Origin of the sequence: Cryobacterium tepidiphilum, assembly GCF_003716325.1 — a bacterium.
Taxonomy (GTDB): domain Bacteria; phylum Actinomycetota; class Actinomycetes; order Actinomycetales; family Microbacteriaceae; genus Cryobacterium; species Cryobacterium tepidiphilum.
The window spans coordinates 1-57671 of the sequence record NZ_RDSR01000003.1 but is presented as its reverse complement, the minus strand read 5'-3'; the positions used below and the strand labels follow the sequence as shown (position 1 = coordinate 57671).

Sequence of the window (57671 nt, the reverse complement as noted above, 5' to 3'; positions counted from 1 at the left end):
CGACCCTGACGATCTCATCGATGTTCGCGAACCCTTCCGCGGTCTCGATCATGGCGATGCAGGTGGCCTTCTCGTCGCCCTCGGCGACGTCGACCAGCGTGCGCCGCGCGGTGGTCCACAGCGGTCCCCAGCTGCGATTGCCCGCCGGGGCGTACCGGCACGCGTCGGCAGCCCGCCGCGCCTCGGCAGCGGTGCTCACGAGGGGCACGATCACGGCGCCGGCGCCGAGGTCGAGGGCTCGCATCAGCAGGTCGGGGGTGTTCCACGGCACCCGGATCACCGGGATCGACGGCGTGTGCTCCAGCGCGTTCATGAGAGCCGGGGCCGAAGCCATGTCGGCGAATCCGTGCTGCAGGTCGACCACGACGAAATCGAATCCCGATCGGCCGATGATCTCAGCGGCGATGGGGTCGTCCAGCCCGCTCCACACGCCATAGGCCAGGGTGTTGTCGGCCCAGAGCCGCTTCAGAGTCGCCATGGCCTCAGTCTTTCTTCGCCTTGCGGTGCGCCGCCAGCATCCGTTGGTGCGAGCCCTCGAGGTGGTCGCGCAGTTCACGCGTGACGGCCGACCCGTCACCCGACATCATGAGCTCCAGCAGGACGCGGTGTTTGGCCGCGGACTCATGGAGGTCCGCGTCGACGTGCACGGTCGTGCGCAGCAGCGTGTTCAGCATCGCCGAGTACTGGTACCAGACATCGGCCAGCCGGCGGTGTCCGGAGAGCGTGTAGATGAGGCTGTGGAACTGGATGTCCGCGGCGGCGAACTCGTCGCCGTCGCGGGCATCAGCGGCGGCCTCGAGCCGCGCGACGAGCGCGGCCAGCTCGCCCCACTCCTCGGCTGTGCTGTTCTGCAGCGCGAGCTCGGCGGCGAGGATCTCGATCGCCTCGCGCAGCGAGTAGAGCTCGTCGATGTCCCTCTCGCTGATCCCGATCACGTACGTGCCGTTCCCGCGTGACTCGACCAGGCTCTCCAGCTCCAGCTGGCGCAATGCCTCTCGGATGGGGCCACGGCTCACGCCGAATCGCTCGGCCAGCTGTTCCTCGACGAGCCGCTGGTCCAGCTCGAGTTCGCCGCGAACGATCGAATCCCGCAGGTGTTCGGTGACTTGTTCCCCGTAGGCCTTCCGCCGGACGGGCTTGAACGTCGTCATCATTGCCTCCTCATCGCGGTAACTGCTTCTTGACATGTTATTAGGAAATCTGTTTACTGTTCTCTGTTCACGGTTAACAATGGACCGCGAGACAGGATGAGACAGCGTGGTTTCCACCATTTCGATTCAGAGCGTCAACCTCGGTGCCCAGGTCGCCCAGCGGTTGCGGGAAATGATCCTGCGCCGCGACCTCCCCGACGGCATGCGCCTGGTGGAAGAGGAACTCGCCGGCCGGTTCGACGTCAGCCGCGGGCCGATCCGCGACGCCCTCAAACAGCTGGAACGCGAGGGACTGGTCGCCGTCCGCAAGCGGGCGGCCTACGTCGTCGGACTCACCGCTGAGGACATCGGCCACCTGTACGACCTGCGCAAGGCGCTCGAACTGCTCGCTGTCAAAGCCGTCGTGGTCCACGCCACCGACCAACAGTTTGCCGAGATGCAGGGCTGCGTCGAGCGGATGCGGGAAGCAGCCGTCATCGATGACCACCCCGGGTTCGCCGACGCCGACGTTGATTTCCACGGCCTGCTGTTCACGATCTCCGGCAATCGCCGCCTGGCCGACGTGTGGCACCAGTACATGCCGATCCTCGCCACCATCCTGCAGTCCGCCGTCGGGCAGGAGGAACGCCTGCACAAGTCGGCGGAAGACCACAACTCCCTCCTCGGCATGCTCCGGGCGGCCGACGACCGCGTCGCCGACGAAGTCAGCGACCACATCGACCGGGCCCGGGAACGCATGATCGCCGCCTACGAGCGGCTCGCCATCGAGGCCGCGGGCTGACGCCCGCCCCATCCGCTTATCCACGACCCAATCGCACCACCCAATGCACCACAGAGAAAGGGAACTGAAGTGAAACTTCACCACCGCAACCGCATCAGCATGCTCAAGCGTGCCCTTGCCGTCACAGCCACCGTCGGCATGGCCGCCGCACTGGCCGGCTGTGCGTCCAACGGGGGATCGGGAGACTCGGGCAAGGCTGCCTCGGGCTCCGACTACCCCTCGCACCCCATCACCCTGACGGTCCAGGCCGCTCCGGGTGGCGGTTCCGACCTGGCCTCGCGCACCATCGCCAAGGTTCTCGAGAAGGAGCTCGGCCAGAGCATCATCGTCGAGAACCGCCCCGGTGCCGCCGGCTCGCTCGCCGTCAAGTACGTCTCGGGCCTCAAGCCCGACGGCTACCACATCGGGTTCACGCCCGTCGAGCTGGCCATGTTCGACCACCTCGGCTACGACGTCTCCCCGGACGACGTGCAGCTGCTGGGCGAGATCATGAACCAGCCGGGCACCATCGCGGTTCCCGCCAACAGCCCGTACAAGGACCTCAAGAGCCTGGTGGAGGCGGCGAAGACCAAGAAGATCACGGTCAGCAACTCCGGCGCCGGGTCCTCGTGGGAAGCTGCGACCAAGCTGCTCGGCAAGGCGGCCGGCGTCGAGTTCACCCCGGTTCCGTTCGATGGCGGCGCGCCCGCTGTGACCGCCGCCTCCGGTGGCAAGGTCGACGCAGTGGTCGCCGGTGCGGGCGAGACCCACACCGCGGCCGAAAACGGGCAGCTCCGCGTGCTCGCCGTGTTCAGCGACGAGCCGCACCCCGTGTTCACCGACATTCCGACCGCCAAGTCTGAGGGCTACGACGTGGTGTTCGGCGCGTGGGGCGGCCTGTACGCGCCCAAGGGCCTGCCGGACGACGTCGCGACCACGCTCGAAGACGCGATCGCCAAGGCCGTGAAGTCGCCCGACTTCGTCGACCCGATCAGCAAGACGGGCACGGTCGTCGTCTACAAGAGCGCTGACGACTTCACGAAGTTCGTGAACGACGAGCACGAGCGCTTCGGCGAAGTCCTCGGCAAGTGACGCCGGTCGATCGTGAAATCACGTCGTAACAAGCAGGACGGCTCCGCGGCAACCGCCGCGGGGCCGTCCCGCCCGGCTGACGCCGTCACTCGCACGCCGAGCCTGGAGGAGGGCATCTCCGCAGAGGAACTCGCCCTCGTCGAAGAGATGGAGCGCGAGGTATCCGCGCTCCAGGCGCGTCCCTCGCGCAAGCTGGAAGTGGCCATCGCGTTGGGTCTCGTGGTGCTCTGCGTCGCCGGCCTCATCGGCTCGCGCCTCATCGGGGTGCGCACCGAGACCGGCGGAATCGACCCGCGCTGGTGGCCCACGGTCATGTGCGGTATCGCGCTGGCGCTGTCCATCCTGCTGGCGGTCATCGCCTTCACCCGGCCCCCCTTCGACCGCGAAGACCTGGAGAGCACCAACCGTGGCGGCTGGGTACGGCTCGCCTGGACCATCGTGCTTTCGGCGCTCTTCCTTGTCGCTTGGACGCTGACGGGGAACTTCGTCATCCCGGCCGTGATCCTCCTGGTCGCACTGATGTGGGTCTATGACGGCCGTGGCTGGAAGGCGCTCGTCATCTATCCCATCGCCACGATTGCCTGCATCTACCTGCTCTTCCACACGTTCCTGAAGGTGCCGCTATGAACCCCTGGGTTGAAGGATTGACCGCCCTGCTCGATCCCACCGTGCTGTTGGGCATGGCGGTCGGCATCGGCCTGGGAATGCTTGTCGGCGCATTCCCCGGCATCACGGCCACCATGGCCGTCGCCCTGGCCTCCGGCTTCACGCTGACCATGTCGCCCGTGCAGGGCTTGGCCGTGCTCCTCTCGATCTACACCGGTGCGAACTTCGGGGACAGGATTCCAGCGATCCTCGTCAACACCCCGGGGACTCCGGCGGCGATCTCGACGACGTTCGACGGGTATCCGCTTGCCAAACAGGGCAAGGCGGGTCTGGCGCTCGTGATCTCCGGCTTCGCTGCCGCCATCGGCATCCTGGTCAGCATGGTCGTGTTCTCGGTCGCCGCGGTTCCGATCGCATCATTCGCCCTGAACTTCGGCCCGTACGAGTTCTTCGCGCTCGTGGTCCTGGGCCTCACGGTCATGATCTCGATCTCGTCGAAGTCGCTGATCAAGGGCATCATCGCCGGCCTGTTCGGCCTGTTCCTGGCGACGATCGGCCACGACCCGATCACCGCCGACCCTCGGTTCACGTTCGGCTTGGACGTCCTGAGCGACAAGCTCGACTTCATTGCCGTGGTGATCGGCCTGTTCGGCATCGCCGAGATCTTCGACCAGATGCTCAGCCACAACAAACTGCACCTGAAGCCGGTCGCCTCCCTGGGCCGCTGGTGGCCGTCGAAGAACGAGTACAAGCAGATGGGCAAACCCCTCCTCATCGGCTCGGTCATCGGCACGATCGTCGGGATCGTGCCGGCGGCGGGTGGCGACATCGCCGGGCTCATCGGCTGGGACCGCGCGAAGTCACTCTCCAAGAAGCCGGAGGAATTCGGCAAGGGGTCCTTCGAGGGCCTCGTCGCCGCCGACTCCGCGTCGACCTCCACCCTCGGCGGCGCGCTCACCACCACCATGGCCCTCGGCATCCCCGGCGACTCCGTCAACGCGGTGATGCTCGGCTCAATGCTCATCTGGGGCCTGCAGCCCGGGCCCCAGCTCTTCGCGACGCAGCCCGCGCTCGTGGCCAGCATCGCCGGAATCATGGTCGTCTCCACGCTTGTGAGCATGGGCCTGAACCTGTTCCGCGTCCGTGGGCTGGTGAAGATCCTCGACCTGCCCCGCAACTACCTGTGGGCATCCGTCCTGATCCTCTGCGTCATCGGCACCTACGCGACGACCAACGACATCAACACCGTGGTGGTGATGCTCTGTGCCGGCGCCGTCGGGGTGCTCATGAAGCGCACCGGCTTCCCGGCCGGCCCGGTCGTGCTCGGCCTGCTGCTCGGCCCGCTCGCCGAGTCGAACCTGCGTCGCGCACTCGTCATCGACGGCTTCGGCGGGTTCTTCACCGCACCGATCGCCATGGTGCTCCTCGTGTTCGCGATCCTGGCATTCGGGGGCACGCTGTACAGCCGTATCCGCGCACGCCGCAAGGAGATGGCGGCGGTCGCAGCCGTGGCCGCCGACGCCTCCGTCCCGCGCGAGACCACCACAACCAAATCAAAAGGAAAGTAACAACGTGAGCCAGCCCGACATCATCACCGCCCTGCCTGTCGCGTTCGACAGTGACGGCACGCTCAACCTCGACGGCACGCGGGAGATCTTCCGCAAGGCCGCCGGGAGCGGAGTGCAGGGAGGCCTCGTGCTCGGCACCACCGGCGAGTTCGTCTCGCTCGGCTTCGAGGAACGCGGCCAGATCGTGCAGGTCGCGGTGGAGGAGCTCGCGGGCATCCGCTGCATCATCCACGTCGGCGCGGCCAGCCTGTTCGAGGTGCTTCGGCTCATCGAACAGGCCCGCGCCGCCGGGGTGACCGAGATCGCCGTGCTGACGCCGCACTACCTTCCGGTGACGGATGCCGAGATGGTGCGGTTCTACACGGCGGTCTCGGAGGCGTCGGACGGGCTGGACGTCTACGTGTACGTGTTCCGGGCGCGCACCGGCAACTTCATCACCGCCGACGTGATGGCGACCATCTCGCGGCTGCCGAACATCGTCGGCGCCAAGGTGAGCGACGAGCCGTTGTCGCGCCTGGACGAATACCGGGCCGTCGTGCCGGACGACTTCATCATCTACACCGGAAGCGACCGGGACATCGCCCGGGTCGGCGACCACGGTGCACAGGGCGTCGTCTCGGGCATCGCCTCGACGCTCCCGAAGCCGTTCACGGACATCACCGCGAAGATCGGCGCCGGTGAGACCGACCTCGCCGAGGCGCAGAAGGCCGTGGACGACGCGGTCGATACGGTGCGGGGCGACATGGCCCGCATGAAGGCGGCGCTGCGCATGGAGGGCGTGCACGCGGGCTGGCCCCGCATGGCGCTCGAGGAGCCCGATGCCGAGGGCCTCGCCGAGCTCGAGCGGGTGGTCAGGCAGTACGACACCTTCGCACCGGTGGAATGAGCGGGGCGGCCGAGGAGCGCAGGCGGCTCCGCAGCGAGATCTGGTTCAACGACCTCGATGAACCGGCGGAGACCGCCGTCTACCTCGAGCGCTTCGCCAACTACGGGATCACCCGCGGCGAACTGCAGTCCGGCCGGCCGATCATCGGCATCGCCCAGACCGGCAGCGATGTGGTGCCGTGCAACCGGCACCACATCGCACTGGCCGAGCGGGTGAAGGCGGGGATCCGCGACGCCGGCGGCATCCCGCTGGAGTTCCCGGTGCATCCGTTGCAGGAGACCGTGCGGAGGCCCACCGCGGCCCTTGACCGGAACCTCGCCTACCTGGGCCTCGTCGAGGTCATGGCGGGTTACCCGTTCGACGGCGTGGTGCTGACCACCGGATGCGACAAGACGACGCCGGCCTGCCTGATGGCTGCTGCCACCGTCAACATCCCGTCGATCGTGCTCTCCGGCGGCCCCATGCTGAACGGCTACCTGGACGGCAAGCGGGCCGGCAGCGGCATGGTGCTCTGGGAGGCCCGGCGCAAGCTCGCGGCCGGGGAGATCACCGAGGCGGAGCTGGTGGACCAGGTGTTCAACGCCACCCCCAGCGCCGGCCACTGCAACACCATGGGCACCGCGCTGTCGATGAACAGCCTCGCCGAGGCGATGGGGATGTCCCTGCCCGGGTGTGCCGCCATTCCCGCCCCCTACGCCGAGCGCGCCGCCATGGCGTACAAGACCGGCCTTCGCATCGTCGGGATGGTGCACGAGGACCTGACGCCCGGCCGCATCATGACCCGGGCGGCGTTCGAGAACGCGATCGTCGTCAGCTCGGCTATCGGCGGCTCCACCAACGCGCCGCCGCACATCAACGCGATCGCCGCGCACATGGGCGTCGAGCTCGACATCGCCGACTGGGACCGCATCGGGCACGGGATCGGGCTGCTGGCCAACGTGCAGCCGTCGGGGGAGTACCTCGGTGAGGAGTTCCACCGCGCGGGCGGCGTGCCGGCGATCATGGGCGAACTGCTCGCCGCGGGCCGACTGCACGGCGATGCCCTCACCGTGACAGGCGACACCATCGAGGCCAGCTACGGCACGAGCGCCAGTCGTGACCGCGACGTCATCCGCTCGGTCGACGACCCGCTGATGGCCGACGCCGGCTTCATGGTGCTCTCCGGCAACCTGTTCAGCTCGGCCATCATCAAGACGTCGGTCATCAGCGAGGACTTCCGCGCGCGGTTCCTCGGGGACGACGGCCGGTTCACCGTGCGGGCGATCGTGTTCGACGGCCCGGAGGACTATCGCGCCCGCATCGAGGACCCGGACCTCGGCATCACCGAGGACTGCATGCTCGTGGTGCGCGGCGCCGGCCCCATCGGGTATCCGGGTTCCGCGGAGGTCGTCAACATGCACCCGCCCGGCTACCTGATCCAGCAGGGCGTGCGGATGCTGCCGTGCCTGGGTGACGGGCGCCAGAGCGGCACCTCGGACAACCCCTCCATCCTCAACGTCACGCCGGAGTCCGCGGCCGGCGGCAACATCGCCATCGTGGAGACCGGGGACCGCATCACCGTGGACCTCGTGAACCGTTCGGTGCAGCTCGAGGTCGACGACGAGGAGATCGAGCGCCGCTGGGGCGACCTGCGGCAGACGATCCCGGTGTCGAACAGCCCGTGGGAGGAGCTGTACCGCGCCCACGTCACCCAGCTTGCCGACGGCATGACCCTCGGCTTCGCCGAGAAGTACCACGATGTCGGGCGCGTGAAGCCCCGCCACTCGCACTAGTCCCGCCCGCCTCGCCCCCGCCCACCGGGGTGAGGTGCGTCCGGCGCGGCGGCAGGGCGTCAGGAGGTGGCGGTCAGCTCGAAGCTGTGGCTCGCCGCCGCGTGGTAGTTGGAGTGCACCTCGACGCTGACCACATTGGCGCCGTCGACAAGCGCCGAGCCCGGCACCGTGAAGGTCACCGGGCTCGCGAGGGCGGTGGCGGCGGAGACCGCCGTCGTGGCGTAGGTTCCCGAGCCGATGGTGCCGGCAGGAAGGTTGTGGCGCCCGACCTCGGTGCCGTTGACGTAGACCACGATCCCGTCGTCGGACCGGGCGGTGAGGGTCACCGACGCGATGGCCGCGGCGTCAGCCACGGTGAAGGATGCCCGGTGGTACGACGTCAACGGCTTGGGCGTGCTCGCGGTCAGCGTCGTGGCGATGTCGCTCGTTCCCCACCCCATCGGGGCCCGCCCCGAGTCCCAGCCTGAGTCGTCGAACGCCCGCCCGGCCCACCCCGAGGGGGGATTCGTGCTGCTGTACCAGTAGCGCCACGACGAGCCGGCCTGGATCAGCTCGGTTCCGGCGGCCGCCTCCGTGGGCGTCTGTGTCGGTGTCGTTGTCGGTGTCGGTGTGGGCGTCGTGGTCTCGGCCGCGACGGCGGCACCGCTGGTATGCACGGCCGCCAGGTTGTCGAAGGCGACCGGGATGCTGGTGGGGGTCGCGCTGCTGCTCAGGTACCCGTACAGGCCGATCCCACCGGCCGACTGCAGTGACGCCGTGCTGTCCGCGGCGGTCACGGTCCAGGAGCCGGGCTCGGTGCTCCCGGCTTTCCACACCTTGGCCTGCAGCGTGGTGGGTGCCGTCCCGGTCACCTGGAGTCGGAGCTGGAGACTGTCGCCGCTGTTGAAGGTGAGACCGGACACGGTCGCCGTCTTCAGGATGGTGTCGGTGTTGCGCTGCAGCTGAAGCTGCACCCGCCCGGTGCTGTTCACGATGACGCGGGCGCCGTAGGTGTCCGTCCCCACCCGGCGCCCGATGACACCGGTGTAGATGCTGCTGGCGGAGGGACGGGTGAACCGGAGGCTGGTGCTGAGGTCGGTGTCGTCCGAGGAGACGGCGTTCAGATAGGCGTAGAGGTTGCGCCCGCGCGGAAGGGTGATGGTCCCGGATCCGTTTCCCACCGCGAAGCTCGATGCGGTTCCCGCGACCGTCCACGCGCCGCCGGTGTCGGCGGTACCGAACCCGCCGCTGACCGTGCGACCGAAGGAGTCCTGGGCGAAGGCATCCGTTGACGGCGTGGGCGTGGGCGTTGTCGAGGCGACGGTGACGGAGCGGGTCGTCGTTCCCGTCGCTCCGGCGTTGTCCTTCACGGTCAGCCTGACGGTGTACGTTCCGGCCGTCGCGTAGGTGTGGCTCGCGGTCGCGCCGCTCGCGGTGGCTCCGTCGCCGAACGACCACGCGTACGACGCGATCGTGCCGTCCGAGTCCTTCGACCCGGAGCCGTTGACGCTCGTGGACAGCCCGTCGGTCGTGGCGGAGAAGGCGGCGGTGGGTGCGGCGTTGGTCGACCCGGCCTGGTACGGCACGCGGGTCACGCTCAGCACCGCGGAGGTGCTCACCTGGGTGAACCGCGCGTACTCGCTCGTTCCGCCGTGGATGGTGACGCGCGTCAGGTTCGGCACGGCCGACGAGATTCCGTAGTAGGACAGCCAGGTCGACGAGGTGAGCGGTTTGTCATTGACGTAGGAGTGGCTGTCGCCGTTGATCAGGAAGACCGGCTTCTGGAAACTCGCACTCTCCGATGCGATGGCCCGCACCAACGGCTGGAACGCCGTCTTGTAGGTCGTGCCCGTCCAGCTCGAGTAGAACATGTCGGCCTGGGTCAGCAGCACGACCGCGCGGCTGCCGGCGGCCTTGGCCTGGGCGAAGGCGTCGTGCAGATGGGCGATGTCCGCGTTGGTGCGGGCCGTCACCTCCGCGCTCTGGGCCGACGTTCGGGAAGAATAGCCGCTCCAGGTGTTCAGGTCGTTGTTCGAGCCCACGATGTGCAGGGTGGCGAAGGTGAGGCCGCTCTGGTTGAAGCGCACGTTCTCCGGGTAGCCGGACTGTGCGGTGACGCTCATCCTGTTGGCGCCGAGCGTGGTCCCCGGGGAGGGGAAGAAGGTGCTGCGCACCGCTGCCAGCCGCTCGAGCGGGTTGGCGGCGCCGACCGTTGCGCGGCTGCAGTCCGTCCATTCGTTGTCGCCCGGCGTATAGACGAACGGGTCGGCGAACCGATCGAATCGCGACTTGATGTCGGCGTAGTAGGCGTCCGAGCAGTTGAGCGGGCTGCTGATGTCGCCGATGTGGCTGACCATCTGCAAGGCGGGGTCGGCGTTGATCTGGTTGGTGAACGTGGTGAAGTTGTCGTACTGCGTCTCCCCGTATGGCACGTCGCCGATCACCGTGAAGGAGAAGTCGTCTGCGGCGGCGGCGGGCCGGGCCACCAGGGAGGAAGTCGTCAGGAGGAGCAGGGTCGCGACAGCGACCGGAACCAGGTTCTTCGAGTGCATGATGGCTCCACAGTGCGTGTTTCGGGTTGTCACCGGGAGGCTGCACGGCCCCGACCGGTTAGCGGTACGGTACTCCCATCCTCGGGGGGACGCGAGCTTTTCTCACAACTTTTCGTCCGGCGCCAGCCCCCGAGCGGGTGGCACGCGTCGCGGGAATGATTCCGCCGGGTGCCGCGTTGGGTTGAGTCAAAGGCACTCAAGTTTCTAGAGGAGGTCAGATGCCTTCATTCTTCGGCCCGGACGGTCAGGGGAACGGCTCGTTCGACGAGTTCCTCGCCCGCTACCTGCAGGGGCAGCGCGCTGCACAGGCGGCGCGTCCGATCGACATCACGCGGCTCCTCAGCCGCCGTACCCACGAGGTGCTCGCGCAGGCCGCGCGGTTCGCACTCGAGCGCGGCCACTCCGAACTCGACGCCCTGCACATCCTGCACGTCATGGCGCCGCAGTCGCCGGCGCTCGACGTGCTCCGCGGCATCGGCGTCGACCCCGACCGCGTCACCGCCGCGGTCCTGGAGCGGCTTCCCCGGGACTCGTCCGGACAGACCGCGTCGGCGCCGTCGCTCACCCCGTCGGCCCAGCGCGCGCTCCTGGACGCACACCAGGTGGCCCGCGCCTTCGGTTCCACCTACATCGATCCCGAGCACCTGTTCTTCGCCCTCGTGGTGAACCAGGACGCGGCCGTGGGCCAGCTGCTGGCGACCCTCGGCGTGACGCCGCAGGCGCTGCAGGCCGGCGACGCCCGGCGGGAAGCGAACCCGGCGCCGGACGGCGCCTCCGAGGCCCCCATGCTGGAGCGGTTCGGCATCGACCTCACCGAGCGTGCCCGCGAGGGCGGACTCGACCCGGTGATCGGCCGGGCCGACGAGATCGAGCAGACCGTGGAGATCCTCGCCCGACGCACCAAGAACAACCCGGTGCTGATCGGCGAAGCCGGCGTCGGCAAGACGGCCGTCGTCGAGGGCCTTGCCCAGGCGATCGCGGCCGGCGACGTGCCCGAGCAACTGCGGCACAAGCGCGTCATCGCACTCGACCTGCCGGCGATGCTCGCCGGCACGCGCTTCCGCGGCGACTTCGAAGAACGACTGACGACGCTGATGGATGAGATCAGCGCCCGCCGCAGCGAAGTCATCGTCTTCATCGACGAACTTCACGGCATCGTGGGGGCCGGCGCGGGCGGCGACGGCGGAATGGACGCGGGCAACATCCTCAAGCCCCGACTGGCCCGCGGCGAGCTGCACCTGATCGGCGCCACCACCCTCGACGAGTACCGCACGGTGGAGAAGGACCCGGCGCTGGAGCGTCGGTTCCAGCCGGTGCGTGTCGAGGAGCCGGCCATCGAGGACGCCGTGGCGATCCTGATGGGACTCCGCGGCCGCTACGAGGAACACCACGGTGTGCGATTCACCGACGACGCCGTGCGCGCGGCGGTCGAGCTCTCGGCCCGCTACCTGACGGACCGGCAACTCCCCGACAAGGCCATCGACCTCATCGATCAGGCGGGCGCCCGGCGGCAGCTCGCCGCCCTGCCGCGGGTCGATGTGGCCTCGCTCCGTGAGGAGCTCGCGACGCTGCAGAGAGCCAAGGCCGACGCGGTGGCCGACGAGCGCTACGAGGAGGCCTCGAGCCTCCGTGACCGCATCGAGGAATCCGAAACCCGGCTCCAGGAGGCGGAATCGCCCGCCGGTGCAGACCGGGCGGCCGACCGGGTCGTCGACGAAGGCCAGATCGCCGCGGTGATCTCCCGCGCCACCGGCATCCCCGTCGCCCGCCTGACGCAGGGCGACCGGCAACGGTTGTCGGGGCTCGAGGCGGACCTGCACGAACGGGTCATCGGTCAGGACGACGCCGTGACCGCCATCGCGAAGGCGATCAGGCGTGGCCGCACCGGCCTCGGAGACCCCAGCCGGCCGGTCGGGAGTTTCCTGTTCCTCGGGCCGACCGGCGTCGGCAAGACGGAACTGGCCAGGTCGCTGGCCGAAGCGATGTTCGGCGACGAGAGCGCCCTGTTGCGCTTCGACATGAGCGAGTTCGGCGAGCGGCACACGGTCAGCCGGCTGGTCGGCGCTCCTCCCGGCTACGTGGGCTACGGCGAAGCCGGGCAGCTCACCGAGAGAGTGCGGCGCAACCCATACTCGGTGATCCTCCTCGATGAGGTCGAGAAGGCGCATCCCGACGTCTTCAACCTGCTGCTGCAGGTGCTCGACGACGGCCGGCTGACCGACGGGCAGGGGCGCACGGTCGACTTCCGCAACGCCGTGGTCATCATGACCTCGAACCTCGGATCGGAGTTCCTCGCCAGCCGCAGCGGCGCCCTCGGCTTCGTCGCCGCGAGCGACGACGACACCGGATTCGGCTCGGAGCAGGCGCTGCGCAGCCGGGTGATGGGGGCGCTGCGAGACGCGATGCGGCCGGAGTTCCTCAACCGCATCGACGAGATCGTTCTGTTCCGCAAGCTCGGCACGGCCGACCTGCGCCGCATCGTGCGGCTCCTGGTGGGCAAGACCGAGGACCGGCTGCAGGCGCAGGGCATCGGCCTGCGCGTCACCGAGGAGGCCTTGGACTGGATCGCCGCCGAGGGCTACCAGCCGGAGTACGGCGCGCGGCCGATGCGGCGGGTGATCCAGCGTGAGGTCGACGACAGGATCGCGGAGATGCTGGTCGAAGGCGTACTCGCCGCGGGCGACACCGTCACCGTCGCGGCCTCGGACGGCGCCGTGCAGGTCACCGCCCGGACGGGCGACCTCCAGGCCGCCTGATCGCCCACCGGCCCGTCGAACAGCTCGGCGGGCCGGTGCGGCGTGCCGCCCGGCCCAGCTGCGCGGCGACGGATGCGCGGGTACGGTGGGTCGCGAACGGGCTCGCCGGCCCGCGCATTCCGAACAGGAGGATCCCCGCATGTCCGGAGAGAGCACCAGTCCTGCGGCCATCGCCGCGCAGACCCTGTTCCGTGTCGCGCTGGGCGCGGTCCTCGTCGCCCACGGCTCGCAGAAACTCTTCGGCTGGTTCGGCGGCGGCGGTGTCGAGGGGACGGCCAAGGGAATGCACGCCATGGGCTTCCGCCCCGCGAAGCCGAACGCGGTGCTCGCCGGCCTCGGCGAAGCCGGCTCGGGAGCCGCCCTCGCCCTCGGGCTGTGCACCCCCCTCGCCGGCGCCGGCGCGGCCACGACCATGAGCGTCGCAGCGAGCACCCACGTGCGGAACGGCTTCTTCGCTGCGGAAGGCGGGCTGGAATACCCGGCGGTCCTCGGCCTCGCTGCCGCGTCGTTCGCGGTGGGTGGGGCCGGCCGGGTGTCGCTCGACCACGTCACCGGTCACGTCCTCGACCGGCCGTGGCTGCGCGTCGTCGCGGTCGCGGCCATGCCCGTCGTGGTGGCCGTGCAGCTCTATCGCCGTCGGCTCGCCCTGGAAGCGACCGAGGCGGAGTCGGCCGCCGGGCTCGACGTCGCCTGAGCGCGGTCCCCGGAAGGGCAGGGCGCACACGAGGCGACGAGCAGCTCGCTGAGCTGCTCGTCGCCGTCTCGAGGTGCGTCCTGATCGTGTCCTCTCCTGTGAGTCGGCGTCCCCTGGCTACTTCGTGCTCGTGGCGGTGAGGTCGTCGAACGAGATGAGATTGGTGGGAGCGGCGCTGCGGCTGAGGTAGGTGTAGAGACCGATCGCTCCGGCCTTCTGCAGCGCTGCCGTCGAGTCGGTAGCGGTTGCCTGCCAGGCGGCCGGCTCGGCGGTGCCCGCCTTCCAGACCTTGGCCTGGATGGTGGTGGGCGCCGTGCCGGTGACCTGCAGCCGGTACGCGAGCTTGTCGCCCGTCGCGTAGCTCAGGCCCGGCACGCTGGCCGACCGGAGGATGGTGTCGGTGTTGCGCTGCAGCTGCAGGGTCACCGAGCCGGAGCTGCTGATGACCGCGCGGGCGCCGTAGCTGTCGCTGCCGACCTGGCGCCCGATGACACCCACGTACACACTGCTGCTGACCGGCCGGGTGAACCAGGCCGTTGCCCGCAGATCGGTGTCAGCGGAAGACACCGCGTTCAGGTAGGCGTAGCGATTGCTGCCGCCGGCCGCCGTGATCTTCGCCGCACCGTCGGACACGCCGTATGCCGACGCGGACCCCGCGACCGTCCACGCCCCACCGGTCTCGGCGCTGCCGAGGCCGCCGCTGGCGGTGCGCTCGAAGGTGTCCGTGGCGAGGTCGGTGCCGCCGGCCGGAGGCGGCGTCACGTCATCCGCCACGGTCACCGTGTGGCTTACCCGGTTCGTCGCTCCGGCGTCGTCGGTCACCGTCAGGGTGACGGTGTAGTCGCCGGCCGACGCATAGGTGTGACCGGCGGTCACGCCGGCCGCCGTGCCGCCGTCGCCGAAGGTCCAGGCGTACGAGCGGATGCTGCCATCCGCGTCGCTGGACGCCGCCCCCGTGACGTTCACGGCGAGCTTGTCGGTCGTGGAGGAGAACGCGGCCACCGGTGCCACGTTCGCCGGGGGCTCCGGCGTTCCGCCGCCTCCCGCGCCGTCGCCGGTGCCGGTGGCACTGAGGTCATCGAAGGAGATGGTGTTCGGGGTCGGGGCTGCGCTGCGGCTGAGGTAGCTGTAGAGGCCGATGCCACCCGCCTGCTGCAGGGCTGCCGTCGTATCGGTGACGATTGCCTGCCAGGCGGCCGGCTCGGCGGTGCCCGCCTTCCAGACCTTGGCCTGGATGGTCGTGGGCGCCGTGCCGGTGACCTGCAGGCGGAACGCCAGCTTGTCGCCCGTCGCGTAGCTCAGGCCCGGCACACTGGCCGACCGGAGAATGGTGTCGGTGTTGCGCTGCAGCTGCAGCGAGACCGATCCGGAGCTGCCGACCACGGCGCGGGCGCCGTAACTGTCGGTGCCCACCCTGCGCCCGATGACGCCGACGTAGGCGCTGCTGCTCGTCGGGCGGGTCAGCCAGGTCGTCGCCCGCAGATCGGTGTCGGTGGATGACACGCCGATCAGGTAGGCGAAACGGTTGCTGCCCCCGGGAACGCTGATCTTCGCGGCGCCGTCCGAGACGCTGTACGCGGAGGACGTTCCCGCGACGGTCCAGGCCCCACCGGTCTCAGCCGTGCCGAGGCCGCCGCTGCTGGTGCGCTCGAAGGTGTCCTTGGCGAGGGTGCCTGCCGGTGGCGGGGTGCCGCCGCCGTCTCCGGGGTCGCCACCGCCGTCACCCGGGTCGGCGCCGCCCGCCGTGTTCTCGAGGCCCGGCGTGCCGGCCGTCGTGGACGCGGCGCGCCAGTTGCTCGCCACCGAGTTGTCGGCGGTCGGTGACACGAGCTCCAGTGACGGACCGGTGCCGTCGGCCGCGACGGGCCACGGTGACGCGTCATCGAAGGCGACCGTGTCGACGACCCGGCTGCCCTGCTTGAGTTCCAGCGTCTCGCCACCGTTGCTCAGGGCGCCGTCGTATTCGCCCCCGACGAAGCGGTTCGCGCCGGTGTACGCGGAGCGGAAGGCAGTGTCGTTCTCCACGAACACCACCCGACCGCCGGCCGGGATGACGGTGCCCGCTTGCACGGTGAGGTCGATCGCGTCGATCGTCCACCCCGAGATGTCGACAGCCGTGCTGCCCGGATTGGCGAGCTCGATGAACTCCCCGCCGGTGCCGCCCGGGTTGTACTGGATCTCGTTGATCACCACCGACGCGCTCGCCGACTGGCTGGCGGGCACGGGCTTGCCGGAACCGGTGTTGTTCGCGATCACGCTGCGGCGGTCGGCGAGGCCGTCGAGGAATGCCGAGCGTGCCGACGATGGGGTGTAGCCGCCCCACTTCGCGCGGTCGAGGTTCCAGTCCGCACCGGTCTGCGCGGTGATGGCGTCCCATTCGGCCTCGTACTTGCCGGCCGGCAGGAACTCGTCGGCCAGCGTGCGCAGCCGGCGGAAGAACATCTCCTTGAACTCCGGGTAGGCGAGCATCGCCTGCGTGAAGTTGTTCGAGGTGTCCGGCGTGAGGAATTCGCCCTTGCCGTCACGGGACGGCGTGGTGAAGATCCAGTTGAGGTCCCAGTGCCACATCTCCCAGCGGCCGGTGTCGGCCGTGTCGCGGGCGAGCCACCAGTTGTAATAGCCGCTGTCCTGGTGACGGATGATCGAGTTGATCGCCATGTAGTTGATGAGCTCGGGAACGTTGACGTTCTGGTAGATCCAGGCCCGCTGCGCGGCGCTGGGGGAGGCGTCAACGGTGTTGGACAGGGTCCACACATCGGTGAAGTCCTCGTCCTCGCGGGTCTTCTTGTCGAGCCAGCCCGACGCCTCGAGCGCAGACGGGGAGCTCGTGCGACCCACGCTGCCGGCGTCGCCCTTGTAGATCGCCCAGTCCTCGACGCCCTGGTCCTTGCGCCATTCGCCGTCCTCGGTCTCCATGATTCGAGTGAGGCCCCAGAACGCGCCATTGCGCTGGGTGCGCACGGGGATGATGTTCAGCGCCCGGGCGCCGGCGTCCTTCACGGTGTCCCAGCCGACGTCGGTGAAGTTGTGCGAGTAGTTCTGCAGTGCGAACTCGTCGAGCGCGTACGGCAGCTTGCCGCCGAGGTCGAAGGTGTATCCCTTCGGGAGTTCGACCTTCCAGTTGACCTTCGGGTCGGTGCGCGAGGAGTTGCCGCGCACGTTCATGAGCACGCCGTCGATGACCTGGCCGTCGTACGCCCAGACCGCGTCGCCCTGGACGTCGTCTTCCCGGTGGTTGGCGAGGATGTCGTTGTACACCGCGTCATCCATGAACCATTCGATGATCGGGATCGTGCTCGTCACGTTCGGGTCGCGTACGACGAGGCCGCGGTAGTGGGCGGAGTCGCCCTCAGCCGGCTCGGAATACGAGGTGCCGTTCACGCGCGCTTCGATGCGGTAGCGGATGAGCTTGCCGGCGGACTGGGCGGGGATCGTGGCGGCGTAGACCCCGTCGCCGGCTCCGCCGGGGCTCGCGGCGTCGTCGCGGAACGGGATCGCCACGTCGTTGCCGAACGTGACCTTGTAGGTGAGGGAGGCATCCGAACCCGCCGCGAGCCGGGCGGAGACGACGACGGCCTGCCCGGCGGCCGGGCGTGCCGGCGTCGCCGTCAGATCGGTCACGGTCGGCGTGGCCGGCGCGGGTGTGGTGCCTTCGACGGAGTTCTTCGCGCGCGGCGTGCCCCCGTTCAGCAGGCTGGCGCCCCAGTTCTCGGGCTGCTCGTTGTCGGCGGCGAGGTCGCGAAGCTCCAGGGTGGGCCCGGTGCCGTCGGGTGAGGTGGGCCACGGGGCCGTGTCGGCGTAGGTGACGGTGTCGACCGTGGCCAGGTTGGCGTCAACGAGGGTGACGGCCTCGGAGCTGTTCTTCAGGTCCCCGCCGTACACGGCGTCGGGTGCGAAGCCGTTGGTGGCGGTGAACTGGGCCGCGTCTCTGGCCACGACGAAGCGTGCGCCCGGTGCGACGACACTGCCGGCCGGCAGGGTTCCGGAGACGCCCGCCGTGAACGACCACCCCGACATGTCGACGGATGTCGTGCCCGCGTTCGTGAGTTCGAGGAAGTCATCGGTGTCGAGGTCGGAACCGGCATGGTAGTTCAGCTCGGAGATGACGATACCGCCGGTGGCGGCGTGGGCGGGGGACGCCTCGATGGTGACGAGCACTCCGGCCATGGTCAGGAATGCCGTGACGAATGCCAGGCTGCGACGATGGAGGACGGGCACTCGAGGGTGTGCGTGAGCCATGGTATTCCTTGGAACGAAGGTGGATGCCCACGGGTGGGTGGCCACGGGCGTCCGCGTTGCTCGGGTACAACGCGATGCAATCATATCGATCCCGGGGCCCTCACCCGCTACCCCCGAATGGGGGTATTTCTAAGGAAAGCTCGTCAAATCTGAGTGTGCGCTGGGGGAGCGCCGGGTAGGTTGTGGGTATGGCCAGCGACGCGCACATGCTCTCCGTACCCGGACCGCACGGCGAACGGGTGGTGCGCATCTCCAGCCCGGGGCGCGTGCTGTGGCCGGACCTCGGGATCACCAAGCTGGACCTCGCCCGCTACCTGGTGGCGGTGGGGGAGGCGTTCGTGCGCGCGAACGGCGACCGACCGCTGGCACTGCAGCGCTTTCCCGGCGGCATCGAGGGAGAGGAGTTCTTCTCGAAGAACCCGCCGAAGGGGGCGCCCGACTTCATGCGCGCGGTGACGGTGCGCTACCCGAGCGCGCGGACGCATCCGCAGCTGGTCATCGACGAACCGGCCGGCGCGGTCTGGGCCGCCCAGATGAACACGGTCGTCTTCCATCCGTGGGCCTCGCGGGCCGAGAACTCCGACAATCCCGACCAATTGCGCATCGACCTCGACCCGCAGCCCGGCACGGGGTTCGCCGAGGCCGTGCCCGCGGCGCTCGAGTTGCGGAGCGTGCTCGCGGAGGCGGGGCTCACGGCGTTCATCAAGACCTCCGGCAACCGGGGACTCCACGTGTTCGCCCCGATCGAGCCGACCCACGAGTTCCTCGATGTGCGGCACGCCGTGATCGGCGCCGCCCGGGAGCTGGAGCGCCGCATGCCGAAGGCGGTCACCACCGCGTGGTGGAAAGAGGAGCGCGGTGAGCGTGTGTTCGTGGACTTCAATCAGGCCAACCGGGACCGCACGATGGCGGGCGCGTACAGCCCGCGGGCCCTGCCGCACGCCCCCGTGTCGTGCCCGCTCGCCTGGGAGGAGCTGGAGACGACCGACCCCGCCTCATTCACGGTGCTCACCATTCCGGAGCGCCTGCGCAGCGTCGGGGACCCGTGGGCCGACATGCACGCCCGCCCCGGGTCGATCAGCGAGCTGCTCGGATGGTGGGAGCGCGACCTCGCGGCCGGACTCGGAGAGCTGCCCTTCCCGCCGGACTACCCGAAGATGCCCGGTGAGCCGCCGCGCGTGCAGCCGAGTCGCGCACGCAAGACGGAGGACTGACGCGTCAGACCATCACGTCGCTCAGGTCGTAGGCGACCGGCCGTTCCAGCTGGTCGAACGTGCACGAGCGGGCGTCACGGTCGGGGCGCCACCGGTCGAACTGCACCGTGTGCCTGAACCTCGATCCCTCCATCTGGTCGTAACGCACCTCGGCCACCCGGGTCGGCTCCAACCGAACGAAGGAGGTGTCCTTGCCGGAGGAGAACCGGCTGCGATCCGTCTCGCCATGCACGGCGTCGCCCGACTCGTCACGCACCACGAGGGGTGCCAGCTCGGTCACCAGTTCCTTCCTCCGCTTGTCGGTGAAGGCGGAGGCACCGCCCACGTTCTGCAGGGCGCCGTCGCGGTCGTAGAGACCGAGGAGCAGCGACCCGACACCGCTCCCGCTGGCGTGCACGCGGTAACCGAGCACCACGACATCCGCGGTTCGGTGGTGCTTCGCCTTCAGCATCACCCGTTTGCCCGGCGTGTACAGGGCATCCAGCGGCTTCGCGACGACGCCGTCGAGCCCAGCGCCCTCGAACTCGACCAGCCAGCGGCGCGCGAGCTCCGCATCCGTCGTCAGCTGGCTCAGGTGGACGGGATGGCCGAGCCCGCCGGCCAGCGCCTCGAGCCTGGCACGGCGCTCCCGGAAGGACCGGTCGAGCCACGAGCCGCCGGCGTCGCCGAGCAGGTCGAATGCGACGAACATCGCGGGCGTCTCGGCCGCGAGCTTGCGGATGCGGCTCTCGGCCGGGTGGATGCGCTGGGTGAGGACCTCCCAGTCGAGCCGCTCGGCGCCGGGCGCCCCGGTTCGCGCCACGATCTCGCCGTCGAGCACGCAGGGCCCGGGAAGAAGGCGCGTGAACGCCTCGACGAGCTCGGGGAAGTACCGCGTGAGGGCCTTGGAACCGCGACTGCCGATCTCGACGTCCTTCCCGTCGAAGAAGACGATGGCCCGGAAGCCGTCCCACTTGGGCTCGTAGCCAAGCCCCCCGGAGACGCTCCCCGGCTCGGGGACGGCGGGCACCGCCTTGGCGAGCATGGGCGAGACCGGTGGCTGCGGTGAAATCTCCATGACCCGATCCTTCCGCGCCGGGAGCCGCGGCGACAGGGGGTGACCGGTGAAGCAGGTGCGCCCGCTCCTGGCAATCCTCCCCGTGCCCCTGACCGGTCGGGGACATTCACGGCAGAATGGCCGAGGGGGACCCTGGTCTGGGGCCTCTCCAACCCGACGATCGACGATTGCTTGAATGCAAGGAGTGGCATGGAATCCTGGCCGGGAACAGCGCATCCGCTGGGCGCAACCTACGACGGGAGCGGCACCAACTTCTCGATCTTCAGCGAACCGGCTGAGAAGGTGGAGCTGTGCCTGTTCGATGCGGACGGCACCGAGACCCGGATCACCATGCGGGAGGTGGAGGCCTTCATCTGGCACTGCTACCTGCCGGAGGTGCAGCCGGGGCAGCGGTACGGCTACCGCATCCACGGGCAGTACGACCCGGCGAACGGCCAGCGGGCCAACCCCAACAAGCTGCTGCTCGACCCGTACGCGAAGGCGACCTGCGGCACGAACGACTGGAGCCAGGCGCTCTTCGCGTACAACTTCGGCGACCCGGACTCCCGCAACGACGAGGACTCCGCCGCGCACACGATGCTGAGCGTGGTGGTGAACCCGTTCTTCGACTGGGCCAGCGACCGTCATCCGCGCACCCCGTACGCGCAGAGCATCATCTACGAGGCCCACGTGAAGGGCCTGACCGAACTCAACGACGCCGTTCCGGAGCAACAGCGTGGCACCTACGCCGGGGTGGCGCATCCCTCGGTGATCGAGCACCTGCAGAAGCTGGGCGTGACGGCGATCGAGCTGATGCCGGTGCACCAGTTCGTGCAGGACTCGACGCTCGCCGACAAGGGACTCAGCAACTACTGGGGCTACAACACCATCGGCTTCTTCGCCCCGCACAGCGCGTACGCGTCCACCGGCGAGGACGGCCAGCAGGTGCAGGAGTTCAAGGGCATGGTCCGCAGCCTCCACGCGGCGGGCATCGAGGTCATCCTCGACGTCGTGTACAACCACACGGCCGAGGGCAACCACCTGGGCCCGACGCTCTCGTTCAAGGGCATCGACAATGAGGCGTACTACCGCCTCGAAGAGAACGACAAGCGGTACTACACCGACTACACCGGCACCGGGAACACGCTGAACGTGCGGCATCCGCACGTGCTGCAGCTCATCATGGACTCGCTGCGCTACTGGGTGACCGAGATGCACGTCGACGGTTTCCGCTTCGACCTGGCGTCGACGCTGGCCCGCGACCTGTACGACGTCGACCGGCTCTCCACCTTCTTCGAGCTCGTGCAGCAGGATCCGATCGTGTCGCAGGTGAAGCTCATCGCGGAGCCGTGGGACGTCGGACCCGGCGGCTACCAGGTGGGCAACTTTCCGCCACAGTGGACGGAGTGGAACGGCAAGTACCGTGACACCGTGCGCGACTTCTGGCGCGGTGAACCGTCGACGCTCGGCGAGTTCGCCTCCCGCATCACGGGCTCGGCCGACCTGTACGAGCACTCCGGCCGGTTCCCGGTCGCGTCGATCAACTTCGTCACCGCACACGACGGCTTCACCATGCGCGACCTCGTCTCGTACAACGAGAAGCACAACGACGCCAACGGCGAGGACAACAACGACGGCGAGTCGTTCAACCGGTCGTGGAACTCCGGTGCCGAAGGCGACACCGACGACCCGACGGTGCTCGCCCTGCGAGCCCGGCAGCAGCGCAACTTCCTGGCCACCCTGCTCCTGTCGCAGGGCGTCCCGATGATCCTGCACGGCGACGAGCTGGGCCGCACGCAGGGCGGTAACAACAACGGCTACGCCCAGGACAACGAGATCACCTGGGTGCACTGGGACCAGGCCGACCTGCCGCTGGTGGAGTTCACGGCCGCGGTCGCGAGGCTCCGCACCGAGCACCCCGTGTTCCGGCGCCGGTTGTTCTTCAACGGGCGCCCGGTGCGCCGCGGCGAAGGCGAGCCGCTGCCCGACATCGCCTGGCTGAACCGCGACGGCGAGGCCATGCAGGAAGAGGACTGGGACGCCAACCTCGCCCGCACCGTCGGTATGTTCCTGAACGGGAATGGGATCCGCGAACGTGACGCCCGCGGGGAATATATCGTCGACGTGAACTTCCTGGTGTATTTCAACGCGGATGCCGAGGACGCCGACTGCACGCTGCCGCCGGCGGAGTACTCGGAGCAGTGGGAGGTCGTCATCGACACGGCGGGGGCCCAGACGGACTCGCCTCCGCACGACGCCGGGTCCGTGCTGCCCGTGCAGGCGCGCTCCCTCATCGTGCTGCGCGCCTACACGAAGCCCGCGGCCGAGCCGGACCATTCCGTCGCCGCTTCGCTGGCCGGGCTCTCGAGCGCGCAGGCGCTGCCGGTGCCCGGAGCCGAGCACGAGCAGGCGCCGCGTTCGCCCTCCCAGACGGCGAACGCGGCGGACGAGGCCGCCGCGTCGACAGAGACGGGTGCGACGCCCGACGGCGCACAGCCCAAGGCGAAACCGGATGTGAAGACGGGCGCGAAGCCGGATGCGAAGACGGATGCGAAGCCGGATGCGGGGGAGGAGTCCTAGCCATGCGCATCCCGGTGTCGACCTACCGCCTGCAGATCCGCGCCTCATTCGACCTCGACCAGGCGGCCGGCGTCATCGACTACATCGCCGCACTCGGCGCCGACTGGCTGTACCTCTCGCCGCTGCTGACCGCCGAGGACGGCTCCGACCACGGCTACGACGTGATCGACCACTCCGAGGTCGACCCCACCCGGGGCGGCGACGAGGCCCTGGTGCGCTTCTCGGGCGCCGCCCGGGAAGCCGGCCGCGGCATCCTCGTCGACATCGTCCCGAACCACGTGGGCGTGGCCACGCCCGTCACCAACGCGTGGTGGTGGGACCTGCTCAGCCACGGGCAGCGGTCGCGCTACGCGGAGGCGTTCGACGTGGACTGGGCGGCGGGCAACGGCAGGATACGCATCCCCGTGCTCGGTGACGGCGACGATGAACTCGGCGCGCTCACGATCGCCGGCGACGAGCTGCGCTACTACGACAACCGGTTCCCGATCGCCCCCGGCACCGCCGACGACGGCGCCGACGCGCGCACCGTGCACGGCAGGCAGAACTACGAGCTGGTCAACTGGCGCCGCGCCGACGCCGAGCTGAACTATCGCCGGTTCTTCGCGGTGAACTCGCTCGCCGGCATCCGGGTGGAGGTGCCCTGGGTGTTCGCGGAATCGCACGCGGCGATCGCGCGCTGGGTGCAGGACGGTCTGGTCGACGGCCTGCGGGTCGACCACCCCGACGGCCTCGCCGACCCCGGCGGATACCTCGACGCGCTGCAGCAGGCCACCGGCGGCACCTATGTGCTCGTCGAGAAGATCCTGGAGGGTGACGAACCGCTGCCGCCGAGCTGGGCGACCGCCGGCACGACCGGGTACGACGCGCTCGGCGACATCGACCGCGTCCTCGTCGACCCGGCCGGCCGGCATCCGCTCGACGCCCTCGAGGTGAGCCTGCAGGGCGCCCGCGTGCCCATCGACGAGCTCTGGCCCGAGATCGTGCACGACAACAAGCGGCGCATCGCCGACGGCATCCTGCGCTCGGAGGTGCTGCGCCTGGCCCGGCTGGTTCCCTGGATCCCCGCCGCCGCCGACGCCATCGCCGAACTCATCGCCTGCTTCCCGGTGTACCGGTCGTACCTGCCGTTCGGCCGCGAGTACCTCCGCGAGGCGGCCGAGCGGGCGTGCGCGCGCCGCCCGGAGCTGGCCGACACAGTGAACGCGCTGCTCACCGTGCTGGCCGACCCGGAGCAGCTTGTGGCGATCCGGTTCCAGCAGACCTCGGGCATGGTGATGGCGAAAGGGGTGGAGGACACCTCGTTCTACCAGTTCAGCCGGTTGACGTCGCTGAACGAGGTCGGGGGAGAGCCCGGCGAGTTCTGCATCGACGTAAACGAGTTCCACGATCGCCAGCAACGGCGGCAGGGCGCGCTGCCCGCCTCGATGACCACCCTCTCCACCCACGACACCAAACGCGGCGAAGACGTGCGCACCCGCATCTCGGTCATCGCCGAGATTCCCGCCGAGTGGGAGGAGACGCTGGCCCGGTTGCGGGAGGCGCAGCCGCTCGGAGACGCGGTGTTCGAGAACCTGCTCTGGCAGGCGGTCATCGGGGCGTGGCCGGCGTCGCGCGATCGCCTGCACGGCTACGCCGAGAAGGCCGCCCGGGAGGCGGGCACGTCCACGACCTGGACGGCGCCGGACGAGCCGTTCGAGCAGCGGATGCACGCCCTCATCGACGCGGCCTTCGACGACGAGCAGGTGAACGGCCTCGTGACGGCGTTCGTCAACCGGGTGGCGCAGCCCGGCTGGTCGAACAGCCTGTCGGCGAAGCTCCTGCAGCTGACCGCACCGGGCGTTCCCGACGTGTACCAGGGCAGCGAACTCTGGGAGACCTCGCTCGTCGACCCCGACAACCGCCGCCTTGTCGACTTCGGCGTCCGCCGCGAGTTCCTCGCGCGCGTCGACGACGGATGGCTGCCGCCCGTCGATGAGACCGGTGCGGCCAAACTGCTGGTCACCTCCCGGGCCCTCCGGGTGCGCCGTGACCACCCGGAGTGGTTCACCCGCTACCAGGGCGTCCCGGCGTACGGCCCTGGGGCGCAGCACGTGGTGGCCTTCGACCGCGGCGGCGCGGTGACCGTCGCCACCCGGCTGCCGGTCGGTCTCGCGGCCGCCGGCGGATGGCGCGACACGACCATCGTGCTCGCCGGCCATCCGCTGCGCGACGCCGTCACGGGCCGCCGGTACGACGGCGGCACCGTTCGCGTCGCCGACCTGCTCCACGAGTACCCCGTGGCGCTCCTCGTGCCCGACCACGCGGCATCCGTTGCCGGGGAGGACTAGACCATGACGCCCCACGACCGACCGTTCACCGTCTGGGCGCCGCGCGCCTCCCGGGTCGACCTGGTGCTCACCGACGGCAACCACGCGCTGGTGGCGGCCGGCGACGGCTGGTGGGAGCCGGCGGCCGGCACGCTGCCGGAGCCCGCAGATGACGTCGACTACGGGTTCCTCCTCGACGGCGAAGGCCCGTTCCCCGACCCCCGGTCCCGCCGCCAGCCGCGCGGCGTCCATGAGCTCTCCCGTCGTTACGACCACTCGCGCCACGCCTGGGGCGATGGTGCGTGGACGGGACGCCAACTGCCCGGCGGCGTGATCTACGAGCTGCACATCGGCACGTTCACGCCCGAGGGCACCTTCGACGCCGCGATCGGCCGGCTCGGCCACCTGCGCGCCCTGGGGGTCGACTTCGTCGAGGTCCTCCCCGTCAACGACTTCAACGGCACCCACAACTGGGGTTACGACGGCGTGCTCTGGTACGCCGTGCACGAGGGCTACGGCGGCCCGGAGGGGTACCAGCGCTTCGTCGACGCCTGCCACCAGGCGGGGATCGGCGTCATCCAGGACGTCGTGTACAACCATCTCGGACCGAGCGGAAACTACCTGCCGATGTTCGGGCCGTACCTGACCGACGGGCCCGGCAACACCTGGGGCTCCTCGGTGAACCTCGACGGCCCGGGATCCGACACGGTGCGCCGGTACATCATCGACAACGCGCTCATGTGGCTGGGCGACTACCGCGTCGACGGGCTGCGCCTCGACGCCGTGCACGCGCTCGTCGATCACCGCGCCGTGCACCTGCTCGAGGAGCTGGCCAGCGAGGTCGCCGCACTCAGCGCCCACGCCGGCCGTCCGCTGACCCTGATCGCGGAGTCGGACCTGAACGACCCGCGGCTCATCACGCCCAGGGAGGCGCACGGCTACGGGCTCGACGCGCAGTGGAGCGACGACTTCCACCACGGCGTGCACGTCGCCCTCACCGGGGAGACCACCGGGTACTATGCCGACTTCGAGCCGTTGTCGGCGCTCGCAAAGGTGCTCACCGAGGGCTTCTTCCACAACGGCACCTTCTCCAGCTTCCGGGGCCGCGTGCACGGCCGGCCGATCGACACCGCTCGGATGCCCACGTGGCGCCTGGTCGTGGCCGGCCAGAACCACGACCAGATCGGCAACCGGGCGGTGGGCGACCGCCTCACCGCGCAGCTCGACTCCGGCCAGCTGGGGATCGCGGCGGCCCTCACCCTCCTCGGCCCCTTCACGCCCATGCTGTTCATGGGGGAGGAATGGGGCGCCTCGACGCCCTGGCAATTCTTCACGTCGCATCCCGAGCCCGAGCTCGGCACGGCGACGGCCCAGGGCCGCATCGCGGAGTTCGAACGCATGGGCTGGGACCCGAATGTGGTGCCCGACCCGCAAGACCCAGCGACTTTTCAGGATTCGAAGCTCGACTGGGCCGAATCGGCCGAGGGTGAGCATGCACGATTGCTGCAGCTCTACCGCGACCTCATCGGTCTGCGGCGCAGGCATCCGGACCTCACCGACCCGCGCTTCGACCGCGCCTCGGTGCGCTTCGACGACGAGGCACGGTGGCTCGTCCTCGATCGCGGCGACACATCCATTGTGTTCAATCTTGGTCCTGACCAGCAGAAACTCCCCGCATTCGGCGCGACCGAGCTGCTCTTCTTCGCGACCGATCCCCACGCCCGGCCGAGCTTCGCCCCCGGCACGGTGACCCTGCCACCGCACGCCCTCCTGGTCCTCGGGCCCTGAGCGCCGGTGACCGGTTTCTGCGGCGATCGGCGCGGCGATTGCGCCAGGAACCGGTCACTCGCCGCCGTCCTGAACCGGGCCGCGGCGGCGCGGGAGGCGCATTTTTACACGAGATGCTCAGGTTCAGCGGATGCTTTCGTCAGGTTTCGGGCGCAGCATGGGGCTGCATTTCGCGCAAAAACGATCGACCACGGTGGATCTGCGCTCGGAGCCGCACGGTTTCGAATAAACCCGAATAACGACCGTTACCGTCGCGTGACCGCTTGGATCGCACTCCCCGTGAAGCCGGGACGTGCGTCGCGTTCCGATGCGGCGGAATAAGCATTGGACACCATTTCTTGAATCTACGACGCATCTTCTCGCGCGCCTCGCTGGGGACCGCCACCGCGGCCTCCGCCGCCGCGATCCTCATCGCCACCCAGTTCACCGCCCAGGCCAACCTGCACGCCGAGAGCGTCGCCGAGACGGCCGCCCTCAGTCACACCTCGGGCTTCAAGCACGAGCAGCTGAACGCGTACCCCGTCATCGCGAAGGCCCAGGCCGACAAGGGCGCCGAGATCACCATCAAGAGGGCCAACCAGGTGATCGCCGCCACCAAGCACAAGGTGGATGCGAAGCCGCTGGCCTCGTCGGTCGCCTCGCTCTCCAACTACTCCAGCCTGTCCGCCTACACGGTGCGCTCGCTCACCGAGAAGACCCAGGACGCCACCAAGAAGGTGCAGGCCGCGGCCAAGGAAGCGGACCGCAAGGCGGCCGTGGCCAAGGCCAAGGCGGAAGCTGCGGCCAAGGCGAAGGCGGAAGCCGAAGCCCGCGCGGCCGAGGAAGCGGCGGCCGCCGAGGCCGCTGCCGAGCAGGAGTCGTCCAGCGACTCCTCCAGCGGCTCCTCCAGCGACTACTCAGCCCCGCCGGCCTCGTCGGTGAGCTCGGGCGACGCCCGCTCCATCGCCCGTTCCATGGCCTCGTCGCAGTACGGCTGGGGCGACGACCAGTTCCAGTGCCTCAACTCCCTGTGGGAGCGCGAGTCCGGCTGGAGCGTCTCGGCCTACAACGCCTCGAGCGGCGCCACCGGCATCCCGCAGGCCCTTCCCGGCAACAAGATGGCCAGCTACGGCTCCGACTGGCAGACGAACCCTGCCACGCAGATCGCCTGGGGCCTGAACTACATCAGCGGCTCCTACGGCACGCCCTGCGCCGCCTGGGGCCACTCCGAGTCGGTCGGCTGGTACTGAGCCGGCACTGCTCTCGCTGTTCGCACTCCGATACGCGGGTCCAACGCCGTTGCGCGGGCTGAATTCAGCCCGCGCAACGGCGTTCGGCCCGCGTTCGGCGTTTAGCGGATGCGGGGGAGCGAGCGCGTGGGCCGGCTTCAGGCAGCAGGCGCCGCGAGCGATGCGCGCAGCGGGAAGTCCTGGTCGTCGAGGATCACCTGGGCGCAGATGCCGAGCCGCGTGTTCACCACGATGGGCGCCATGAGGTTCACCGAGGTGCCGCCCTCGCCGGGGTTCGCGACCACAAGCACGAGCGCGTCGTCGGGCGAGGTGAGCCCGAGCGCCTGCACCTGCTCGTCGGAGATGACCGGCTGGTAGTCCGGCAGGTACACGCCGGCGTCCAGCACGAACAGTCGGGTGCGGGGACTCGCCTGGGACTGCAGACCGAACAACCCGGCGGCGCCGGCGATGGGCTGCAGTGCGAAGTCGACCAGCGGTTCCAGCCCGGGCGGCGGCGTGACGAATGCGAGCGCGGCGCTCCCTGTGGCGACGCTCATCGCAGGAAGTCCATGAGCGTCGGCTGCAGCACGCGCGCCGTGACGGCGAGGGCGGACTGGTAGGTCACTTCCTGGGTCTTCAGGTCGAGGATCACCTGCGAGAGATCGATGTCTTCGACGCCTGCCCGCTGAGCCTCGAGGGAGCCCTTCTGCTCCATCAGGAGACCCTCCGCTCGCTCGATCTGATTCTGCCGGGCGCCGACCTGGGCCTGCTGACCGGCAATAGTCTTCATGTGCGCGTCGAGCGCTGTCAAGTTCGTGGCGACGTTCACCGGTCCGCCGGGATTCGTGCCCCGCAGCTCGGAGGCGATCTTCGCGACCAGCGCGAACACCGAGTCGTCCGTGCCGGCGGTCGTGTCGGCCTGGCCGAAGACGGCGGCGCCGTCGATGTCGACCCGCACGGTGGAACCGGGACCGATGCGCCGTTCCACGGTGGCGCCGGCGACGCCGTTGAACGTGTGGTCGCCGTTGAAGGCCGCGCCCGCACCGGTGGTGCCGGCGAAGACGTTCCGCCCGAGGTACGTGGTGTTCGCCTGGGCGAGCAACTCCTCGCCGAGGCCGTCGAGCTCGGCGGCGATGGCGTCCTTCGCCGTCTGCGACAGCGCGCCGTCGTTCGCGCCCTGCACGGTGAGGTCACGCACCCGGCGCAGGAGCGAGTTCGTCGACGACAGCGCCGAGTCGATCGTGGTGAGCCATCCGTTGCCGTTGTCGGCATTGCGGCTGTACTGCTCGACGGCCCGCTGGTCGGCGCGCACCTTCAACGAGTCGGCCGTGGCGGCCGGGTCGTCGGAGGGGCGGTTGATGGCCTTGTGCGACATGGCCTGCTCCTGCAGCTTGTGCAGCTGGGCCATGTTCGCCTGCAGGTTGCGCTGCGCCGACCGCATCGAGGTCTGGCTGGTGACTCGGGTGATCATGGCTTACCTTCCGACAAGTCCGGTGTGATTGATCAGGGTGTCGAGCATCTCGTCGACGGCCGTCATGACGCGTGCGGCCCCCTGGTAGGCGTGCTGGAACATCAGCATGTTGACGTTCTCCTCGTCGAGGTCGACGCCCGAGTTGGCCAGCTGGCGATCGACAGCGGATGTCGCGGCGAGGTCGGCCAGCGAGGCGGTCTGCAGTTCCGACTTGGTAGCGACACCGATGCTCGTGACGAACGACGCCCAGGTGCGGTTGGGGGAGTCGGCGGTCGCGCCGAGCTGCGCGATCGCGTCGGCGACCCCGCCGTCCTGGCTGCCCGACGCGGGGTCGCCCGTCGCGATCCCCGAGGCATCCGTTGGGATGACGCTGAGGCCGAGAGCGGCAGGCAGGGCGGCGTCGAGCCCGAAGAACGCCAGGCCCGTCGCTCCCGTGGTGCTCACTCCGCCCTGGTGGATGGCGTTGACCTGGCCGGCGAGTTGCGTGGCGAAGTCGTTGTACGACGCCGCCGCCTGGGCGAGCGGTCCCGACGCGGCGAGCAGCGACAGCCCGCCGGCGATCTCGCCGCCGTCGATGGCGACCGGTGTGCCGGGGGAGCTGGCCCACTGCAGGCGAACCGGCGCGGCGCCGGCCTGGTCCATGCGGCTGGAGCCGGTAACGGTGAGGCGCTGGGCGGTGGTCCCTGAGACGAGCAGATTCCCTCCGACCAGGACATCGACGGTGCCGTCGGGGCGCTCCTGCAGCGCCCCGCCCGTGAGCGATGCGATGGTGGTCGTGAGGGTGCCCCGCTGGTCGAGCAGCTCGTTCACGTTGCCGCCGGAGGCGAGGGTCGAGCGGATCTGGCCGTTCAGCTCCGCCACGCGGCTCGCGACGTTGTTGAGCTCGTCGACATGACCGGAGAGGTCGGCCCGCACCTCTGACCACTGGCTGTCGACGGCCTGATAGCCGGAGGCGATCTGGGTCACGAGCACGCCCGCCTGGCTGAGCACCAGTCCCGACTGCGCCGACTCGCCGGGCGCGTTCGACAGGTCCTGCCACGCCGCCCAGAACTCCTGCAGCTGCGTGGACAAGCCGTTCTCGCCCGGCTCGTGCAGGGAGGTCTCCAGGCTGCTGAGCGCGTTGGCGCGCACGGCGGTGTACCCGGACGTGCCCGCCGTGGACCGCACCTGCGCGTCGAGGTTGGCGCTGCCGAGCCGTTCGATCCCGTCGACCGAGACGCCCTGGCCCACGCGCACGCCGCCGGTGAACATGCCCATCTGGGCGGAGCCGCCGATCGCGGAGGTCGTCACACGCTGCCGGGTGTACCCGTCGGTGTTGGCGTTCGCGATGTTCTGCCCGACCACGTCGAGGCCCTGCCTCGCCGCGACCAGCCCGGAGTATGCGGTGCTGAGGCCGCCGAAAGTGCTCACGTCATCGCCCTCACAGACTCTGGTCGAAGAGGCGGGCGTTGGGCACGGAGCCCCCCGACGCGCCGCGGGCGTCATAGGTGTGGGCGTCCTGGCCGACGCCGGCGAGCGTCTCCTGCGTGGACCGGGCGGCGGCGCGGAGGAACTGCTCGTTGACGTCGCGGAGACTCTTGATCTGGCTGGTGAGCGACGTCATGGCAGTCAGGTGGGCGCCGAAGATCTCGCGCCACGGCCCCTCGGGCGCGCGCTCCACGACGTCGCGCAGCGTTCCGTCCTCCGGCGTGTCCCACTCGCGTGCCAGTGCCGCGACCTCGACCGAGCGGCCGAGGCCTGCTTCCCGCAGCCGTCCCATGACCTGCTCGACCTCCTGGGTCGCGTGCTGAAGCCAGCGGGTCTTGCCCGACATCAGCAGCAGCTGTTCCTCCTCGAGCTTGAAAATAAGCAGCTCGAGCAACTCCCGTTCGCGCCACAGCAGCGACGACAGTTCGTTCGCGCCCACGTCTCCTCCAAGCTCTTGGTTTGCACATACCGGCGGTATGGTCACCTCTTCCGTCGACTATCGGTCGCGGGGAGGGCGGGGTTAGCTGTGAAAAGCATCCATGCACCCCAAACGGGTTGCATTGTCCGCATAAATGCCGACAGACGATGCCCTGAACTGGGGGTATGGCGCCCCCCGGCGGCGCTCGATCCATCGTTAGCGTGAGATTCGAGGCGAAAACTTCACCTCGATAAAGCGTCATCGAGCTTCAGCCTCACCGCGTGCACCCGAAGATACGCAGAATTGTCCGCCTGTAAGCCTCTCCGGGAGTCAGTGGTGAATCGGTCAGAACGCAACGCGCTCGTGCTCGAGAACCTGCCCCTCGTCGGGTATCTGGTGTCAGAGGTCTGGTCCAAGGCCCGGCACCTCTCCCGTGACGACCTCGCCTCGGCCGGCGCGCTGGCGCTGGTGACCGCGGCGGATGCCTTCAATCCCGATTTCGGCGTTCCGTTCGGCGCGTTCGCGAGGCGTCGCATCATCGGCGCCTTCGCCGACGAGATGCGCTCCAACGACTGGGCGAGCCGCTCCACCAGGCGCCGCATCAAAGAGACCGTCGCCGTGCAGGAGACGCTGTCGGCCGCCCTCGGCCGCGCGCCCTCGATCGATGAGATCGCAACCGCACTCGGCGTCGACCGCGAGACCGCCGCCGCGGGCCTCGCCGACGCCTCCCGCGTGCTCACGACCCTCGACGAGACGACAGCGGAATTCCTGGTGGCCGACACGGTCCTGCCCGACGAGGCGGTGCTCATCGCCGAGCGCCTGAGCTTCCTCCGCGCCGCCGTCGCCGCGCTGCCGGAGAAGATGCGCCACGTGGTCGAGCAGGTGTACATCCACGACCGCTCCGTGAAGGAGATCGCCGCGGAGCTCGGCACCACGCACTCCGCGGTCTCGCAGCAGCGAGCCGAAGCCATCCGTCTGCTTCGCGACGGCATGGGAACCCACTACGCCGACGACTCCGACATCGAACACGTGCTGGAGTCCCGGATCGCGCCGGCCAGCCGCAGCGCCTACCTGGCCCGCCTGGCCGACCACGCCGCGCACGGTGTCACCCGCACGCTGCACCAGCGCGCCACCGCCACCAGCCCCGCCGCCTCCTGACGTGCAGTACTACTCCGAGTTTCGCTGGTTGAACGCCGCTACGCGGGCTGAATTCAACCCGCGCAGCGGCGTTCAACCCGCGCGGGGCGAAATGGACGGGCCCCACACCTAACGGGGGCGCGGCGGCTGCCGATAGCTCACAGTGCCGGCCCACGGATGGGTAGGCGCACCAACACCCAGATCACGGAGGAATTCACCATGGGTATGCAGATCAACACCAACATTGCGGCGCTCAACTCGTACCGCAACCTGTCGGGAACGCAGAACGACCTGTCGAAGTCGCTGGAGAAGCTTTCCAGCGGCCTCCGCATCAACCGCGCCGCGGATGACGCAGCAGGCCTGGCGATCTCGGAGGGACTGCGTTCGCAGGTCAGCGGCCTGAACGTCGCCGCCCGCAACGCGCAGGACGGCATCTCGGTCATCCAGACCGCTGAAGGCTCGCTCACCGAGGTGCACTCCATCCTGCACCGCATGCGCGACCTCGCCGTGCAGGCCGGTAACGACTCGAACAACGCCGACTCGCGCGCTGCGATCAGCACCGAGGCCAAGGCCCTCACCGACGAGCTGGCCCGCATCAGCGACTCCACGAACTTCAACGGCATCCAGCTGCTTGACGGTTCGCAGTCGTCGCTGAAGTTCCAGGTCGGCGCCGACGGCGACGCCAGCAGCCAGATCGCGGTCGACCTCAGCGGCGCCAACGTCGCAGCTGTCGCCACCGCGCTCAACAGCGGCTCGACCACGGCGACCGGTTCGTCGTTCGCCACCACGCTCGCCTCGCTCACCACCGCAGCGGCAACGTTCGAGAGCACCACGGCCGCCGGCGTGACCACCTCGGTCACCACCGGCACGCTGGCGGACACCGCCGACGGCAGTGCCGCAGGGTTCCAGAGCGTGGACGAGTACGCCACCGCGCTGCGTTCGGACGCCGCCTTCTCCGCCAACTTCTCGGTCTCCGTGACCAAGGACGCGAACGGTGCGGGCACCGGCATCGTCGTGACGGCCCTCGACGGCGGAACGGTCGACACCGCGACCGCTCCGGCAGCGGGCCTTGCCACCGGTGGGTCGACGGGCGCGACCGTCACGGGCGTCAAGTTCGACACCGCGGCGAACGCTCAGGCGGCCATCAAGGTCCTCGACCAGCAGATCACCAACATCTCGACCGCTCGCGCCACCCTCGGTGCCGCTCAGAACCGGTTCGAGTCGGCGATCAAGAGCCTGAGCGTCTCGAAGGAGAACCTCACCGCTGCCGAGTCGCGCATCCGCGACACCGACATGGCCGAGGAAATGGTCAAGTTCACCCGGGCGAACGTCCTGTCGCAGGCCGGCACGGCCATGCTCGCGCAGGCGAACCAGTCCAACCAGGGTGTGCTGCAGCTCCTCCGCTAAGCGGAGCGGCTGAGCCCACCGGGCACCTGACGGTGAGCACCAGCTGGTGGCCGTCGGCGGATGAACTGGACCTCATCCGCCGGCGCCACCAGCTTTTCTCGTAACCAGCATCATCCGTTCGACACCTCGGAGGAACCATGGGATCGACTCTCGCCATCGACGGTCTCGTCAGTGGCCTCGACACCACGGCGCTCATCAACTCCCTCATGCAGGTCGAGGCCGTCCCGCAGACCCTTCTCAAGAACAAGGTCTCCGAGGCGCAGACCCTCGTCACCGCCCTGCAGGGGCTCAACACGAAGGTCGCGTCCCTCGCCGACCTCGCCGGCAAGACCGCCGCGCCCGCGGCCCTCGACCTCTACTCCGCCACCAGCAGCTCCTCGGATGTCACGGCGACCGCAACCTCCGCCGCCGCCCCCGGCCAGCTCGACGTCACCGTCGACCAGCTCGCCTACGCGCAGAAGTCGGTCTCGGCGTCGATGACGCAGTGGCCCGCGTCGCCTCCCGTGCTCACGGTCGAGAGCAGCGACGGCACCCTCCACGAGATCACCGCCGCATCGACCTCGCTCGACGACATGGTCTCGGCGATCAACACGTCGGATGCCGGCATCACCGCCACGAAGGTCTCGATCGGCGGCGGCAACTACCGTCTCCAGTTCACCTCGAACACCATCGGCGCCGACGGTGCGTTCACGCTGTACCAGGGGAGCGGCACGGCGACGCCGCTGGCCACCACCCCGATCCAGGCCGCGCAGGACGCCTCGATCACGATCTGGGCCGGCACCCCCGCGGCCCAGACCATCACCTCCACGAGCAACACGTTCACCGACCTGCTCCCCGGGGTGTCGCTGACCGTCTCCGCCGTCTCCATCGACCCGGTCAGCATCACCGTGAAGCGCGACGACAACGCCATCTCCAAGAGCGCTTCCGACCTCGTGGCGTCACTCAACGGCATCTTCTCGGAGATCGCGAGCAAGTCTGCCGTCACGACCAACACGGACTCCTCGGGCACCACCAGCGTCAAGGGCGGCGTCTTCACGAGCGACAGCACCGTGCGCGACGTGAACGAGAGCCTGCTCTCCGCCGCCACGCTCCCCGTCGACGGCATCTCGCCGTCGGAGTACGGGATCAGCATCAACAAGTCGGGCTCCATCGACTTCGACCAGGACGCGTTCAAGGCAGCGCTGGCCAAGGACCCCGTCGCGACCAAGGCGGCGCTGCAGGAGATCGCCTCCCGGGTCTCGGACGCCGCGACCGGCATCTCGGACAAGTACGACGGAACCCTCAGCCAGGTCATCAGCGGCCAGCAGTCGGAGGTCAAGGACCTCAGCACGCAGGTGGACAGCTGGGACAGGCGCCTCACCGACCGCCGCACCACCCTCGAGCGCACCTACGCCGCGCTCGAGGTGCAGCTCAGCAACCTCAACAAGCAACAGTCCTACCTCTCCTCCCAGCTCGCCAGCCTCCCGAGTTCGAATTGATGATGATGTCGATGACCACCAATCCCTACGCCCAGCGCTCCCAGTACAATCAGGACGCGATCCTCTCCGCCACCCCGGTGCGCCTGCTCACGATGCTCTACGACCGCCTGCTGCTCGACCTCGGCCGGGCCGAAGCCGCGCAGTCGGCCGAGAACTGGTCCGTCGCCGGCGAGAACCTGCTGCACGCGCAGGCCATCGTCTCCGAGCTCTCCTCCACGCTGAGGGTCGACGCGTGGGACGGCGGCGAAGGCCTGATGGCCCTCTACACCTATGTGTCCACGGCGATGATCAGCGCCAACATCCACCACGACATCGAGCGCACCCGCGAGAGCATCGCGCTGCTCGAACCACTGCGGCAGACCTGGCACGAAGCGGCGGCGATGCTGCCCGCGCAGGCGCCGGTCACGAACATCGGAGGCACCCTTGGCGTCGCTTGAGCAGACCACCCTTGAACCCCACCTGGCGGCGTGGGAGCTCGTGCTCGATGAGCTCGAGGCCAGCCTCGCCATGGCGGGGGAGCCGACGACGGGCTGGGTCCCCCCGGCCGGACTCGGCCTCATCCCCGAGGCCCTCGTCGAACGCGCGCAGGCCCTGAACCGCGCACAGCGGATGCGGGTGGCCGAGCTTGAGAGCGCCAAGCGCGAGACGGCCGCGCACCTCACCGCGCTCCGGAGCATCCCCGCACTCCGCAACACCGCCGCATCCGTCTACCTCGACGTCGCCGGATAGCCGGGAGAAAAGAAAATCCCGCACACGTCTAACGAAACCTGAGTGAGCGCCGATAGCTAACAGCGAGCACGGATCGCTCGCACCTCTCGGCCACGGACCGGCCTTCGTTCGACATGAAGCGGGTTTTGTCGTGTTCGATTCCGTGACCGCCACGGCGCTTTCGAGCGCCCTGGATGGCCTGGCGCTCCGCCAGCGCACCATCGCCAACAACATCGCCAACGTCAACACGCCCGACTACCACGCGAAGCGGGTGGCCTTCGAAGACGCCCTGGCCGCGTCGGTCGCCGCGGGGGACGGGCAGGCGACGCCGACGACCGCCACCTCCCTCGAGCCGACCAACACCAACGGCAACAACGTCAACCTCGACACCGAGACGCTCTCGAACATCGACACGGTGCTGCGGTACCAGTTCGCGAGCCAGGCAGCCAACCACCAGTTCTCCTTCATGCGCGCCGCGCTCAGGACCAACTGATGACGTTCGACGCGATCGGGATCGCCTCCACCGGCCTCACCCTGCACCGCAAGTGGCTGGACGCCGTCTCCGACAACCTCGCCAACGCCAACAACGCCTCGCCCACGAGCGGCAACGCCTTCCAGGCCCGCTATGTTCTCGCCCAGGCGGGGGAGGGCGTGAGCGGCGCCTACGTGGCGGGAGCCGCGCTGGGCGACGCCGAAGGCCGCCTCGTCTACTCGCCCGACCATCCGCTGGCCGACGCGGAGGGCTACGTGCGCTACCCGGACATCGACATGGCCGAGCAGATGGGCGAGCTGATCATGGCGCAGCGCGGCTACCAGGCTAACGCCGCCGTCGTGGACCGCGCGAAGACCGCGTACGAGGCCGCCCTGCAGATCGGACGCAACTGATGCCCATCCCCGCCATCGGCTCCCTGCCGGCTGTCAGCGCGACCGACATCTCCTCGAAGGCCGTCCCGTCCACCGACGGGTCGGCTTTCGGCGCGAGCCTCGGTGGCGCCGTCGACGGGCTGCAGCAGCTCGAGTCCACCTCGAACCAGCTCGCCGTCGCGGCCGTGACCGGTGACCTGACCGACATCCACGCCGCCACCATCGCCGCGAGCCGGGCCCAGGTCACCCTCGAACTCGTGGCCGCCGTGCGCAACAAGGGCGTCGACGCGTTCAACGAGATCATGCGAATGCAGGCCTGATGCCCACCCAGGTCTCCTCGGCGTTCCGCCGCTTCGCCGCCACGCTGCGCGAGTTCACCCTCGCGCAGCGCACGGTCGCGATCATCGGCGTCGCCGTGCTCGTCCTCGGCGTCGCGGCACTGACCATGTGGGCGACGAAACCGTCGTACACGCCGCTGTTCTCCGGGCTCAGCGCAACGGATGCCAGTTCCATCGTCGACCAGCTCAACACCGACGGCATCCCCTACCAGCTGAGCAACGGCGGCGCGACGATCCTCGTGCCCAAGGACAACGTCTACGACGAGCGCCTGAAGGCGGCCGCCGCCGGCCTGCCCTCCTCCTCGACCGGCGGATACTCCCTCCTCGACAAGATGGGCGTCACGGCGTCGGAGTTCCAGCAGTCGGTGACCTACAAGCGGGCACTCGAAGGGGAACTCGCCTCCACCATCGAGGCCATGAAGGGCGTGAAGACGGCCTCGGTGCGGCTGGCGATCCCCGAGGAGACCGTCTTCGTCTCCACCAAGAAAGACCCGACGGCATCCGTTTTCGTTGAGACGCAGAACGGCGTCACCCTCTCCAGCGACCAGGTGCAGGCGATCGTGCACCTCACCTCCGCGTCGATCGAGAACATGGCGCCCACCGACGTCGCCGTCATCGACGCGCAGGGCGTCGTGCTCTCCGCCGTCGGCGTCGGCGCCACCGGCTCCGCCGACAAGCAGGCCTCCGACTACGAGAGCCGGGTGCGCACCGCCGTGCAGACCATGCTCGACAAGGTGGTCGGCCCCGGCAACTCCACGGTCGTGGTCGCCGCCGACATGAGCCGCGAGTCCGCGCAGCAGACCTCCGAGACCTACACCTCGCCGACGCAGGCACCCGCCCTGAACGAGGCCGTGAAGAAGGAGACGTACACGGGTGCCGGCGGATCCCAGGCCGGCGTGCTCGGGCCCGACAACATCGCCGTGCCCGCCGGGACCGATGGCAAGGACGGCACCTTCACCTCCGAGGACACCACGCGAAACAACGCGCTCAACAAGGTCACCGAGGAGCGCACGATCCCGGCCGGCGCCGTCACCCGGCAGACCGTCTCGGTCGCGCTGAACGCCGACGCCACCTCGGGCGTGAACGTGAACGACATCACCAACCTCGTGACCGCCGCCGCCGGAATCGACACCACCCGTGGTGACGCCGTCACGGTGGCGAGCGTGAGCTTCAACAGCGCGGGCGCCAAGGCGGCAGCGGATGCGCTGGCCCAGGCCGAGCAGCAGGCCGCGGCCGAGCGGTTTGCCGCGATCGTGCGCCTGGCCATCATCGTCGGCGGAGCCGTGATCACCTTCGTGCTCGGGCTCATCCTCTACGCCCGGCGTTCCCGCAGGCAGACCCGCGAGTCGATCGAACTCGGTGAGCTCTCCGAGGCGCCCGCCGCGCTCGAGGGCACCGCCATGCCGGCCGGGCTCGAAGCGCCCACCGTTCCGCTCTTGATCGCCCCGCCGCCGGCCCCCGAGCCCCCCGACGGCGCGACCGCCGAGGCCAGCCGCCGGCGCGCCGAGATCGACTCCCTCGCCGGGCGCGACCCGCAGAAGGCCGCCGACTTCCTCCGCGGCCTCATGGATGACAGGCAGCCGGTATGAGCGAGGTACTGACCGCACTCAGCGGAACCCAGAAGGCCGCCATCGTCCTGATGAACATGGACCAGCAGCGCGCCGCGCAGGTCATGAAGCAGTTCAGCGAGGTCGAGGCCGAGGAGATCGCCGCCGAGATCGTGCGCCTGCGCCGCGTCGACGCATCCGTGGCCGAGAGCGCCCTCGAAGAATTCCACAGCCTCACCGTCCGCGGGGCGCGCGGCGCCCGCGGGGGCCGCGACTTCGCCGTCGGACTGCTCGAGGCCTCCTTCGGCGCCGAGAAGGCCGCCGGCGTGATGAACCGGGTGGCCTCGTCGATGGCGGGCAAGGCGTTCGAGTTCCTCGACACCGCGGAGCCCGGCCAGATCCAGACCCTCCTCGACGGCGAACTGCCGCAGACCATCGCCCTCATCCTCGCCCACCTGCGGCCCGAGCACGCCTCCGCCGTGCTCGGCGGCCTCGATGACTCCCTGCGCACCGACGTCGCCCAGTGCATCGCCACCATGGGCAGTGCCGCGCCCGAGGCGGTGCGCGTGGTCGCCGACACGCTCAAGATCCGGGCCGGCGCCGTCGTGTCCTCCCGCGAGGCCACCGAGGTGGTCGGCGGCGTGCAGCCGCTCGTCGAGATCATCAACCGGGCCAGCGCGGCCACCGAGCGCGCGCTCCTCGATGGACTCGAGGCCCGCGACCCCGACCTCGCCGAAGAGGTGCGCTCGCGCATGCTCACCTTCGCCGACATCGTCAAGCTCGACAGCCGCGACGTGCAGCAGGTGCTGCGCGGCATCGACGCGGCCGTGCTCGCGATCGCCATGAAGGGCACCACCGAGTCGGTCGCCGAGGTCATCCGGGCCAACATGTCCGAACGCAACCGGGAGATCCTCGAGGACGAGATCAAATCGGCGCCCCCGGTGCGCATGTCGCAGGTGGAGGAAGCGCGTGCGCAGATCGTCCGCGCCATCCGCGACCTCGAAGCGCAGGGCAGCATCACCGTGCTGCGCGGAGACGAGGACGACTATGTTCTCTGACGCCACCTCCTCCCGCCCCGCATTTTCGGCAGTGAGCTTCCCGCGTCTCGGCGACGACGTGAGCGCCGGGTTCGAGGAGCAGGCGCGGGCCCGCGGCCACGCCACCGGCTACACGGACGGCCTCCGCGCGGCCCGCTCCGAGGTCGAGGCCCGGGTGCGACGCCTCGAGGCCGACCACCAGGCGGTGGTGGGGGAGCTGCGCGCCAAGCACGAGAGGGCCGTTGCGGTGCTCGCCGCCGCGACGCGCGCCCTCGACGACCGCACCGTCCCGGTGCTCGCCGACGCCCACGGCGCCCTGGCTGCGGCCGCCCTCGACCTGGCCGAGGCGGTGCTCGGCTACGAACTGGACGATGAGCCCCGCAGCGCCCGCGCCGCCCTCGCCCGCGCCCTCCACGAGGTCGACGTCGACCTCGTGCGCGTCGTGCGCATGCACCCCGCCGACCTGGCACTCATCGATGCCGAGGCGCGCGCCCGCGCCGGCGTGCGGTTCACCGCGGATGCCACGCTCAGCCGCGGCGACGCGATCACCGAGTTCCCGGACGGCTACCTCGACGCCCGCATCTCCTCGGCCCTTGAGCGGGCCAGGGCCGCCCTCCTCCGGGAGAATCGATGACCATCGCGCCCCCGGCCCCCCGCACGACAGCCCACAACCCGCTGTCGTTCGTCGCTGCGCGCGCTGCCGCGCAGCCGGAACGGGTGGGTGTGGTCTCGTCGATCGTGGGGCTCGGACTCGAGGTCACGGGCCTGCGCGCGGCCATCGGCGACCTCATCACCGTGGGCGAGCGCCCCCGGGTCGACGCGGAGGTCGTCGCGACGACGCGGGACGGCATCCGTTGCATGCCACTCGGCCGCCTCGACGGCATCACGGCCGGCGCGCCCGCCCGCTCCACCGGCGCCCCGCTGCTGGTGCCCACCGGGGCCGGGCTCTTCGGACGGGTGCTCGACGGACTCGGCCGCCCCATCGACGGCAAGGGCCCGCTCGAGGCGAGCACCTTCGTCCCGTTGCAGAACGAGACCCCCTCGGCGATGCACCGCGCCCGCATCGAGACGCCGCTGCAGCTCGGCGTGCGCGTGCTCGACACTCTCACGACCGTGGGTCGGGGCCAGCGCCTCGGCCTCTTCGCCGGATCCGGCGTCGGCAAGTCGTCGCTGCTGTCGATGGTGGCCCGCGGCACGGATGCCCGGGTGTCGGTCATCGCGCTGGTCGGCGAACGCGGGCGCGAGGTCCGCGAGTTCCTCGAAGACGACCTCGGCGAGGAGGGCCTGGCCCGCTCCATCGTCGTCGTGTCCACCTCCGATGAGCCGGCGCTTATGCGACTGCGGGCCGCGTTCGTCGCCACCCGCATCGCCGAGTCCTTCCGCGACCAGGGCGCCGACGTCATGCTCATGATGGACTCGCTGACCCGCGTGGCCATGGCGCAGCGCGAGATCGGGTTGTCGGTGGGGGAGCCGCCCGCGACGCGCGGATACCCGCCATCGACGTTCTCGCTGCTCGCCCAGCTGCTCGAACGCGCCGGAACCGGGGAGACGGGCTCGGTCACCGGCATTTACACGGTGCTCGTCGACGGCGACGACCACAACGAGCCCATCGCCGACGCCGCCCGCTCGATCCTCGACGGCCACGTCGTGCTCGACCGGAAGCTCGCCGTCGTCGGACACTTCCCGTCCGTCGACCCGCTCGCCTCGATCTCCCGCGTCGCCTCCCGCGTCAACACGCCCGAGCACACCCGGACCGCCACGGCGCTCCGCACGGTGCTCGCCGCGCGCAAGGGTGCGCAGGACCTCCTCGACGTCGGCGCCTACCAGCGCGGCACCAACCCGCTCGTCGACGCCGCCGTCGACCACGAACCCGCGATCAATGCGTTCCTGCGCCAGCGCATGGACGACCAGACCGAGGCCGCCGAGACGTGGGCGCGGCTCACCCACCTCACCGGCCTGTTGGGAGTGAACTGATGGCCCGCGTCTTCCCGCTCTCCGGACTGCTCCGACTGCGCCAGCTGCAGCAGGACCAGGCGGCGAGCGAGCTCGCCGCCGCCAACGCGCGGCTGCGCGAGAGCCGGGTGCGCCGGGACCGGGCGCGCGGCGCCCTGGGCGCGACCTCCGCCGACGCGACGAGCGTCGAAGCCCTGTACGCGCTCGCCGCCGCCCGCGCCTCCACACGCAGCATGCTCGCCGACCTCGACGCCCTCGGCCGGCACCACGAAACCGGCGTGCAGCAGGCGCAGGCCGCGTTCGACCTGGCCCGAGCCAGCGCCGTGGGCCTCGAGAAGCTCGCCGCCCGGCACGCCGAGGAGGCCGCCCGCGAGGAGCGGCACGAGGAGCAGGTGGTCCTCGACGAGATCGCCTCCACCGGGTGGCACCGCGACCAGGAGGCCGGCCGATGACGATGATCGAGGCGATGGGCCGCATCCAGCAGATCCAGTCCACACTCCAGCAGCTCCGCGGCGTGCAGGCACCGGCGTCGACGGGTGCCACGGCCGCGACCGCCGGATCGGCGGGATTCGCGACGTCGCTGGCCGGCGCGCTCGGCGCCGCGGCAGCAACCTCCACCGGCACCGCCACCGCGCCGGCGAACCCGGGCGCCGCCACCGGCTCCGACGTGGTCGCGGCAGCGGAGAAGTACCTCGGTGTGCCCTACGTCTTCGGCGGGGAGGACGCGAGCGGCATGGACTGCTCCGGGCTCGTGCAGCGCGTGTACGGCGACCTCGGCATCGACATGCCGCGCCTCGTCTCCGGGCAGATGACCGTCGGAACCGAGGTCGGCTCGCTCGCCGAGGCCAAGCCGGGCGACCTCATCGTGACCGGCGGCGGCGACCACATCCTCATCTACGCGGGCGACCACAAGGTCATCCACGCGCCGTACGAGGGCCGCACCGTCTGCCTCGTCGACGCCTACATGGACGACTCCGACATCGACACCATCCGCCGCGTCATCCCCGACTCGCCGGCCCCGACCGCCGCATCCGCCGTGGCCGCCCTCGCCGGCACGGCAGGGCTCGGCGGCACCGCGCTCAGCGGCACTGGGCTCGGCGGACCCGGGGCCGGGCTCGGCGCCGGCGGCAGCGACATGCTCTCGGCAGCACTCGCCTCCATCGTGAAAGGAAGCGCCTCATGAGCCTGTTGCTCGGAACCACGCCACCGCCCGCGGCGCCGGCCGCGAAGGCCGCGTCCCGCCCGGGCGCGCCCTCCGATGACGGTGCCTTCGCCGCCGTGCTGAGCGACACCGTGGCCCCGACCGCCGACCACGCGACGTCCGCCGCAACCGGATCGACGGCGTCCGGCGCCGACGACGCATCCGACGGCACCGCAACGGATGCCGGCGCGGGCGCCGCCGCGCCCCTGGTCATTCCGGCGGTGTTCGCCCAGGCCGCACCGCTCGTCGCCGGAACCGCCGCCGGCACCGCCGTCGCCGGTACCCCCGCTGCGGCCGGAGCCTCCGTCGTCGCAGTCGCCGGTGCGCCGTCCGGCGCCGTGCCCGCCCTGGCTGCTGCTTCGGCCGCTCCGGTTGCGGGCGCGACCGCGATCGCACCGGCGAAGCCCGGCCAGGGCGAAGCGGGAACCACTGCGGGCACGGCTGCCGCCGGTCCCGCCTCGGCAGCCCCGGCCGTCGCGGGCCGAGCAGCGGTGGGCCCCGCAGCGGCGCCCGCCACGACGGTATCCGCAGCGACGGTGCCCGCAGGGATGGTGTCCGCGACCGTACCCGGAGGGACGGTGTCCGCAGGAACGGCCCCCGCAGTGCCGTCCTCCGCTTCGTCCGCCGCGCCCGCCACTCCCGCGACGACCGCCGCCACCGCCCCGCCGGCGACCGCGCCCGCCGCGGTGCCCGGCGTGCCCGTAAAGGCAGCCGCAGCCACCTCGGCCGCATCCACCACCGCTGCACCCGCCCCGCCCGCACCCGCCACGACGCCGGCGCTCCCGGACGCGGCCGTCACACCGGATCCCGCGGCATCCGCCGTCGACGCGCCCGCAGATGCGCTCACCGCCGGGCCCGCGACGCCCGCCGACCCGGCATCGGCCGCCGCACCGGTACCCGCTCCCGCCTCCGGCTCGGCCACGGTGACGGCGCCCGGTGCCGTGGCGCCCGCAGCGCCCGCCGCGGCCGCCGCGCCCGCCACAGCGCCCGCACCCCTGGCCACACAGATCGCGGGTCCGGTGTTCTCGCTCGCCGCGGCAGGCCCGGGGGAGCACGTGGTCACCGTCACCGTCACCCCCGACACTCTGGGCCCGGTCACCGTGCGTGCGCACGTCACCGCAGACCGCGTGCACGTCGAGCTCTTCGCTCCGAACGACGCCGGCCGCGACGCGCTGCGCGCCATCCTCCCCGACCTGCGCCGCGACCTCGCCGGCTCCTCGGCGCTGTCCACGAACCTCGACCTGTCAGCACACGACCAGGCGCCCGACACCGGGCAGAACCCCGACCGGCAGGCGCGGTCGGCCGTCGAGGACCGGGCGAGAGCGCCCCGGCACGCGGTCGAGCCCGCCATCCCCGCCTCCTCCCGTCGGCACTCGGCATCCTCCCTCATCGACGTACTGGCCTAAGGAGAGACCCACCATGACGATCGACAGCGTCACCCCGGCCGCGCGCACCGCGGGCATGTACACCACGCCCACGGCCACGCGCGAGCCGAAACAGACCATGGACTCCGAGGTGTTCATGTCCCTCCTGGTGACCCAGCTGCGCAACCAGGACCCGAGTTCCCCCATGGACACGAACCAGATGATCTCGCAGACGACGCAGCTGGCCATGATGGAGAAGATCACCGCCCTCTCCACCACGAGCGACGAGAACTTCTCCCTGCAGATGCGCATGGCCGCCGCCGGCCTCGTCGGCCAGCAGGTCAGCTACACGGATGCCGACGGCGCCACCGTCAGCGGCACGGCCACCGCCGTCTCCTTCGCCGGCCCGGTTCCCCTCGTCACCGTCGGCGGCGCCGACATCGCCCTCGACGCCATCGCCGGCGTCGCCACCGCACCGCCGGCATCCGCCGCACCCACCACGCCCGCCAACTGAAAGGCACACCATGCTTCGCTCGCTCTACTCCGGAATCTCCGGGCTCCGTGCCCACCAGACCATGCTCGACGTGGCCGGCAACAACATCGCCAACGTCAACACCGTGGGCTTCAAGGCGTCGACCGCCGAATTCGAGGACACCCTCTCGCAGGTGATCAAGGGCGCCGGTGGCGCGCAGGCCCAGGCCGGCGGCACCAACCCCGCCCAGATCGGCCTCGGCGTGAAGGTGGCGGCGATCTCCACCAACTTCACCCAGGGTTCGGCGCAGGCCACCGGCAAGGCCACCGACCTCATGATCAACGGCGACGGATTCTTCACCGTTCAGGTGGGCGGTGAGGCGCTCTACACCCGCAACGGGGCGTTCGGCTTCGACTCCGACGGCCGCCTGGTCACCAGCGACGGCGCCTTCGTGCAGGGCTGGACCGCGCAGAACGGCGTCATCACCGACACGGGGGCCGTGGGAAACATCACGCTCACGAAGGAGACCGTCGCCCCCGCCCAGGCCACCACGAACGCGATCTTCACGGGCAACCTCCCCGGCGACGAGGCCGACGGCGCTGTCCTCACCCGCGACGTTCCGGTGTACGACGCGCTCGGCAACAAGAGCACCACGCAGCTGACCTTCACCAAGAGCGTCTCGGCCGGCGGCTGGGATGTCAGCGCCGGTGGGACAAGCCTCGGCACCCTCGCCTTCACCGACGGTGAGCTCCAGGGCAGCGGCACCATCACCGACGCCGCCTCGGGCGTGACGTACGAGTTCGGCGGCGTCACGAGCTTCGCGGGCGTCACGAGCATCGCCATGTCGAGCCAGGACGGCCGCAACGCCGGCACGCTCGAGTCGTACAGCATCGGCAACGACGGCACCATCTCCGGGTCGTTCTCCAACGGCGCGATCGCCCCGATCGCCCGCATCGCCCTCAGCACCTTCGCGAACCCGGGCGGCCTGGAGAAGGCGGGCGGCTCCACCTACCGCGCGAGCGCCAACTCCGGTGCCATCATCACCGGCCCCGCCGGCTCCGCGGGCCTCGGCTCGCTCTCCGGCGGCTACCTCGAGATGTCGAACGTCGACCTGTCGCAGGAGTTCACCAACCTGATCGTCGCCCAGCGCGGCTTCCAGGCCAACGCCCGCATCATCACCACGTCCGACGAGGTGCTGCAGGAGCTCACCAACCTGAAGCGCTGATAACCCCCTCCTCGACGGGAAACCGTAGTCGTGGCCGCTGAACGTCGCTGAAAACGACCACGACTCCGGTTTCGCGGAGAGGGAAACGCATCCCCCTACCACTGATGGGTGAAACCCGCGCCTAACGGCGACGGCGGGTCGGCCGACAGTGGTGCTTGACGACTCAGGATGAGTCGCGCAAGAACAGGGATGGAACCCATGATCGTAGTCACGCGGCTGAACGACAGTCGATTTGCGATCAATCCCGACCTCATCGAACGCATCCACTCGAACCCCGACACCACCCTCGTGATGGTCGATGGCGCGAAGTACATCGTGACCGAGTCGATGGATGAGGTCGTCGAACGGATCGCCGCGTACCGGGCGCGCGTGCTCGCCCTCGCCTACGAGCCCCAGCCCGCGCAGCGTGGCAATGGCCGCCCATTGGGGCTGGTGTCGGCAGCGGATGACGCGGGCCCCGACGACGATATCGGTGACACCGGCAACACGGTGCCGCTGCGCCCGCGGAGGAAGTGATGGATCCCGCAACCCTGATCGGCATCCTGCTGGCGTTCGGTGCCCTGATCACGATGCTGACCCTCGAGGGCTCCCACATCTCGGCCATCCTGCTGCCGGCCCCCATGATCCTCGTGTTCGTGGCGACCATCGCCGTGGGCGTCGCCGGCGGCACGCTGAAAGACGCGCTTCACTCCTTCAAGGCCCTGCCGCACGCGTTCAAGGGGAAGGTCACCCCTCCGCAGGAGATCATCGACCAGATGGTCGGTCTCGCCGAGACCGCCAGGAGCAAGGGACTGCTCGCGCTGGAGCAGGAGGCGGACAACGTCGACGACCCATTCCTGCGCGGCGCCCTGCAGAACATCGCCGACGGCACCGACGGCGACGAACTGCGCACCCTCCTCGAGGACGAGATCGCGACGAAGTCCAAGGGGGATCGCACCGCCTCCCGGTTCTTCATGTCCCTCGGCGGATACGCGCCCACGGTCGGCATCGTCGGCACCGTCGTCTCGCTCACGCACGTGCTGGAGAACCTCTCCTCGCCCGACGAACTCGGTCCCATGATCGCGTCGGCGTTCGTCGCCACCCTGTGGGGCCTCCTCTCCGCCAACTTCATCTGGCTGCCCATCGGCACGCGGCTGAAGCGGCTCGCCGACCTCGAGGTCGACCGGATGACCCTGCTGCTCGAGGGCGCGCTCGCTGTGCAGTCCGGAAGCCAGCCGCGCCTGCTCGGCGAGCGACTGCGCGCCATGGTCCCGGCCGAGGCCCTCCCGAAGGCGGCATGAGCGCCCGGCCCCGCCGGCGCAAGCTCGGCGACGACGAAGAGGTGCACCCGGACGAGCGCTGGATGGCCTCGTACATGGACATGGTCACCGTGCTGATGTGCATGTTCATCGTGCTCTACGCCATGTCGACGGTTGACCAGAGCAAGTTCAAGCAGCTGGCGAACTCCCTCGCGACCGGCTTCGGCACGGTCGCCTCCGAGAACGTCGACGCGGCGGAGGGGGTGATCGTTCCGCCCGACCTGGTGAAGGCGGACGGCGCCGGCTTCACCGACACCGAGACGAACGTCGAGACCGACCTGGACCTCGCCCGCGACGAGGTGGCGAAGCTCGTCAAGATCCGCGACGAGATGCGGGAGAACCTGCGTCGCAACGGCGTCGAGGACCTGGTGCAGTTCAAGATCGACGAACGCGGCCTCACGGTCGGCCTCGTCGGCTCCGAGACCTTCTTCCGCCCGGACCGGGCGGACCTCAGCGCGAAGGCGACCGTGGTGCTCGATTCCATCGCCCCGGCGCTGGCCACCGCGCACCGCAACGTCTCCATCGAGGGCCACGCCGACAAGCACGGCCGCACCATCAACTTCCCGACCGACTGGGAACTCTCCTCGGGCCGCGCCACCCAGGTGCTGCGACGCCTGGTGGAACACGGGGGAGTGCCGCCCGGTGAGGTGGGTGCCGTCGGCTACGGCGCCGCCCGCCCGGCCGCCACCGGCGACGCACTGGAGGACATGGCCCAGAACCGCCGCGTCGATGTCGTCGTGCTCTCGACCCTCCCCGACAAGGCACGGAAACTCATCCCGGGGGTGGTCGCCCAGCCCTGACCGGGAATCTCCGGAAAACACCACGACAGCCCCTTACATCGGTGACGGGGCTGCCGATAGTGACCGTTGTGACGGTCCAGGAACAATCAGGCAGCGGTATGCCCGCGCGCGGGACCCGCTCCGTGGACGTCTACGACTTCCGCCGTCCGACCACGCTCGCGCGCGAACACACCCGCGTGCTCGAGCTCGCTTTCGAGACCTTCGCCCGCCAGTGGGGAACGCAGCTGACCGCCAAGGTCCGCGTGGTGTCGCAGGTGGCCTGCGAGCAGGTCATCATGTGCACCTACGACGAGTACGCGGCGTCGCTGCCGCCCACCACGGCCATGGTGCTCTTCGCCCTGGAGGACTTCGACGCCAAGGCCGTCGTGCAGTTCCCGACATCCGCTGCCCTGTCGTGGGTGGGTCACATGCTCGGCGGCAACGGCACGCAGATCGTCACGGGGGAGCGAAAGTTCACCCTGATCGAGCAGGCCCTGCTGCGCCGGCTCATGGAGGACGCGCTCGAGGACCTGCGGTATTCGCTCGGTTCGCTCCTTGTCACCCCGATCAGCGTCGACGGGATCCAGTACAACTCGCAGTTCGCGCAGGCCGCTGCCACGGGCGACCTGATGATCGTCGCCGGCTTCGAGATCCGCGTGGGGGAGAGCATCGCTGCGGCCACCGTCGCGCTGCCGGCGGATGCGCTGCTGCCGCAGCTGGGCGAGACGAACCCCACCCGCTCCACCGCCAACGCCAAGGAGCTCGTGCATGCGCAGCTGGCCTGGGTGCCGGTGGATGTGTCGCTGCGGCTCGCGTCGGCCCGGGTACTGCCCGACCGCATCCTCAATCTCGCTGTCGGCGACCTGCTGCGCCTGCCGCACCCGCAGCACCGGCCGCTCGACGTCGCCGTCGGCGGCCAGCCGCTCGCAGGCGCTGCGGTGGGCGCCAACGGGTCCCGGCTGGCCTGCGTCGTGACCTCCACCGACTTCGGCGACGCCGCCGCACCACTCACCACCCCCGCCATGCACGTCCAGGAGAACTTCAGATGAGCCCCACCCAGACGCTCCAGACCGCCGCCGCCGAGGCGCTCGTCGGGCTCCTCCCGACGCCGGTCCCGTTGCAGGTCCGCGCGGTCGACGCCATCCCCGCCGGCCGCTCCGCGGGCGCCGTTGTCGGCTCCTTCGTGGGCTCCACCTCCGCAGACCTCGCGGTCGTGATGACCGACACCTCGGCGGTCCGCGCCGCTGCCGGCACCGACACCCCGCTGGTCGCAGCGGCCGACGTGCTGCGCCCGGCCCTGGAAGCCGCGTCAGCCGTACTCGGCAGCGGCGTGCTCGGCGACACGCGCATCGACGACGCATCCGCTGTCTTCGCCGACCCAGAGACGGTGCTCTTCGAACTCAGCGACAACGGCATCGAGGCGGGCTGGTTCGGGATCCGCGTGCGCGCCAACGGCGCGATCGGGAACTCCGTGCGGCCGCTGAACGATTCGGTCGTCGGAAAGCTCGGCCGCATCAGCAACGTGGAGATGTCGCTGACCGTCGAGATCGGGCGCACCCGCATGTCGGTGCGGGACGTGCTGGCCCTCGAACCCGGCGCCGTCATCGAACTGGACCGCTCAGCCGGAGCGCCGGCCGACGTGCTCCTCAACGGGCGCCTCATCGCGCACGGGGAGATCGTCGTCATCGACCAGGACTACGCCGTGCGCATCACGCAGATCCTCGACGTCGCCGAGGGCCTCTCGTAAGTGGACACCGTTCTCGTCGCGTTGCGTGTGGTGCTGTCCCTGGCCGTTGTGCTCGGGCTGCTCTGGTATGTGCAACGCCGCGTCACCGGGCGGGCCGGGGCGAAGCGCTCAGCGGGCATCGTGACGGTGGTGGGCCGGCACGCCATCGGCCAGAAGGCATCCGTCGTCGTCGTCGACGTGGAGGCCACCCGGTTCGTGCTCGGGGTCACCGAGCAGAACGTCACCGTGATCCACACCGAAGCGCGCGGCGCGATCGCCCGCGCCCGCCACACGGCCCCCATGCTCGAGGCGGTGCCCACGACGGCGCAGCGTGACGACGAATTCGCGCGCCTGTTGGCGGATGCCGCGGCGGACCAGGAGGAGAAGCCCTTGGAACCGCCGCTCGTCTTCCGGCCGCGCCGCGAACTCCACCACCCGGAACGCGCCGGCAAGCTGGGCGGCTCCATCCTCTCGCCGGCCACCTGGCAGCAGACCGCGGCCGCACTCCGGCAGGGACGGTGAACGCGGCCGCCTCGTATCGGCGAGCGAGGATACTGCGCGCCTGCGTGCTCGCCCTGCTGGGCCTGGCCATCGTCATCGCCGTGGTCATGCTGTCCGCGGGAGCCGGCCACGCCGCCCCGGGCGACCCGGTGGCGCCGACGGACCCGGCCACGCCAACAGCGCCCGCGACACCCGGCACGGGCGGCGGCTTCACGGTGGAGATCAACGGCCCGGACGGCGCCCCCTCGTCGGCGATCGTCACCCTCGTCGGCATCACACTCCTGTCGGTCGCTCCAGCGCTGCTGCTCATGATGACGTCGTTCACCAAGATCTTCGTCGTACTGGCCATGACCCGGAACGCGCTCGCGCTGCCGTCGATCCCGCCGAACCAGGTGCTCGCGGGACTCGCCCTGTTCCTGTCGCTGTTCATCATGGCGCCCGTGATCACCGACATCAATACGCTGGCCGTGCAGCCATACCTTGCGGGGCATATGACGTTCACCGATGCCATCGGGACCGGCTCCGAGCCGCTCCGGCAGTTCATGCTGGGCCACACGCGTGAGGAGGACCTCGCCCTGATGACCCGCACGGCCGGGCAGGAGAACCCGGAGTCGGCGGCGACGGTTCCGATCCTCACGCTGATCCCCGCGTTCATGATCTCCGAGCTGCGGGCCGCGTTCATCATCGGCTTCGTCATCTTCGTGCCGTTCCTCGTCATCGACCTCGTCGTATCCGCTGCCCTGATGTCGATGGGCATGATGATGCTGCCGCCGGTGATGATCTCGCTGCCGTTCAAGATCCTGCTGTTCGTGCTCGTCGACGGCTGGGGGCTCATCATCACGTCGCTCGTGAGCAGCTATCACACCGGGGGTGGCTGATGGACTCGAACGCCGTCCTGGACATCGGCCTGCAGGGCCTCGTCATCGCCGCGAAGCTCTCGGCGCCCATCCTCGTCACCGCGCTCGTCGTCGGATTCGCCGTGTCGCTGCTGCAGTCGATCACTCAGATCCAGGAAGTGACGCTGTCCTTCGTTCCGAAGGCGATCGCCGTGTGCCTCGCCCTGCTGGTGGCCGGCCACTGGATGATCTCCGAGATGGTCGCCTTCACCCACCAGATGTTCGAGAAGATCCCGTCCCTGCTCGGCGGCGGCTGATGGGCGCGCGGCCGTGAACCTCACGCTCGACTTCACCTGGATCGAAGCCGTCATGCTCGCCGCCGTGCGCATGACGGCCTTCCTCGTCATCGCCCCGCCGTTCTCCTACAACGGCATCCCGGTGCGCATCAAGGGCATGCTCGCCATCGGGCTGGCCTTCGCCGTGTCGCCGCGGGTGACGCCGGGGTTCACGTCACCCGACACGGCGGGCTTCGTCACTGCCCTCGTGCTCGAGGTCGTGGTCGGGGCGGCCCTCGGGTTCCTGGTGCTGGTGGTGTTCTCCGCCGTGCAGTCCGCCGGCAACCTGATCGACATGTTCGGCGGTTTCCAACTGGCGCAGGCATTCGACCCGCAGGCCATGGTCAACGGCGCCCAATTCACGAGGCTCTACCAGATGACCGCCCTGGCGCTCCTGTTCACCTCCGGCGGCTACCAGCTGATCATCGGCGGCCTCGCCCGCAGCTACAGCGCGCTGCCGCTCGGCGCCGGCATCGACCTCGGCCAGCCCATGCACGCCGCCGTCGGCGCCGTGACGCAGATGTTCCTCGCCTCCGTGCAGATCGCCGGGCCGCTGATCGTGGTGCTGTTCCTCGCCGACGCCGGTCTCGGCCTCCTCACCCGTGTCGCGCCGGCGCTGAACGCCTTCGCACTCGGCTTCCCGCTCAAGATCCTGCTGACCCTCCTCCTGATCGTCATCGTCTTCGTCGCCCTTCCCGGCATCGTCGCCTCACTCACCGGGCACGCCCTCGACACGCTGATGGGGGTGAAGTAGATGTCGGACTCGTCAGAACGCACCGAACAAGCGACCGAGAAGCGGATGAAGGAGGTGCGGTCCAAGGGACAGCTCTCCCGGTCGCAGGACCTCACCGCCTGGCTCGGCATCGGCGCCGCGGCCGTCATGCTGCCCGCGACCATCTCCGCCGGGGCGAACGCCGCGTCGGCGCAGCTGCTCGGCATCGGCGGCCTGATCAGGCACCCGGAACCCCAGCTCGCGCTGCAGGCGCTCGGCGACGGCCTGGCCTCCATGACGGGCACCATCGCCCCGCTGCTGGCCGCAGTGGTCGTGATCGTCCTCGCCGGCGCCGTCTTCCAGGGCGGCGTGCACCTCAAGAAGTTCACCGGCAACTACGAACAGTTCAACCTGGTCTCCGGCATGAAGCGCACCTTCGGCACCCAGGCGCTCTGGCAGGGGGCCAAGGCGCTGCTGAAGACCGGCGTCGTCGCCCTGGTGCTGACGGCGGTCGTGCAGGGACTGACGCCCGTGCTGATGACCGCCGGGGGATTGCCCGTCTCCGCCCTCCTCGACGCGGCGGGCACGGGCTCCGCCTCCCTCCTGCAGGCGGCCGTCGTCGCCGGGCTCGTCCTCGCCGCGGCCGACCTGTTCGTCGTGATGCGGCGCAACCGCAAGAAGACCCGCATGACGAAGAAGGAGGTGCGTGACGAGAACAAGAGCTCCGACGGGGATCCGCTGATCAAGTCGCAGCGCCGCTCGCGGCAGCTGGCGATGAGCCGGAACCGGATGATCGCATCCGTTGCCGACGCCGACGTCGTGCTCGTGAACCCCACCCACTTCGCCGTCGCATTGAAGTACGAACCGGGCAAATCCGCCCCGCGCGTCGTCGCCAAGGGCGCCGGCGTGGTCGCCGCCCGCATCCGCGAGCAGGCCGAGACCGACCGCGTGCCGATCGTGCAGGACATCCCGCTGGCGCGCGCGCTGCACGCCGCGTGCGAGATCGGCCAGGAGATCCCGGTCGACCTGTACAACGCCGTCGCGCGCGTCCTCGCGTTCGTGATGGCGCTGCATTCCCGCGGCGCCGCCAGCGGCACGCACACCATGCACCCTGCCAAGCCTTACGGAGCTCACTGACGTGAAACGCAATCTCCCCATGCTCGCCGTCCCGGTCGCGGTCGTCGGCATCCTGCTGCTGCTCGTGGTGCCGGTTCCGGCGTTCCTGCTCGACGTGCTCATCATCGTCAACATCCTGCTCGCCCTGGTGATCCTGCTCACCACGATGTTCGTGAAGAAGCCGCTCGACTTCTCGGTGTTCCCGTCGTTGCTGCTCGTGGCCACGCTGTTCCGGCTCGGCCTCAACGTGGCCTCCACCCGCCTGGTGCTCGGCGACGGCTACGCGGGGCAGGTGATCGCCGCCTTCGGGCACGTCGCCGTCAGCGGATCGATGATCATCGGCGCCGTGATCTTCCTGATCCTCGTCGTCATCCAGTTCGTCGTCGTCACCAAGGGTGCCGAGCGCGTCGCCGAAGTCGGCGCCCGGTTCACCCTCGACGCCATGCCGGGCAAGCAGATGGCCATCGACGCCGACCTGAACGCCGGGCTCATCACCGACGTGCAGGCCCGGGAACGGCGCGCCGAGGTCTCGGCCGAAGCCGACTTCTACGGTGCGATGGACGGTGCGTCGAAGTTCGTCAAGGGTGATGCGATCGCCGGGCTCGTCATCATCATCATCAACGTCGTCGGCGGCATCGCGATCGGCATGATCCAGCGCGGACTCTCCATCACCGACGCCCTCAACACCTACGCGCTGCTCACCATCGGCGACGGCCTGGTCACCCAGATCCCGGCCCTGCTCATGGCGGTCTCCACCGGCATGATCGTCACCCGCTCCGGCGCCGAGTCCGAGATCGGCTCGGCCGCGTCGCTGCAGCTCACCCAGTCGCGCACGGCGCTTCGGATCGCCGGGGGCGCCGCCGTGCTGATGGCGCTGATCCCGGGCATGCCCGTCATCCCGTTCCTCGTCGTCGGGGCCGGCCTGATGCTCATCGCGCAGCGCGCCACGGCCCGCGTCGCCGGCGAGCTGGCCGAGCAGCAGGCAGCGGATGCCGCGGCCAACGCCCCCAAACAGGACACCACTGAGGACCTCATCGAACAGATGCGGGTGCACGCGCTCGAGATCCAGCTGGCCCCCGACCTGGTCGACCTCGTCTCCGGCGCCTCCGATGACCTGCTGGCGCGCGTGCGGGCGCTGCGCCGCAAGGTGGCCATGGACCTCGGCGTGGTGCTGCCGCCCGTGCGCACCCGGGACAGCATTGAGCTGCCCCCGTCGACGTACGTCATCCGCATCGCCGGCGTGGAAGCCGGCCGCGGCATCGCCCCGTCGGGCAAGGTGCTGGCCCTCGGCGACACCCTGGATTCCCTGCCGGGGGCGAGCACCGTCGAGCCGGTGTTCGGGCTGGCGGGCAAGTGGATTCCCAGTGAGATGCGCCACAGCGCCGAGATGACCGGCGCCACCGTCGTCGACCGGGTCTCGGTGCTCGTCACACACCTGTCGTCGATCATCAGCACCAACGCCGCCCGGTTGCTCACCCGCGAGGACGTGCGTGTGCTGACCGACGGCGTGAAACAGGTGAATCCGTCTGCCGTCGAGGAGCTCGTGCCCGGCCTGCTCTCGCTCGCCGAGGTGCAGCGCGTGCTGCAGGGGCTCTTGGCCGAGCAGATCCCGATCAACGACCTCCCGCGCATCTACGAGGCGCTCGCGCTGCGCGCGAAGGTGTCGACCGACCCCGAGGGGCTGGTGGAGGCGGCGCGGCAGGCGCTCGGGCCGGCGCTTGCGGCGCAGCACGTCGACGGCTCGTTGTTGCGCGTGATCATGATCGACCCGGTGCTGGAGCAGTCCATGCTCGAGGGTCTGCGGCCCTCCGACCACGGGAGCCAGATCCTGCTCGACCCCGCCCGCACCGAGGCGGTGCTGGGCTCGCTGCGCGAGTCGGTGCAGGCCGTGGAGCGGAACGGCCAGAGCGCCGTGCTGGTCTGCGCCCCGGCGTTGCGGCCGGCGATCCGCCGGCTGGTGTCGGCTCAGAGCGGAGGCCTGCCTGTGCTCTCGTACCAGGAGGTCACGACCGGGAACGTGAGCATCGAGACCGTCGGGGTGGTGCGCGCGAATGACTCGATTTCAACGTGAGGGCGCCAGCCTTGAGACGTTGCAGGCATCCGTTCTCGTCGAGTTCGGGCCTCATGCGCGGATCGTCGCCGCCGAGAAGGTGACCGTTGGCGGCATCCGCGGCTTCTTCGCACGCCAGCACTATGAGGTGACCGTGGAGGTGCCGGGGCCGGCCCCGTTGCCGCGGTCCCTCGACACTCCCGCCCGGCTCGGCATCGCGGCCCTCCTCGCCGAGGCGGAGGAGGCGGAGGCGCAGCTGCACGGCGCCCCGTCGCCTGTGTCGACGGGCTCTGGCGACTTCGCGGCGCTCATGGACGACCTGACCTTCACGACCGTTTCGCCCGGGGACCTCGAACTCCTGAACCCGGAGGCGACTCGGCCGCCGGTCATTCCGTCACCGCTCGCGGGGGCCGGCGACCTGGTGCTCGTCCTGGGGATCGGCGAGGATCCGCTGGTGGTGGCGCAGTCGATGGCCGAGCACGTGGCGGGGGAGGCGGCAACGGATGTCTCGGGTGCCGGCCTCCTGGCCCGCACCCGCGCTGAGTCGGTGACCGACCGGCGTCGTGCCCTCACCTGCCGGGCGCGAGGGGTGCAGAACGGATGCCCGGTCTACGTCGCATTCGGCCTCGGTTGGTCCGACGGCGAGGAGGCCGCCACGGCTGTCGCGGACCTGGGAGCGGACCAGGTGTGGGTGGCCGTCGACGTGGCGCGCAAGAGCTCCGACACCGCGGCGTGGGTGGGTGCGCTCGCGCGGCGGCTCCCCGTCGACGGCGTGGCCGTCGTGGACTGCGCGGCGACGGCATCGCCCGGGACTGTGGAGGAGCTCGGGATTCCGGTCGGATGGGCGGACGGCCGCCCCGCGGGGGATCGCGCCTCACGTCGCCAGGCCCGGCACGGCGATAGGCTGGCCTGATGCTGGTGCTCACACGCAAGCCGGGGGAGAAGATCCTCCTCGGCGACGACATCGTCATCACGGTGCTCGACGCCCGCGGCGACAGCATCCGCATCGGCATCGACGCACCGCGCGGACTCAAGATCCAACGTGACGAGGTCGTGCGCGCCGTCACCGAGGCGAACATCGCGGCTGCCACCGCGGATGCCTCCGCCGAGGACCAGCTGAGGGCCAGCCTCGGGCTGCTGCGGCCACCGGCTGCGCCCACGCCGTCGGCTGGGCCCACGACGTCGGCGGCCCCCGGTGAACCTCAAACGCCCGAGGCCTGAAGCTCGTCCTGCTCAGCGCTGCCTGCCGTGAGGCCTACTCTGAGTTTCCACTCTGAGTGCCCACTCTGAGTGCCCAGCCTGCGCGACGCTTCTCGCGAATCCTGCCAGCAGCGCGATTCTGCTAGTTGCCGTAGGTCTGTTCGAGTTGGTCGAGCAGCCGGGTGGGTGATTTGGTGGCGGGTCGCCATCGTCCGGTTCTGTCGATCCAGGGTGGGGCTTTGATCTGTGGTGACCCGTCGATCATGCGGATCTCCCACCCCGAGGTCTCGATGGTGCGGTGGTGGAACCAGCACAAACAGACACCGTTGCTCGTGTGGGTGGGTCCGCCGTCCCGGTCGGGCCAGACGTGGTGGATTTCTGTCCACGCGGCGGGGATGTCACAGCCCGGGATGATGCAGCCGCCGTCGCGGAGCATGATCGCGCGGCGCTGGGCCCGGTTGAAGGTGCGTTCCTTGGTGCCGAGTTCGACGATCTTGCCGTTTTTCTTGAGGACGACTTTTTGGAGGCCGCCGGCGCAGATCATCTGCCGCACCGCGTCCATCGAGATCGGGGTCTCCACCCCGTCGATGTGGCCGACACCGGTGCCCTGTTCGAGGTCTTCCTGGCGGACGCTGACCAACACGGTCGGGGCGTCTCCGGCGATGGTGGGGGTTTCGGCGGCTTTCGCGGCGGTGGCGACGATGACGGCGAAGATGTCGTGCCGCTTCTGGTCGGGCGTGCGCGTGTCGCCCGGGTCGCGGGTCTCACCGCGGGCGGCGAGTTCTTCGTCGATGAACGCGACCGGGGCGGTGCGCGGGCTCATATACGCGTCGATGACGCGTTT

Annotated in this window: 53 protein-coding genes (1 of these 53 running past the window's edge); 43 read left to right on the top strand and 10 right to left on the bottom strand. The window is 69.9% G+C overall.

Annotation, left to right across the window (positions count from 1 at the left end; all coding sequences use genetic code 11):
• Window positions 1-478 carry the 5' portion of an HpcH/HpaI aldolase family protein gene (locus EEJ31_RS02660; protein ID WP_123044747.1) on the bottom strand. It extends 275 nt beyond the left edge of the window, so 478 of the gene's 753 nt are visible here — the first part of the coding sequence; the start codon lies at window positions 476-478; its stop codon lies off the left edge, out of view.
• Between the two features lie 4 nt (window positions 479-482).
• Window positions 483-1187 carry a GntR family transcriptional regulator gene (locus EEJ31_RS02655; protein ID WP_158603882.1) on the bottom strand — a complete coding sequence of 235 codons (705 nt, stop codon included), beginning with the start codon at window positions 1185-1187 and terminating at the stop codon, window positions 483-485.
• Between the two features lie 70 nt (window positions 1188-1257).
• Between EEJ31_RS02655 and EEJ31_RS02650 the strand changes: the two genes are divergently transcribed.
• The 6 genes from EEJ31_RS02650 to EEJ31_RS02625 all read left to right on the top strand — a co-directional run bounded on the left by EEJ31_RS02650 (window position 1258) and on the right by EEJ31_RS02625 (window position 7835).
• On the top strand, window positions 1258-1932 hold the full coding sequence (locus EEJ31_RS02650) for a GntR family transcriptional regulator (RefSeq protein ID WP_148040112.1): 675 nt from the start codon (window positions 1258-1260) through the stop codon (window positions 1930-1932).
• 69 nt (window positions 1933-2001) lie between these two features.
• Complete coding sequence (locus EEJ31_RS02645) at window positions 2002-3003, top strand: tripartite tricarboxylate transporter substrate binding protein (protein WP_233563689.1); 1002 nt, start codon at window positions 2002-2004, stop codon at window positions 3001-3003.
• A gap of 12 nt (window positions 3004-3015) precedes the next feature.
• A complete protein-coding gene (locus tag EEJ31_RS02640; RefSeq protein ID WP_123044744.1) occupies window positions 3016-3630 on the top strand; it encodes a tripartite tricarboxylate transporter TctB family protein in 615 nt (204 codons plus the stop codon).
• Window positions 3627-5177 (top strand): tripartite tricarboxylate transporter permease, encoded by a 1551-nt coding sequence (locus EEJ31_RS02635; protein ID WP_123044743.1) that lies wholly within the window; start codon window positions 3627-3629, stop codon window positions 5175-5177. The genes EEJ31_RS02640 and EEJ31_RS02635 overlap by 4 nt, the downstream gene beginning before the upstream one ends.
• Before the next feature lie 4 nt (window positions 5178-5181).
• Window positions 5182-6063, top strand: a complete 882-nt coding sequence (locus EEJ31_RS02630) for a dihydrodipicolinate synthase family protein (protein WP_123044742.1) — start codon at window positions 5182-5184, stop codon at window positions 6061-6063.
• A complete protein-coding gene (locus EEJ31_RS02625) occupies window positions 6060-7835 on the top strand; it encodes an IlvD/Edd family dehydratase (protein WP_123044741.1) in 1776 nt (591 codons plus the stop codon). The genes EEJ31_RS02630 and EEJ31_RS02625 overlap by 4 nt, the downstream gene beginning before the upstream one ends.
• Window positions 7836-7894: 59 nt before the next feature.
• Here the strand turns inward: EEJ31_RS02625 and EEJ31_RS13815 are convergent, their stop codons facing one another.
• On the bottom strand, window positions 7895-10366 hold the full coding sequence (locus tag EEJ31_RS13815; RefSeq protein WP_158603881.1) for a PKD domain-containing protein: 2472 nt from the start codon (window positions 10364-10366) through the stop codon (window positions 7895-7897).
• A gap of 218 nt (window positions 10367-10584) precedes the next feature.
• On the opposite strand from EEJ31_RS13815, the gene EEJ31_RS02615 reads away from it, so the two are divergent.
• Window positions 10585-13122 (top strand): ATP-dependent Clp protease ATP-binding subunit, encoded by a 2538-nt coding sequence (locus EEJ31_RS02615; protein ID WP_123044740.1) that lies wholly within the window; start codon window positions 10585-10587, stop codon window positions 13120-13122.
• A 139-nt stretch (window positions 13123-13261) separates the two neighbouring features.
• Complete coding sequence (locus EEJ31_RS02610; protein ID WP_123044739.1) at window positions 13262-13816, top strand: DoxX family protein; 555 nt, start codon at window positions 13262-13264, stop codon at window positions 13814-13816.
• 117 nt (window positions 13817-13933) lie between these two features.
• Here the strand turns inward: EEJ31_RS02610 and EEJ31_RS02605 are convergent, their stop codons facing one another.
• On the bottom strand, window positions 13934-18055 hold the full coding sequence (locus EEJ31_RS02605) for a lamin tail domain-containing protein (protein ID WP_158603880.1): 4122 nt from the start codon (window positions 18053-18055) through the stop codon (window positions 13934-13936).
• Window positions 18056-18243: 188 nt separating this feature from the next.
• Between EEJ31_RS02605 and ligD the strand changes: the two genes are divergently transcribed.
• A complete protein-coding gene (ligD, locus tag EEJ31_RS02600) occupies window positions 18244-19269 on the top strand; it encodes a non-homologous end-joining DNA ligase (RefSeq protein WP_199727249.1) in 1026 nt (341 codons plus the stop codon).
• Window positions 19270-19273: 4 nt separating this feature from the next.
• On the opposite strand, the gene EEJ31_RS02595 is transcribed toward ligD, so the two are convergent.
• Window positions 19274-20326, bottom strand: a complete 1053-nt coding sequence (locus EEJ31_RS02595; protein ID WP_123044737.1) for an ATP-dependent DNA ligase — start codon at window positions 20324-20326, stop codon at window positions 19274-19276.
• 189 nt (window positions 20327-20515) lie between these two features.
• Here EEJ31_RS02595 and glgX point away from each other — a divergent pair, with 189 nt between their 5' ends.
• The 4 genes from glgX to EEJ31_RS02575 all read left to right on the top strand — a co-directional run bounded on the left by glgX (window position 20516) and on the right by EEJ31_RS02575 (window position 28208).
• The gene (glgX, locus tag EEJ31_RS02590; protein ID WP_123044736.1) at window positions 20516-22885 is read left to right on the top strand and encodes a glycogen debranching protein GlgX; all 2370 of its coding nucleotides are present in this window, start codon (window positions 20516-20518) and stop codon (window positions 22883-22885) included.
• A 2-nt stretch (window positions 22886-22887) separates the two neighbouring features.
• Window positions 22888-25212 (top strand): malto-oligosyltrehalose synthase, encoded by a 2325-nt coding sequence (treY, locus tag EEJ31_RS02585; protein ID WP_123044735.1) that lies wholly within the window; start codon window positions 22888-22890, stop codon window positions 25210-25212.
• 3 nt (window positions 25213-25215) lie between these two features.
• Entirely contained in the window at window positions 25216-26979 is a 1764-nt protein-coding gene (gene treZ, locus EEJ31_RS02580) for a malto-oligosyltrehalose trehalohydrolase (RefSeq protein ID WP_123044734.1), read from the top strand.
• Window positions 26980-27317: 338 nt separating this feature from the next.
• Window positions 27318-28208, top strand: coding sequence for an aggregation-promoting factor C-terminal-like domain-containing protein (locus EEJ31_RS02575; RefSeq protein WP_123044733.1), 891 nt, complete (start codon window positions 27318-27320; stop codon window positions 28206-28208).
• A 137-nt stretch (window positions 28209-28345) separates the two neighbouring features.
• Here the strand turns inward: EEJ31_RS02575 and EEJ31_RS02570 are convergent, their stop codons facing one another.
• From EEJ31_RS02570 to EEJ31_RS02555, 4 genes are read right to left on the bottom strand one after another with little or no spacing between them, the layout of a single operon-like run.
• Window positions 28346-28744, bottom strand: a complete 399-nt coding sequence (locus EEJ31_RS02570; RefSeq protein WP_123044732.1) for a flagellar assembly protein FliW — start codon at window positions 28742-28744, stop codon at window positions 28346-28348.
• Entirely contained in the window at window positions 28741-29658 is a 918-nt protein-coding gene (gene flgL, locus EEJ31_RS02565; protein WP_123044731.1) for a flagellar hook-associated protein FlgL, read from the bottom strand. The genes EEJ31_RS02570 and flgL overlap by 4 nt, the downstream gene beginning before the upstream one ends.
• 3 nt (window positions 29659-29661) lie before the next feature.
• The gene (gene flgK / locus EEJ31_RS02560) at window positions 29662-31068 is read right to left on the bottom strand and encodes a flagellar hook-associated protein FlgK (RefSeq protein ID WP_123044730.1); all 1407 of its coding nucleotides are present in this window, start codon (window positions 31066-31068) and stop codon (window positions 29662-29664) included.
• A 10-nt stretch (window positions 31069-31078) separates the two neighbouring features.
• A complete protein-coding gene (locus tag EEJ31_RS02555; RefSeq protein WP_123044729.1) occupies window positions 31079-31564 on the bottom strand; it encodes a flagellar protein FlgN in 486 nt (161 codons plus the stop codon).
• A gap of 315 nt (window positions 31565-31879) precedes the next feature.
• On the opposite strand from EEJ31_RS02555, the gene EEJ31_RS02550 reads away from it, so the two are divergent.
• From EEJ31_RS02550 to EEJ31_RS02405, 30 genes are all read left to right on the top strand, one after another.
• A complete protein-coding gene (locus tag EEJ31_RS02550) occupies window positions 31880-32701 on the top strand; it encodes a sigma-70 family RNA polymerase sigma factor (protein WP_123044860.1) in 822 nt (273 codons plus the stop codon).
• A gap of 198 nt (window positions 32702-32899) precedes the next feature.
• A complete protein-coding gene (locus EEJ31_RS02545) occupies window positions 32900-34087 on the top strand; it encodes a flagellin N-terminal helical domain-containing protein (RefSeq protein WP_123044728.1) in 1188 nt (395 codons plus the stop codon).
• A gap of 137 nt (window positions 34088-34224) precedes the next feature.
• Window positions 34225-35565 (top strand): flagellar filament capping protein FliD, encoded by a 1341-nt coding sequence (fliD, locus tag EEJ31_RS02540; protein ID WP_123044727.1) that lies wholly within the window; start codon window positions 34225-34227, stop codon window positions 35563-35565.
• An 11-nt stretch (window positions 35566-35576) separates the two neighbouring features.
• Window positions 35577-36002, top strand: a complete 426-nt coding sequence (gene fliS / locus EEJ31_RS02535; RefSeq protein ID WP_325049329.1) for a flagellar export chaperone FliS — start codon at window positions 35577-35579, stop codon at window positions 36000-36002.
• Window positions 35989-36294, top strand: a complete 306-nt coding sequence (locus tag EEJ31_RS02530) for a hypothetical protein (RefSeq protein WP_123044726.1) — start codon at window positions 35989-35991, stop codon at window positions 36292-36294. Before fliS ends, EEJ31_RS02530 begins: the two co-directional genes overlap by 14 nt.
• Before the next feature lie 130 nt (window positions 36295-36424).
• Complete coding sequence (locus tag EEJ31_RS02525; protein WP_123044725.1) at window positions 36425-36766, top strand: flagellar basal body rod protein FlgB; 342 nt, start codon at window positions 36425-36427, stop codon at window positions 36764-36766.
• Window positions 36766-37158, top strand: a complete 393-nt coding sequence (locus tag EEJ31_RS02520) for a flagellar basal body rod protein FlgC (RefSeq protein ID WP_123044724.1) — start codon at window positions 36766-36768, stop codon at window positions 37156-37158. The genes EEJ31_RS02525 and EEJ31_RS02520 overlap by 1 nt, the downstream gene beginning before the upstream one ends.
• Window positions 37158-37457, top strand: coding sequence for a flagellar hook-basal body complex protein FliE (fliE, locus tag EEJ31_RS02515; RefSeq protein WP_123044723.1), 300 nt, complete (start codon window positions 37158-37160; stop codon window positions 37455-37457). Before EEJ31_RS02520 ends, fliE begins: the two co-directional genes overlap by 1 nt.
• Window positions 37457-39064: a flagellar basal-body MS-ring/collar protein FliF gene (fliF, locus tag EEJ31_RS02510; protein WP_123044722.1), complete on the top strand. Its 1608-nt coding sequence runs from the start codon at window positions 37457-37459 to the stop codon at window positions 39062-39064. The genes fliE and fliF overlap by 1 nt, the downstream gene beginning before the upstream one ends.
• Window positions 39061-40080, top strand: a complete 1020-nt coding sequence (fliG, locus tag EEJ31_RS02505; protein ID WP_123044721.1) for a flagellar motor switch protein FliG — start codon at window positions 39061-39063, stop codon at window positions 40078-40080. Before fliF ends, fliG begins: the two co-directional genes overlap by 4 nt.
• Window positions 40070-40693: a FliH/SctL family protein gene (locus EEJ31_RS02500; RefSeq protein WP_123044720.1), complete on the top strand. Its 624-nt coding sequence runs from the start codon at window positions 40070-40072 to the stop codon at window positions 40691-40693. The genes fliG and EEJ31_RS02500 overlap by 11 nt, the downstream gene beginning before the upstream one ends.
• Window positions 40690-42033 (top strand): FliI/YscN family ATPase, encoded by a 1344-nt coding sequence (locus EEJ31_RS02495; RefSeq protein WP_123044719.1) that lies wholly within the window; start codon window positions 40690-40692, stop codon window positions 42031-42033. The genes EEJ31_RS02500 and EEJ31_RS02495 overlap by 4 nt, the downstream gene beginning before the upstream one ends.
• Window positions 42033-42464, top strand: coding sequence for a flagellar FliJ family protein (locus tag EEJ31_RS02490; RefSeq protein ID WP_123044718.1), 432 nt, complete (start codon window positions 42033-42035; stop codon window positions 42462-42464). Before EEJ31_RS02495 ends, EEJ31_RS02490 begins: the two co-directional genes overlap by 1 nt.
• Window positions 42461-43195, top strand: coding sequence for a C40 family peptidase (locus EEJ31_RS02485; protein WP_123044717.1), 735 nt, complete (start codon window positions 42461-42463; stop codon window positions 43193-43195). Before EEJ31_RS02490 ends, EEJ31_RS02485 begins: the two co-directional genes overlap by 4 nt.
• Window positions 43192-44619 (top strand): flagellar hook-length control protein FliK, encoded by a 1428-nt coding sequence (locus EEJ31_RS02480; protein WP_123044716.1) that lies wholly within the window; start codon window positions 43192-43194, stop codon window positions 44617-44619. The genes EEJ31_RS02485 and EEJ31_RS02480 overlap by 4 nt, the downstream gene beginning before the upstream one ends.
• Before the next feature lie 13 nt (window positions 44620-44632).
• Window positions 44633-45091, top strand: coding sequence for a flagellar hook assembly protein FlgD (locus EEJ31_RS02475; protein ID WP_123044715.1), 459 nt, complete (start codon window positions 44633-44635; stop codon window positions 45089-45091).
• A 10-nt stretch (window positions 45092-45101) separates the two neighbouring features.
• Window positions 45102-46274, top strand: coding sequence for a flagellar hook protein FlgE (locus EEJ31_RS02470; RefSeq protein WP_123044714.1), 1173 nt, complete (start codon window positions 45102-45104; stop codon window positions 46272-46274).
• Between the two features lie 198 nt (window positions 46275-46472).
• On the top strand, window positions 46473-46790 hold the full coding sequence (locus tag EEJ31_RS02465) for a flagellar FlbD family protein (protein ID WP_123044858.1): 318 nt from the start codon (window positions 46473-46475) through the stop codon (window positions 46788-46790).
• On the top strand, window positions 46790-47554 hold the full coding sequence (locus EEJ31_RS02460; protein ID WP_123044713.1) for a motility protein A: 765 nt from the start codon (window positions 46790-46792) through the stop codon (window positions 47552-47554). Before EEJ31_RS02465 ends, EEJ31_RS02460 begins: the two co-directional genes overlap by 1 nt.
• Window positions 47551-48372 (top strand): OmpA/MotB family protein, encoded by an 822-nt coding sequence (locus EEJ31_RS02455; protein ID WP_123044712.1) that lies wholly within the window; start codon window positions 47551-47553, stop codon window positions 48370-48372. Before EEJ31_RS02460 ends, EEJ31_RS02455 begins: the two co-directional genes overlap by 4 nt.
• 98 nt (window positions 48373-48470) lie before the next feature.
• Window positions 48471-49400, top strand: a complete 930-nt coding sequence (locus EEJ31_RS02450; RefSeq protein ID WP_123044711.1) for a flagellar motor switch protein FliM — start codon at window positions 48471-48473, stop codon at window positions 49398-49400.
• Window positions 49397-50098 (top strand): flagellar motor switch protein FliN, encoded by a 702-nt coding sequence (fliN, locus tag EEJ31_RS02445; RefSeq protein WP_123044710.1) that lies wholly within the window; start codon window positions 49397-49399, stop codon window positions 50096-50098. The genes EEJ31_RS02450 and fliN overlap by 4 nt, the downstream gene beginning before the upstream one ends.
• Entirely contained in the window at window positions 50099-50599 is a 501-nt protein-coding gene (locus tag EEJ31_RS02440) for a FliO/MopB family protein (RefSeq protein WP_123044709.1), read from the top strand. It begins immediately after the preceding gene.
• Window positions 50596-51456 (top strand): flagellar type III secretion system pore protein FliP, encoded by an 861-nt coding sequence (gene fliP, locus EEJ31_RS02435; protein ID WP_407643189.1) that lies wholly within the window; start codon window positions 50596-50598, stop codon window positions 51454-51456. The genes EEJ31_RS02440 and fliP overlap by 4 nt, the downstream gene beginning before the upstream one ends.
• Window positions 51456-51731, top strand: coding sequence for a flagellar biosynthesis protein FliQ (gene fliQ, locus EEJ31_RS02430; RefSeq protein ID WP_123044708.1), 276 nt, complete (start codon window positions 51456-51458; stop codon window positions 51729-51731). The genes fliP and fliQ overlap by 1 nt, the downstream gene beginning before the upstream one ends.
• Before the next feature lie 13 nt (window positions 51732-51744).
• The gene (locus EEJ31_RS02425; RefSeq protein WP_123044707.1) at window positions 51745-52503 is read left to right on the top strand and encodes a flagellar biosynthetic protein FliR; all 759 of its coding nucleotides are present in this window, start codon (window positions 51745-51747) and stop codon (window positions 52501-52503) included.
• Window positions 52504-53598, top strand: coding sequence for an EscU/YscU/HrcU family type III secretion system export apparatus switch protein (locus EEJ31_RS02420; protein ID WP_123044706.1), 1095 nt, complete (start codon window positions 52504-52506; stop codon window positions 53596-53598).
• Window positions 53599-53617: 19 nt separating this feature from the next.
• Window positions 53618-55648 carry a flagellar biosynthesis protein FlhA gene (locus EEJ31_RS02415; RefSeq protein WP_123044856.1) on the top strand — a complete coding sequence of 677 codons (2031 nt, stop codon included), beginning with the start codon at window positions 53618-53620 and terminating at the stop codon, window positions 55646-55648.
• Window positions 55629-56540, top strand: a complete 912-nt coding sequence (locus tag EEJ31_RS02410; RefSeq protein ID WP_148040111.1) for a hypothetical protein — start codon at window positions 55629-55631, stop codon at window positions 56538-56540. Before EEJ31_RS02415 ends, EEJ31_RS02410 begins: the two co-directional genes overlap by 20 nt.
• Window positions 56540-56848 (top strand): carbon storage regulator, encoded by a 309-nt coding sequence (locus tag EEJ31_RS02405; RefSeq protein ID WP_123044704.1) that lies wholly within the window; start codon window positions 56540-56542, stop codon window positions 56846-56848. The genes EEJ31_RS02410 and EEJ31_RS02405 overlap by 1 nt, the downstream gene beginning before the upstream one ends.
• A gap of 121 nt (window positions 56849-56969) precedes the next feature.
• Here the strand turns inward: EEJ31_RS02405 and EEJ31_RS02400 are convergent.
• On the bottom strand, window positions 56970-57671 hold a 702-nt coding region (locus EEJ31_RS02400), incomplete at its 5' end, for an HNH endonuclease signature motif containing protein (protein ID WP_148040110.1).

Bases quoted from the DNA above. Each gene is read 5' to 3' on its own strand.
- EEJ31_RS02655 (WP_158603882.1), bottom strand. From the start codon at position 1,187: ATGTCAAGAAGCAGTTACCGCGATGAGGAGGCAATGATGACGACGTTC.
- EEJ31_RS02635 (WP_123044743.1), top strand. From the start codon at position 3,627: ATGAACCCCTGGGTTGAAGGATTGACCGCCCTGCTCGATCCCACCGTG.
- EEJ31_RS02625 (WP_123044741.1), top strand. From the start codon at position 6,060: ATGAGCGGGGCGGCCGAGGAGCGCAGGCGGCTCCGCAGCGAGATCTGG.
- EEJ31_RS13815 (WP_158603881.1), bottom strand. From the start codon at position 10,366: ATGCACTCGAAGAACCTGGTTCCGGTCGCTGTCGCGACCCTGCTCCTC.
- EEJ31_RS02615 (WP_123044740.1), top strand. From the start codon at position 10,585: ATGCCTTCATTCTTCGGCCCGGACGGTCAGGGGAACGGCTCGTTCGAC.
- EEJ31_RS02610 (WP_123044739.1), top strand. From the start codon at position 13,262: ATGTCCGGAGAGAGCACCAGTCCTGCGGCCATCGCCGCGCAGACCCTG.
- EEJ31_RS02605 (WP_158603880.1), bottom strand. From the start codon at position 18,055: ATGGCTCACGCACACCCTCGAGTGCCCGTCCTCCATCGTCGCAGCCTG.
- ligD (WP_199727249.1), top strand. From the start codon at position 18,244: ATGGCCAGCGACGCGCACATGCTCTCCGTACCCGGACCGCACGGCGAA.
- EEJ31_RS02595 (WP_123044737.1), bottom strand. From the start codon at position 20,326: ATGGAGATTTCACCGCAGCCACCGGTCTCGCCCATGCTCGCCAAGGCG.
- glgX (WP_123044736.1), top strand. From the start codon at position 20,516: ATGGAATCCTGGCCGGGAACAGCGCATCCGCTGGGCGCAACCTACGAC.
- treY (WP_123044735.1), top strand. From the start codon at position 22,888: ATGCGCATCCCGGTGTCGACCTACCGCCTGCAGATCCGCGCCTCATTC.
- treZ (WP_123044734.1), top strand. From the start codon at position 25,216: ATGACGCCCCACGACCGACCGTTCACCGTCTGGGCGCCGCGCGCCTCC.
- EEJ31_RS02570 (WP_123044732.1), bottom strand. From the start codon at position 28,744: ATGAGCGTCGCCACAGGGAGCGCCGCGCTCGCATTCGTCACGCCGCCG.
- flgL (WP_123044731.1), bottom strand. From the start codon at position 29,658: ATGATCACCCGAGTCACCAGCCAGACCTCGATGCGGTCGGCGCAGCGC.
- EEJ31_RS02545 (WP_123044728.1), top strand. From the start codon at position 32,900: ATGGGTATGCAGATCAACACCAACATTGCGGCGCTCAACTCGTACCGC.
- fliD (WP_123044727.1), top strand. From the start codon at position 34,225: ATGGGATCGACTCTCGCCATCGACGGTCTCGTCAGTGGCCTCGACACC.
- fliS (WP_325049329.1), top strand. From the start codon at position 35,577: ATGACCACCAATCCCTACGCCCAGCGCTCCCAGTACAATCAGGACGCG.
- EEJ31_RS02520 (WP_123044724.1), top strand. From the start codon at position 36,766: ATGACGTTCGACGCGATCGGGATCGCCTCCACCGGCCTCACCCTGCAC.
- fliE (WP_123044723.1), top strand. From the start codon at position 37,158: ATGCCCATCCCCGCCATCGGCTCCCTGCCGGCTGTCAGCGCGACCGAC.
- fliF (WP_123044722.1), top strand. From the start codon at position 37,457: ATGCCCACCCAGGTCTCCTCGGCGTTCCGCCGCTTCGCCGCCACGCTG.
- fliG (WP_123044721.1), top strand. From the start codon at position 39,061: ATGAGCGAGGTACTGACCGCACTCAGCGGAACCCAGAAGGCCGCCATC.
- EEJ31_RS02500 (WP_123044720.1), top strand. From the start codon at position 40,070: ATGTTCTCTGACGCCACCTCCTCCCGCCCCGCATTTTCGGCAGTGAGC.
- EEJ31_RS02495 (WP_123044719.1), top strand. From the start codon at position 40,690: ATGACCATCGCGCCCCCGGCCCCCCGCACGACAGCCCACAACCCGCTG.
- EEJ31_RS02490 (WP_123044718.1), top strand. From the start codon at position 42,033: ATGGCCCGCGTCTTCCCGCTCTCCGGACTGCTCCGACTGCGCCAGCTG.
- EEJ31_RS02485 (WP_123044717.1), top strand. From the start codon at position 42,461: ATGACGATGATCGAGGCGATGGGCCGCATCCAGCAGATCCAGTCCACA.
- EEJ31_RS02480 (WP_123044716.1), top strand. From the start codon at position 43,192: ATGAGCCTGTTGCTCGGAACCACGCCACCGCCCGCGGCGCCGGCCGCG.
- EEJ31_RS02475 (WP_123044715.1), top strand. From the start codon at position 44,633: ATGACGATCGACAGCGTCACCCCGGCCGCGCGCACCGCGGGCATGTAC.
- EEJ31_RS02470 (WP_123044714.1), top strand. From the start codon at position 45,102: ATGCTTCGCTCGCTCTACTCCGGAATCTCCGGGCTCCGTGCCCACCAG.
- EEJ31_RS02465 (WP_123044858.1), top strand. From the start codon at position 46,473: ATGATCGTAGTCACGCGGCTGAACGACAGTCGATTTGCGATCAATCCC.
- EEJ31_RS02460 (WP_123044713.1), top strand. From the start codon at position 46,790: ATGGATCCCGCAACCCTGATCGGCATCCTGCTGGCGTTCGGTGCCCTG.
- EEJ31_RS02455 (WP_123044712.1), top strand. From the start codon at position 47,551: ATGAGCGCCCGGCCCCGCCGGCGCAAGCTCGGCGACGACGAAGAGGTG.
- EEJ31_RS02450 (WP_123044711.1), top strand. From the start codon at position 48,471: ATGCCCGCGCGCGGGACCCGCTCCGTGGACGTCTACGACTTCCGCCGT.
- fliN (WP_123044710.1), top strand. From the start codon at position 49,397: ATGAGCCCCACCCAGACGCTCCAGACCGCCGCCGCCGAGGCGCTCGTC.
- fliQ (WP_123044708.1), top strand. From the start codon at position 51,456: ATGGACTCGAACGCCGTCCTGGACATCGGCCTGCAGGGCCTCGTCATC.
- EEJ31_RS02420 (WP_123044706.1), top strand. From the start codon at position 52,504: ATGTCGGACTCGTCAGAACGCACCGAACAAGCGACCGAGAAGCGGATG.
- EEJ31_RS02415 (WP_123044856.1), top strand. From the start codon at position 53,618: ATGCTCGCCGTCCCGGTCGCGGTCGTCGGCATCCTGCTGCTGCTCGTG.
- EEJ31_RS02410 (WP_148040111.1), top strand. From the start codon at position 55,629: ATGACTCGATTTCAACGTGAGGGCGCCAGCCTTGAGACGTTGCAGGCA.
- EEJ31_RS02405 (WP_123044704.1), top strand. From the start codon at position 56,540: ATGCTGGTGCTCACACGCAAGCCGGGGGAGAAGATCCTCCTCGGCGAC.